This is a genomic window from Sulfitobacter maritimus, from assembly GCF_013346665.1.
Classification (GTDB): domain Bacteria; phylum Pseudomonadota; class Alphaproteobacteria; order Rhodobacterales; family Rhodobacteraceae; genus Sulfitobacter; species Sulfitobacter maritimus.
In genome coordinates, this window is record NZ_JABVBB010000038.1 from 221,463 (window position 1) to 278,239 (window position 56,777).

At 58.6% G+C, this 56,777-nt stretch carries 55 protein-coding genes (2 of these 55 cut by a window edge); 20 read left to right on the plus strand and 35 right to left on the minus strand.

The window, feature by feature from the left end:
- The 5 genes from HTT03_RS15890 to HTT03_RS15910 form a co-directional block, all read left to right on the plus strand.
- Positions 1-2,099 carry the 3' portion of an atrophin-1 family protein gene (locus HTT03_RS15890; protein WP_174860763.1) on the plus strand. It extends 166 nt beyond the left edge of the window, so only the last 2,099 of its 2,265 coding nucleotides appear in the window; its start codon lies beyond the left edge, outside the window; it ends in the stop codon at positions 2,097-2,099.
- A gap of 179 nt (positions 2,100-2,278) precedes the next feature.
- A complete protein-coding gene (flhA, locus tag HTT03_RS15895) occupies positions 2,279-4,363 on the plus strand; it encodes a flagellar biosynthesis protein FlhA (protein ID WP_174860764.1) in 2,085 nt (694 codons plus the stop codon).
- On the plus strand, positions 4,360-5,133 hold the full coding sequence (locus tag HTT03_RS15900) for a flagellar biosynthetic protein FliR (RefSeq protein WP_174860765.1): 774 nt from the start codon (positions 4,360-4,362) through the stop codon (positions 5,131-5,133). Before flhA ends, HTT03_RS15900 begins: the two co-directional genes overlap by 4 nt.
- Positions 5,130-6,215: a flagellar type III secretion system protein FlhB gene (gene flhB / locus HTT03_RS15905; RefSeq protein WP_174860766.1), complete on the plus strand. Its 1,086-nt coding sequence runs from the start codon at positions 5,130-5,132 to the stop codon at positions 6,213-6,215. Before HTT03_RS15900 ends, flhB begins: the two co-directional genes overlap by 4 nt.
- Positions 6,212-6,640, plus strand: coding sequence for a hypothetical protein (locus HTT03_RS15910; RefSeq protein WP_174860767.1), 429 nt, complete (start codon positions 6,212-6,214; stop codon positions 6,638-6,640). Before flhB ends, HTT03_RS15910 begins: the two co-directional genes overlap by 4 nt.
- Here the strand turns inward: HTT03_RS15910 and HTT03_RS15915 are convergent.
- From HTT03_RS15915 to HTT03_RS15955, 9 genes are all read right to left on the minus strand, one after another.
- On the minus strand, positions 6,634-7,128 hold the full coding sequence (locus HTT03_RS15915; protein WP_174860768.1) for a flagellar basal body-associated FliL family protein: 495 nt from the start codon (positions 7,126-7,128) through the stop codon (positions 6,634-6,636). The two genes, HTT03_RS15910 and HTT03_RS15915, sit on opposite strands and share 7 nt — an antisense overlap.
- A gap of 9 nt (positions 7,129-7,137) precedes the next feature.
- Complete coding sequence (flgH, locus tag HTT03_RS15920; protein WP_174860769.1) at positions 7,138-7,866, minus strand: flagellar basal body L-ring protein FlgH; 729 nt, start codon at positions 7,864-7,866, stop codon at positions 7,138-7,140.
- Between the two features lie 9 nt (positions 7,867-7,875).
- The gene (gene flgA / locus HTT03_RS15925; RefSeq protein ID WP_174860770.1) at positions 7,876-8,292 is read right to left on the minus strand and encodes a flagellar basal body P-ring formation chaperone FlgA; all 417 of its coding nucleotides are present in this window, start codon (positions 8,290-8,292) and stop codon (positions 7,876-7,878) included.
- Positions 8,292-9,077, minus strand: coding sequence for a flagellar basal-body rod protein FlgG (gene flgG, locus HTT03_RS15930; RefSeq protein ID WP_174860771.1), 786 nt, complete (start codon positions 9,075-9,077; stop codon positions 8,292-8,294). The genes flgA and flgG overlap by 1 nt, the downstream gene beginning before the upstream one ends.
- A gap of 26 nt (positions 9,078-9,103) precedes the next feature.
- Entirely contained in the window at positions 9,104-9,814 is a 711-nt protein-coding gene (locus HTT03_RS15935; protein ID WP_174860772.1) for a flagellar hook-basal body complex protein, read from the minus strand.
- A 1-nt stretch (position 9,815) separates the two neighbouring features.
- Complete coding sequence (locus HTT03_RS15940) at positions 9,816-10,085, minus strand: flagellar biosynthetic protein FliQ (protein WP_174860773.1); 270 nt, start codon at positions 10,083-10,085, stop codon at positions 9,816-9,818.
- Entirely contained in the window at positions 10,085-10,372 is a 288-nt protein-coding gene (gene fliE / locus HTT03_RS15945) for a flagellar hook-basal body complex protein FliE (RefSeq protein WP_174860774.1), read from the minus strand. The genes HTT03_RS15940 and fliE overlap by 1 nt, the downstream gene beginning before the upstream one ends.
- A gap of 101 nt (positions 10,373-10,473) precedes the next feature.
- A complete protein-coding gene (gene flgC / locus HTT03_RS15950; RefSeq protein WP_174860775.1) occupies positions 10,474-10,866 on the minus strand; it encodes a flagellar basal body rod protein FlgC in 393 nt (130 codons plus the stop codon).
- A gap of 2 nt (positions 10,867-10,868) precedes the next feature.
- A complete protein-coding gene (locus tag HTT03_RS15955; RefSeq protein ID WP_174860776.1) occupies positions 10,869-11,255 on the minus strand; it encodes a FlgB family protein in 387 nt (128 codons plus the stop codon).
- Positions 11,256-11,335: 80 nt separating this feature from the next.
- Between HTT03_RS15955 and HTT03_RS15960 the strand changes: the two genes are divergently transcribed.
- The gene (locus HTT03_RS15960) at positions 11,336-12,700 is read left to right on the plus strand and encodes a FliI/YscN family ATPase (protein WP_174860777.1); all 1,365 of its coding nucleotides are present in this window, start codon (positions 11,336-11,338) and stop codon (positions 12,698-12,700) included.
- 7 nt (positions 12,701-12,707) lie between these two features.
- Here HTT03_RS15960 and HTT03_RS15965 read toward each other — a convergent pair whose 3' ends face one another.
- The 6 genes from HTT03_RS15965 to HTT03_RS15990 all read right to left on the minus strand — a co-directional run bounded on the left by HTT03_RS15965 (position 12,708) and on the right by HTT03_RS15990 (position 16,028).
- Entirely contained in the window at positions 12,708-13,496 is a 789-nt protein-coding gene (locus tag HTT03_RS15965) for a DUF1217 domain-containing protein (RefSeq protein ID WP_174860778.1), read from the minus strand.
- Positions 13,496-13,900: a flagellar biosynthesis repressor FlbT gene (gene flbT, locus HTT03_RS15970; protein ID WP_174860779.1), complete on the minus strand. Its 405-nt coding sequence runs from the start codon at positions 13,898-13,900 to the stop codon at positions 13,496-13,498. The genes HTT03_RS15965 and flbT overlap by 1 nt, the downstream gene beginning before the upstream one ends.
- Positions 13,897-14,268: a flagellar biosynthesis regulator FlaF gene (gene flaF / locus HTT03_RS15975; protein ID WP_174860780.1), complete on the minus strand. Its 372-nt coding sequence runs from the start codon at positions 14,266-14,268 to the stop codon at positions 13,897-13,899. Before flaF ends, flbT begins: the two co-directional genes overlap by 4 nt.
- 82 nt (positions 14,269-14,350) lie before the next feature.
- Positions 14,351-15,193 (minus strand): flagellin N-terminal helical domain-containing protein, encoded by an 843-nt coding sequence (locus HTT03_RS15980; RefSeq protein ID WP_174860781.1) that lies wholly within the window; start codon positions 15,191-15,193, stop codon positions 14,351-14,353.
- Between the two features lie 207 nt (positions 15,194-15,400).
- Positions 15,401-15,760 carry a flagellar biosynthesis protein FlgN gene (locus HTT03_RS15985; protein ID WP_174860782.1) on the minus strand — a complete coding sequence of 120 codons (360 nt, stop codon included), beginning with the start codon at positions 15,758-15,760 and terminating at the stop codon, positions 15,401-15,403.
- Entirely contained in the window at positions 15,750-16,028 is a 279-nt protein-coding gene (locus tag HTT03_RS15990; protein ID WP_174860783.1) for a rod-binding protein, read from the minus strand. Before HTT03_RS15990 ends, HTT03_RS15985 begins: the two co-directional genes overlap by 11 nt.
- A 184-nt stretch (positions 16,029-16,212) precedes the next feature.
- Between HTT03_RS15990 and HTT03_RS15995 the strand changes: the two genes are divergently transcribed.
- Positions 16,213-18,225, plus strand: a complete 2,013-nt coding sequence (locus tag HTT03_RS15995) for a flagellar hook-length control protein FliK (RefSeq protein ID WP_174860784.1) — start codon at positions 16,213-16,215, stop codon at positions 18,223-18,225.
- A 14-nt stretch (positions 18,226-18,239) separates the two neighbouring features.
- On the plus strand, positions 18,240-18,917 hold the full coding sequence (locus tag HTT03_RS16000; protein ID WP_174860785.1) for a flagellar hook capping FlgD N-terminal domain-containing protein: 678 nt from the start codon (positions 18,240-18,242) through the stop codon (positions 18,915-18,917).
- Between the two features lie 9 nt (positions 18,918-18,926).
- On the opposite strand, the gene HTT03_RS16005 is transcribed toward HTT03_RS16000, so the two are convergent.
- From HTT03_RS16005 to HTT03_RS16025, 5 genes are all read right to left on the minus strand, one after another.
- Complete coding sequence (locus HTT03_RS16005) at positions 18,927-20,255, minus strand: NAD(P)/FAD-dependent oxidoreductase (protein WP_174860786.1); 1,329 nt, start codon at positions 20,253-20,255, stop codon at positions 18,927-18,929.
- The gene (locus tag HTT03_RS16010; RefSeq protein WP_174860787.1) at positions 20,252-21,073 is read right to left on the minus strand and encodes an ABC transporter permease; all 822 of its coding nucleotides are present in this window, start codon (positions 21,071-21,073) and stop codon (positions 20,252-20,254) included. The genes HTT03_RS16005 and HTT03_RS16010 overlap by 4 nt, the downstream gene beginning before the upstream one ends.
- Positions 21,070-21,951, minus strand: a complete 882-nt coding sequence (locus HTT03_RS16015) for an ABC transporter permease subunit (protein WP_174860788.1) — start codon at positions 21,949-21,951, stop codon at positions 21,070-21,072. The genes HTT03_RS16010 and HTT03_RS16015 overlap by 4 nt, the downstream gene beginning before the upstream one ends.
- Positions 21,948-23,075: a polyamine ABC transporter ATP-binding protein gene (locus tag HTT03_RS16020; RefSeq protein ID WP_174860789.1), complete on the minus strand. Its 1,128-nt coding sequence runs from the start codon at positions 23,073-23,075 to the stop codon at positions 21,948-21,950. The genes HTT03_RS16015 and HTT03_RS16020 overlap by 4 nt, the downstream gene beginning before the upstream one ends.
- A gap of 74 nt (positions 23,076-23,149) precedes the next feature.
- Entirely contained in the window at positions 23,150-24,235 is a 1,086-nt protein-coding gene (locus tag HTT03_RS16025; protein ID WP_174860790.1) for a polyamine ABC transporter substrate-binding protein, read from the minus strand.
- Between the two features lie 145 nt (positions 24,236-24,380).
- On the opposite strand from HTT03_RS16025, the gene HTT03_RS16030 reads away from it, so the two are divergent.
- Complete coding sequence (locus tag HTT03_RS16030; protein ID WP_174860791.1) at positions 24,381-25,091, plus strand: GntR family transcriptional regulator; 711 nt, start codon at positions 24,381-24,383, stop codon at positions 25,089-25,091.
- A 66-nt stretch (positions 25,092-25,157) separates the two neighbouring features.
- The gene (locus tag HTT03_RS16035; protein WP_174860792.1) at positions 25,158-26,555 is read left to right on the plus strand and encodes an aspartate aminotransferase family protein; all 1,398 of its coding nucleotides are present in this window, start codon (positions 25,158-25,160) and stop codon (positions 26,553-26,555) included.
- 31 nt (positions 26,556-26,586) lie between these two features.
- On the opposite strand, the gene HTT03_RS16040 is transcribed toward HTT03_RS16035, so the two are convergent.
- From HTT03_RS16040 to dapD, 7 genes are all read right to left on the minus strand, one after another.
- Positions 26,587-27,894, minus strand: coding sequence for a lytic murein transglycosylase (locus tag HTT03_RS16040; RefSeq protein ID WP_174860793.1), 1,308 nt, complete (start codon positions 27,892-27,894; stop codon positions 26,587-26,589).
- Between the two features lie 90 nt (positions 27,895-27,984).
- The gene (rnr, locus tag HTT03_RS16045) at positions 27,985-30,249 is read right to left on the minus strand and encodes a ribonuclease R (protein ID WP_174860794.1); all 2,265 of its coding nucleotides are present in this window, start codon (positions 30,247-30,249) and stop codon (positions 27,985-27,987) included.
- 32 nt (positions 30,250-30,281) lie between these two features.
- The gene (locus HTT03_RS16050) at positions 30,282-30,851 is read right to left on the minus strand and encodes a TIGR04282 family arsenosugar biosynthesis glycosyltransferase (protein ID WP_174860795.1); all 570 of its coding nucleotides are present in this window, start codon (positions 30,849-30,851) and stop codon (positions 30,282-30,284) included.
- Entirely contained in the window at positions 30,848-31,993 is a 1,146-nt protein-coding gene (gene dapE / locus HTT03_RS16055; RefSeq protein WP_174860796.1) for a succinyl-diaminopimelate desuccinylase, read from the minus strand. The genes HTT03_RS16050 and dapE overlap by 4 nt, the downstream gene beginning before the upstream one ends.
- A gap of 101 nt (positions 31,994-32,094) precedes the next feature.
- On the minus strand, positions 32,095-32,433 hold the full coding sequence (locus tag HTT03_RS16060) for a hypothetical protein (protein WP_174860797.1): 339 nt from the start codon (positions 32,431-32,433) through the stop codon (positions 32,095-32,097).
- Between the two features lie 89 nt (positions 32,434-32,522).
- Positions 32,523-32,777 (minus strand): GlsB/YeaQ/YmgE family stress response membrane protein, encoded by a 255-nt coding sequence (locus HTT03_RS16065; protein ID WP_174860798.1) that lies wholly within the window; start codon positions 32,775-32,777, stop codon positions 32,523-32,525.
- 57 nt (positions 32,778-32,834) lie between these two features.
- The gene (dapD, locus tag HTT03_RS16070) at positions 32,835-33,662 is read right to left on the minus strand and encodes a 2,3,4,5-tetrahydropyridine-2,6-dicarboxylate N-succinyltransferase (RefSeq protein ID WP_174860799.1); all 828 of its coding nucleotides are present in this window, start codon (positions 33,660-33,662) and stop codon (positions 32,835-32,837) included.
- A 171-nt stretch (positions 33,663-33,833) separates the two neighbouring features.
- Here dapD and HTT03_RS16075 point away from each other — a divergent pair, with 171 nt between their 5' ends.
- Positions 33,834-34,691 (plus strand): LOG family protein, encoded by an 858-nt coding sequence (locus HTT03_RS16075; RefSeq protein WP_174860800.1) that lies wholly within the window; start codon positions 33,834-33,836, stop codon positions 34,689-34,691.
- Between the two features lies 1 nt (position 34,692).
- Here the strand turns inward: HTT03_RS16075 and HTT03_RS16080 are convergent, their stop codons facing one another.
- The 3 genes from HTT03_RS16080 to HTT03_RS16090 all read right to left on the minus strand — a co-directional run bounded on the left by HTT03_RS16080 (position 34,693) and on the right by HTT03_RS16090 (position 40,372).
- Positions 34,693-37,710, minus strand: a complete 3,018-nt coding sequence (locus tag HTT03_RS16080) for an aminotransferase class III-fold pyridoxal phosphate-dependent enzyme (RefSeq protein WP_174860801.1) — start codon at positions 37,708-37,710, stop codon at positions 34,693-34,695.
- A 78-nt stretch (positions 37,711-37,788) separates the two neighbouring features.
- Positions 37,789-38,754, minus strand: coding sequence for an NAD(P)H-dependent flavin oxidoreductase (locus HTT03_RS16085; RefSeq protein ID WP_174860802.1), 966 nt, complete (start codon positions 38,752-38,754; stop codon positions 37,789-37,791).
- Positions 38,755-38,758: 4 nt separating this feature from the next.
- Entirely contained in the window at positions 38,759-40,372 is a 1,614-nt protein-coding gene (locus HTT03_RS16090) for a GMC family oxidoreductase (RefSeq protein WP_174860803.1), read from the minus strand.
- 251 nt (positions 40,373-40,623) lie between these two features.
- Here HTT03_RS16090 and HTT03_RS16095 point away from each other — a divergent pair, with 251 nt between their 5' ends.
- The 3 genes from HTT03_RS16095 to HTT03_RS16105 all read left to right on the plus strand — a co-directional run bounded on the left by HTT03_RS16095 (position 40,624) and on the right by HTT03_RS16105 (position 46,026).
- Positions 40,624-43,848 carry a CHASE domain-containing protein gene (locus HTT03_RS16095; protein ID WP_343035867.1) on the plus strand — a complete coding sequence of 1,075 codons (3,225 nt, stop codon included), beginning with the start codon at positions 40,624-40,626 and terminating at the stop codon, positions 43,846-43,848.
- 264 nt (positions 43,849-44,112) lie between these two features.
- Entirely contained in the window at positions 44,113-45,642 is a 1,530-nt protein-coding gene (locus HTT03_RS16100) for a PAS domain-containing sensor histidine kinase (protein ID WP_343035868.1), read from the plus strand.
- A gap of 12 nt (positions 45,643-45,654) precedes the next feature.
- A complete protein-coding gene (locus tag HTT03_RS16105) occupies positions 45,655-46,026 on the plus strand; it encodes a response regulator (RefSeq protein WP_174861245.1) in 372 nt (123 codons plus the stop codon).
- 70 nt (positions 46,027-46,096) lie between these two features.
- Here the strand turns inward: HTT03_RS16105 and HTT03_RS16110 are convergent, their stop codons facing one another.
- From HTT03_RS16110 to HTT03_RS16130, 5 genes are all read right to left on the minus strand, one after another.
- Positions 46,097-46,444, minus strand: coding sequence for an Hpt domain-containing protein (locus HTT03_RS16110; protein ID WP_246253575.1), 348 nt, complete (start codon positions 46,442-46,444; stop codon positions 46,097-46,099).
- An 8-nt stretch (positions 46,445-46,452) separates the two neighbouring features.
- Positions 46,453-47,424, minus strand: coding sequence for a response regulator (locus HTT03_RS16115; RefSeq protein ID WP_174860806.1), 972 nt, complete (start codon positions 47,422-47,424; stop codon positions 46,453-46,455).
- Positions 47,425-47,731: 307 nt separating this feature from the next.
- Positions 47,732-49,102 carry an aspartate aminotransferase family protein gene (locus tag HTT03_RS16120; protein WP_174860807.1) on the minus strand — a complete coding sequence of 457 codons (1,371 nt, stop codon included), beginning with the start codon at positions 49,100-49,102 and terminating at the stop codon, positions 47,732-47,734.
- A gap of 48 nt (positions 49,103-49,150) precedes the next feature.
- Complete coding sequence (locus HTT03_RS16125; RefSeq protein ID WP_174861246.1) at positions 49,151-50,626, minus strand: NAD-dependent succinate-semialdehyde dehydrogenase; 1,476 nt, start codon at positions 50,624-50,626, stop codon at positions 49,151-49,153.
- A gap of 138 nt (positions 50,627-50,764) precedes the next feature.
- A complete protein-coding gene (locus HTT03_RS16130; protein ID WP_174860808.1) occupies positions 50,765-51,256 on the minus strand; it encodes an Lrp/AsnC family transcriptional regulator in 492 nt (163 codons plus the stop codon).
- A 64-nt stretch (positions 51,257-51,320) separates the two neighbouring features.
- Between HTT03_RS16130 and ehuR the strand changes: the two genes are divergently transcribed.
- The 6 genes from ehuR to HTT03_RS16160 all read left to right on the plus strand — a co-directional run.
- Positions 51,321-52,694, plus strand: coding sequence for a MocR-like ectoine utilization transcription factor EhuR (gene ehuR / locus HTT03_RS16135; RefSeq protein WP_246253577.1), 1,374 nt, complete (start codon positions 51,321-51,323; stop codon positions 52,692-52,694).
- 138 nt (positions 52,695-52,832) lie between these two features.
- Complete coding sequence (locus HTT03_RS16140) at positions 52,833-53,843, plus strand: TRAP transporter substrate-binding protein (RefSeq protein ID WP_174860809.1); 1,011 nt, start codon at positions 52,833-52,835, stop codon at positions 53,841-53,843.
- A 72-nt stretch (positions 53,844-53,915) separates the two neighbouring features.
- On the plus strand, positions 53,916-54,554 hold the full coding sequence (locus HTT03_RS16145; RefSeq protein WP_174860810.1) for a TRAP transporter small permease: 639 nt from the start codon (positions 53,916-53,918) through the stop codon (positions 54,552-54,554).
- Positions 54,555-54,557: 3 nt separating this feature from the next.
- A complete protein-coding gene (locus tag HTT03_RS16150; RefSeq protein ID WP_174860811.1) occupies positions 54,558-55,844 on the plus strand; it encodes a TRAP transporter large permease in 1,287 nt (428 codons plus the stop codon).
- Between the two features lie 12 nt (positions 55,845-55,856).
- The gene (locus HTT03_RS16155; protein WP_174860812.1) at positions 55,857-56,297 is read left to right on the plus strand and encodes a universal stress protein; all 441 of its coding nucleotides are present in this window, start codon (positions 55,857-55,859) and stop codon (positions 56,295-56,297) included.
- Between the two features lie 17 nt (positions 56,298-56,314).
- Positions 56,315-56,777, plus strand: partial view of an aspartate racemase/maleate isomerase family protein gene (locus tag HTT03_RS16160; RefSeq protein WP_174860813.1) — the 5' portion only. 329 nt of this gene lie beyond the right edge of the window; only the first 463 of its 792 coding nucleotides appear in the window; it begins with the start codon at positions 56,315-56,317; the stop codon falls past the right edge of the window.

Here is a 56,777-nt window from a genome sequence, read left to right on the forward strand (position 1 = left end):
CCATTAAAGGGCATCAGGATGGGTTCGACACGAGCACAGTCTTTCAGCGCATCGCGCGCGACCGGATCGCCGCGATTGAGAGCCGAGCAGCGTCCTTAATTTTAACGCTAGAATGTGACTGCCGGGTCTCGGCCTTTCCATCCGGTAGTGATTACGCGGTCATTGATGTGGCCTCCCCCGGCGTGGCACTGCCCACCCCACTGATCGCGCTAGAGAATCCACGTTCATCTGAGACGCAAGATCAGGATGCGACAACCGAAGACAGTCAGGCAAAATTAACCCCTGTGCCACCTATTCTCCCGCTTATCGTGAAGGCGCCGAAGCCCCAAAAACCGCCACAACTGGATTTGGACCGCACTCCTCTGACGGAAGCCCAGCAATCTGCTTTGAACGAGCTTCAAAGCCAGTTGGCACAAGAGCTAGGCGCGGCGAGCACGCGCGGCTTGTTGACCCCGACCGCGCGCGCGCCGTCAGCACGGCCAAGGTCGGTCGAAGCATCCGAGCCGAGCGATCCGCCGACCACGCCCCCCGAACCTGTGGACGTGGCGCAAGATCCACTGCAAAATATGCGGATCTCAAGCAGTATGGATGCGCCAATGCGCAAGAAGGCGCACCCCACAACGCGCAAAGGTCAGTCTTGCCCCGATGACGCTAGCATTGCGATTGAAACATGGGGGTCGGCAGAGGCGTTTGATAAGCAAATCAGCGCGGGCCGGGCAGCGCTTTTCGGCGAATTTGATCGGATTGCCCCCCAAGCAGCGTTAAGCCTCGCTCAGACTTATCTTTACTTCGGTTTTGGGGCAGAAGCGCAGCAGGTTCTCGCGCTCGCGCCGGAGGTCGCCCGCGACAATCCGCTATTATTTGATCTGGCGGACATTATGGATCATGGCGAGCCGCGCCGAGCTGATCCGCTACAGTCTTTTGCTGAATGTGAGTCTGATATTGCTCTTTGGGCGGTCTTTGCTTTAGAAAGCGGCGCCACCAGCGCCACACTGCCAGTCAGCTCCGCTCTGCGAACGATCAACAAACTGCCGGCCCATCTGCGCCGATTGCTTGCGCCGCAATTAAGCCGACGGCTGCTGTCCCACGGCTATGACGATGCTGCTGCCGCTGTTCTGCGCAGCCTTGAACGCCTACCTGATGATCTGCCAGTAGAGGCCACGTTAGCGCAAGCGCATGTGGCACTTAAGGAAGGTGAGATCGAGGATGGCACCGCGAAGCTTGAGACTGTGGCTGCCCAAAACACCCCGCATACCCCCGAAGCGCTCATCGCTCTGATAGAAGCGCGGATCGATCCTGATGAACCAATTAGCGCTGAGACTGCTGCACTCGTCGATACCTATGCACAAGAGCATCGCGATACAACGCTCGGCGCCAAGTTGGAGTATGCACATGCTTTGGCTCTGATTAAATCAGGTCAGTTTGATCGGGCGGCGAGGGCAATCAAAAAGCGCAATGAGTCTGACAACGCGACGGAGAAAATAGCGCTTAATTTAAACTTCTTAAAGGAGTTGACCGGGCAAGGCGATGACATTGTCTTTCTTGACCATATTTTAGACTTTTCAGAAGAAGACATTGCTCAACTGCCTAAACCCGATATATACGATCTGGTGACCCGGCTCTTGTCGCTAGGCTTCGCAGCCGAAGCGCAGCGCATTCTTGCAACGGAGTCAGAGACAGATCGCCCGCTGAGACGGCAGCTTCTCGCAGCGAGAACGGCGCTTGCATTACAACAGCCGTTTCAGGCGCAGGCCGCCTTGCTGGGCATTGATGCGCCCGAAGCCTCCCCCTTGCGCGCGCAGGCCAAAGCAATGGCGGGGGAATTTGGCGAAGCGCATGATCTTTATCAGCAATCCAACCTCGCGTCATCGGCACAGGATACTGCTTGGTTGGCGAATGATTGGCGAGACCGGACACCGAAAGACTCTCCTATCTATGGCGCAACAGCCCGTTTGGTAGAAAGCCGACCTGCACTTTCGGATGATCCGAACGGCATGCTCGCGCGCACGAAGGCTGCCCTGAGCGAAAGCGCAGCGGCTAGGGGAACGCTGGATAAACTGCTTTCAGCCACCGCCTTAACCCAAGATGCAACTGAATGAACGGCACTCTCAATTAATCGAGCTAAATATAGTTACGAAAAATAAACATCCTCAATCTAACGTCCGAAAGGTCACAGAAAGTGAATCTTCGGAGATTTAGAATGCCCGCAAAGCCTTCAGATTTGACTCAAGCCATCATGCCTTTCACCTTCCGACAATTACGGATCGTCGGTTAGACTATGGGAAATCTTTTGTCCAAGGCTCTCTTTAACCCAACTATTCTGCTGGCGGTAGCCTTGATGGGGGTCATTGTCATGATGATTCTCCCGATGCCCTCTTGGGTATTGGACACGGGGCTTGCGGCTTCTTTCGCACTCGCCATTCTCATTTTTACAGTCACCCTTTTCATTGAACGCCCGCTGGACTTTTCAGCCTTCCCGACAATCCTTCTTGCATCGTTAATGTTGAGATTGTCACTAAATGTGTCGTCGACAAAACTGATCATCGGCGAAGGCCATACCGGCACTAATGCCGCCGGGGACGTTATCGAAAGTTTCGCGCAATTCGTAATGGGCGGCTCGGTTTTTCTGGGCTTGGTGGTCTTTTGTGTCCTGTTGATCGTAAATTTCATGGTCATCAACAAGGGCGCAACCCGCATGGCCGAGGTGGGCGCACGTTTTGCTTTGGACGGTATGCCCGGCAAGCAAATGGCAATTGACAGCGACATGTCCGCCGGAGCCATCACCCATGATGAGGCCCGCGAACGGCGCGAACGCGAGCAACAGGAAACCACCTTTTTCGGTTCTCTCGACGGGGCATCAAAATTCGTCAAAGGCGATGCCATTGCAGGGCTATTGATTACCCTGTTGAACCTTGTCGCAGGGCTGGTGATGGGGGTGGTTGTGCATGGCATGCCCATGGGGGCGGCGTTTGAGACTTACGCAATTCTCACGGTCGGTGACGGCTTGGTTTCGCAGATCCCGGCCGTTGTAATCTCGATCGCCTCGGCTTTGTTACTGGCTCGCGGCGGCGCCCAGGGGGCCACGGACCTTGCCGTTTTCAGCCAATTGGGCAAACACCCGGCGGCATTGGCCACCGTTGCGGTACTGATGGTGATGTTCGCGCTGTTTCCGGGGCTGCCGTTCCTGCCTTTCGTATTGGGCGGGGCCGGGTTGGGAACAGCAGCATTCATGATGTATCGCGCAGAAAAACGCAAAGCTGCGCTTCCAGATCTTGCGCAGACTGAAGATATTATTCCGCGTGAGAAACCCTTGGGCGACGTGCTGGAACTGGATGATATCCACGTCGAATTCTCCCCCGATCTGGTGAATATGGTGCTCGATCCGGGGACGGGGATGGATGCACGCATCGCCAATATGCGCACCCATGTGGCCTCGGTCTTTGGAGTTATCTTACCTGAAATCCGGTTAACCGATCATCCTGGTCTACCAATTGGCACCTATGTGTTGCGTATTCAGGGGGTTGAGCAGGCCCGCGCACAGCTAAATCCTGATCAAATTCTCGCGCTGATCCCAGAAGACGGTAGCGCCCTGCCCTCTGGTGTCGAAACGACCGAGCCGGTCTATGGTGCGCCGGCGCGCTGGATCAACAGTCGTGATCAAGAAGACGCGGCGCTCGCTGGTGTGACCCTTGTCACCCCGACGGAGATCCTTGCCACCCATTTGCTCGAAGTCGTCAAACGCAACTTTAGCCGTTTGCTCACATTGAAGTCCCTCCGACGGCTCCTGTCTGAGATGGTTAATATATCCGATCCGGGCCGGGCCGAGGCGAACCGCAAATTGTTAGACGAGCTCATTCCCGACAAGGTGCCAATCGACGTGCTCCATGCTGTTTTGCGCCTTTTGCTTGATGAACAGGTGTCGATCCGCAATCTGCCGCTGATCCTTGAAGCCACTGCCGAAGCCCGCGGCCAAAATGCCCAGCCGGAGGCGATTTGCGAACACGTTCGCCAACGCTTGGGCTTTCAACTCGTGGCCGAGATGCGTCGCGCCGATGGAACGCTTCCTTTGGTCCAACTGGCGCCTGAATGGGAAGAGACATTCGCAACTTATCAAGTCGATGGCCAGCGTGGGCTGGATATTGCGCTGCCCCCGGACCTATTCAATCAATTGGCGGAGAAAGCCTCGGAGAAGTTGAACGATGCGAGTCAAAACGGCATCTATGCCGCGCTTGTCACCAATACGCGCCGACGACGTTTCCTGCGCACCGTCATGCGCGCCAAGGGCATTAGCAATCCAGTGTTATCGTTCGAAGAAATCGGTTTGGACGCGCGGCCCGCACTGGTTGGCGTCGTTGCGGCATGACCTATGCCAGCGCCGATCTGCTGGCTTTTGCTGAGGCGACCCTGTGGCATGGCTTTGCTGTATTCCTGCGAGTCGGCGCTATGGTGGCCCTTATGCCGGCCTTCGGAGAGGCCTCCGTTCCCAGGCGGGTCAAACTTGTCGCAATTTTAGCCTTTACCTTTATCACAACCCCCGCCATCTCCGCTCCTGACTTCCCGTTTTCCCCGGGAAATCTTTTCTGGCTTGTACTCTCCGAGACATTGGCCGGGCTGCTTTTGGGGCTCGGGCTACGCATGTTTGTTCTCTCACTGCAAACTGCCGGTGCCATCGCCGCGCAATCGACCTCGTTGTCTCAAATCTTAGGGGCCGCTGCGGCGGAGCCGATGCCCGCGATCGGCTATGTACTGGTGATCGGCGGCTTAGCCCTCGCGGTAATGACGGGGCTGCATGTGAAGGCCGCTGAAATGGTGATCTTCTCCTACGAGCTCTTGCCCATGGGCCGTTTTCCCGACGGTGACACATTGTCGGGCTGGGGGCTTGGACAAATCAGACGGGCTTTTTCCCTAGCCTTTACCCTCGCGGCCCCATTCGTCATCCTGTCTTTGCTGTACAACTTGGCACTTGGCGCGATTAATAAAGCGATGCCGCAGTTGATGGTGGCATTTGTCGGCGCACCGGTCATCACCGCAGGCGGGATGTTTCTGCTTTTCCTCGCTGCACCGATCATCCTGCGAGTTTGGGTCGCCGCGCTTGATACATTCATCGCAAATCCATTCGCGGTGCCCCCATGAGCGGGCAGGACGACGACAGCGACAAATCATTTGAGGCGACTCCGCAAAAACTATTGGAGGCACGCAAAAAGGGTGAGATTGCGAAATCAACCGATCTCATGACCGCCGCTGCCTATGCCGGGTTGCTCGCCGCATTTTTGTTGACTGGCCATAGCGCGATGCAGCGTATTGCCACCGCCCTGATGGTAATGATCGATCAATCAGCGCAACTGGCACCGGCATTTTTTGACGGCAGCCCGACCGCTGCCATCGCGGGGCCATTGCGCGAAATTGTCTTTGGTGCACTGCCGCTTTTTGTCTTTCCGGCGGTTGCGGTTGTTCTGGCAATTGTCGCCCAGCGGGCCTTGATTTTTGCACCTAGCAAAATCAGCCCGAAAATGTCTCGCATTTCCATCCTATCGAATGCCAAGAACAAATTTGGCCGCTCTGGAATGTTTGAGTTTGCCAAAAGCTTTACCAAGCTTTGTATGTATTCCGTCTGCGTCGCGTTCTTTATCCGCGCCCGTTTGGGCGAGATGATTGGAACCCTCCGCAGTTCACCTGAAATGGCGTTGAGCTTTATGGTTGAACTATGTTTGGCTTTTCTTTTTGTGGTGACCGTTGTTTCAGGAGGGATCGGTGCAATCGATGCGCTTTGGCAGCATTTCGAACATCTCCGAAAAAACCGGATGTCGCGTAAAGAAATTACCGATGAGACCAAGAATGCCGAAGGCGACCCCCATCAAAAGCAAGAACGCCGGGCGCGGGCCATGGCGGTCTCGCAAAATCAGATGATGGCCGATGTGCCAAAATCAGATGTGGTAATTGTGAACCCGACCCATTTCGCTGTCGCCTTAACTTGGAGCCGCGAACCGGGCTCTGCACCCGTTTGTGTGGCGAAAGGCGTGGATGCCATTGCGCTCAAAATCCGGGAACTTGCTATGGAATCCGGCGTACCGATCCACAGCGATCCGCCCACGGCGCGGGCATTGCATGCCACTACTGACATCGGTGACCAGATCCCACATGAACAATATCACGCTGTGGCCGCGGCGATCCGCTTTGCCGAAGCAATGCGACGCAGGGCGAGGGGCTGGACATGAGCGAACTCGCCGAACTTCGACAGTTGGAAGCCATTAGCCAAGCCAAATACGATCAGCAACGTCAATCGTTTCAGCGAATTCAGGCCGAAGAATCCCGCCTACGTGCGGAACTAGCACGGCTCGACCACATGGCGCGACAGGCGAACAGCGCCAGCACCCAGATTGGCGAGATGCGGGCGATCGGCGCAGATATCATGTGGCAAGCTTGGGTCGGTCGGAGCAAGAATGAGCTGAACCTCAAGCTCGCGCAGGTTTTGGCGATAAAGGAACAGCAGTTGTCGCAAGTTCGACAGGCATTCGGAAAATTACAGGTTTCACAGCAGTTGATCGCAGACCTCCAAAAGCGCCAGCGCAAAAATAAGGGTCAGTCCCAAATGGAACTCGCCATCGATATTTCGTTGCTGCGTCCAGGATCAGATCAATAGTCTTGCCTGGCAATTTCCAAGATCAATACGTCATTGACCACATCTTTTCCCATATCCTTTTGTGCAACTTCGCGCAGGGCATTGCGCAAAACTGCAATGTTATTTGCTTCGGTGAATGCCCCTTCAAAGCCGCCCATATTGGCGTGATCGAATAGCACGCTTAAAAAAGAATCTCTCAATTTAGGTTCTCGTTGAAATACCGATTCCTTGTTGCCTTCTGTCACTTCTATGTTCAGCGAGAGTACGACCAAGGCCGCGACTTCGCGTTCTTTGATAATGGGAACAACAAACTGATTGCTCAGTTTCGCATACTCCATCATCGGTGCCGGGTTGTCGGGACCGTAAGGCTCCGGCTGCTCCACTTCTTCGAGCACTTCGGTCTGTTTTGCCGTCGCAGGCTCCGGAGTCGGGCGCAAGGCCATCCCCGCCCCGACCCCCGCGCCTGTGCCAATCAACAACAACACGATTGGCAGTATCTTCTTAAGCATGGCCCCCTCCTAGAATGGCAACACAACGTCCAGCACCTGCTGTCCGTATCGTGGTTGCTGCATGTCAGTGATTTGGCCACGACCGCCATAGGACACCCGCGCGGAGGCGATCTTGTCATAGGTAATTTCATTCTGCCGTGAGATATCAGCTGGTCGGACATATCCGGTCACAAGCAATTCGCGGAGTTCAAAGTTAACGCGCAGTTCCTGGGAGCCAGAGATCGACAGCACGCCGTTGGGCAATACATCAATTACAGTGGCGGCCACCCGCAAAGTTAGCTTTTCCTTCCGTTTGACTGATCCGTCCCCCGAAGAGTTGCTGTTTGAATTGATCCCGACCAATTCGGCCGAGGTAGCTCCTTCGGACAGAATGCCGTCCAACCGTTGCGGAATGCCAAATAACCCCGGCATCCCCATAGCTTCGCTGCCTGAACGGGAACGATCCGTAGCGTTTGAAATCTCTGCCTTTTCATCGATTTCGATCACAACCGTTAGGATATCCCCGCGCTGTATAGCCCGGCGATCCCCAAGCAAGGATTGCCTTGTGCCTGACCAAAGCGAAGCCCGATCGACCTCTTGCTCTTCGATAATACGGATGGGCAGCGCTGAGGTAACCATTGCAGCATGTTCACGAGATTCGAGTGGCGGTGAAAACCCGGGCGGCTTGTTCAGATGGTCTGTCCGGCCACAAGCGGCGCTGAACGCAAACAGTAGCGCGATAGAAATATGACGTTTCATTGAGTTATCCTATTGCCGGACCAAAATCGTGCCGTCCTTTTGCACTTGGCCAAAAAGAGTTGCGCGAGAAGACAGGTTCATAATGCGCAGCAGATCGCCAATCGCGCCGCGCTCCAGCGCCCGTCCTTCGGTGACGATTTCCAGACCGTTGCCACGAAAATGTACCTGCACGATCTGATTGCGCGTGATGAGCGCGGGCGGGCCAATGTCATCCAGCAAAACCGGGCGGCCGGGATAAAGCACTACGCGTGCCTCCTGCCCTACCACGTCGGCGAGGCGCTGGTAGCCGTTTGGTACCGCTACAGCGCTTAATACGACATCTGTGTCGGTGATGATCGCATTTGCGCGAATGGTGCGTGTGGCAGTCACGGTCTCGGCTTGGGCCGGTACAGCGATGAGCAGCATTAGAAAAAGGCGTAACAACATCAGCGGACCTGCGTCGTCGCGCCCATCATCTGGTCTGCTGCCGAGATGACCTTGGCGTTCATTTCATACCCCCGCTGGGCCGCGATCAATTCTGTGATTTCACGCACCGCGTCGACGGAACTGTCTTCCAAATATCCCTGACGGAGCGTGCCCAAACCATCGACGCCCGGTGTCGCGATCAGCGCCGGGCCCGAAGCTTCGGTTTCGGCAAACAGATTCCCGCCCAAAGCCTCTAACCCTTTGACGTTAGAGAATCCGGTCAGATTGAACTGGCCCAATTGCTGGCCCTCAGTGGCGTCGTCGAAATAAGCGTAGACTTCACCTTCGGCATTGATCGAAATGCTGCGCGCATCGGCGGGGATGACGATTTCAGGCGCTACGAGAAAGCCATCAGACGTTACGATTAGCCCTTCGCCCGTCCGCTTTAACCCCCCGTCGCGCGTATAGGCCGCCTGCCCCGAAGGCAGCGTGACTTCTAAAAATCCCTGGCCTTCAATGGCCACATCCAGATCCCCACCGGTGGCGGCGAGCGAACCCTGTGCCACCTGCATGGACACCGCAGCAGGCCGGACTCCGAGCCCAAGTTGCACGCCGGTCGGCAACACTGTGCCGTCGGAGGCGTTGATCGCGCCAGCGCGCGCCATCTGTTGGTAATGCAGATCAGCGAACTCAGCCCGGCGGGCGTTATAGCCCGTAGTGCTCATATTCGCGAGGTTGTTCGAGATCGTTTCCACCCGCATTTGCTGGGCGGACATGCCGGTTGCGGCAATCTGTAGGGCGCGCATTCTGGCACCTCCTTCTATTGATATCGTCAGCCCATCAGGGCTTTTAGAGCACCGCGTACCCGTTCATCTTCGCTTGTCAGAAAGCTTTGCCCCAGTTCGTAAGCGCGCTGCACTTCAACCATGCGGGACAGTTGATTGATCGCGTTTACGTTGGAATTTTCAACAAAACCTTGCATCAGCCGCGCCCTATCGCTCGGCTCATGTCCGGCATCTGCGCGGAACATCACCCCATCTTCGCGAACCATGTTCAAAGGCTCTAACGGGCGGACGATCCCAATTTGCCCCAGTGGCGCACCGTCCGCGCTGACTGTACCATCGGCACCCACGGTAATAGCTGCGCCCGGTGGGACAAAAACCGGCGCACCACCTGTGTCGAGGACACGAAACCCGTCATATGTCACCAAATCACCCTCGGCACTGGGCGAAAATGCCCCCGACCGCGTCAGCCTTTCGCCGGCTGGTGTTTCGACAAGAAAGTAACCGTCGCCCTCTATCGCAAAGTCGAAAGTGCCGCCCGTTTGGGTCAACGCCCCCTGATCGAAAGAGGTACTGCGCAGGTTCCCCTGCCCCATCGAAAGCGATGCGCCCCCATCCACTGGTTTTACATATTCCGAGAAAATCAGCTCCTCGGCTCGGTAGCCCGTCGTCGCCGCATTTGCGATATTATTTGCAACGATCTGCATTTCCCGAGCCAACCCCGATTGCCGGGTAAGTGTGGTATATCCTGCGTTATCCATGTCAGCCTCCGATGATCAGCGGAATGATGCGGTCATGGAAGAAGGCCACCAAAGTCTGCGTCATGAAGCTCATGGAAAGCCAGAACACCGCGCCAATTGCCGCGAGTTTGGGTACAAAGGTCAGGGTCATTTCCTGTATCGAGGTCAACGCTTGCACCAAACCGATCGAGACGCCCGCCAATAGCGCGACTGTCAGGATAGGAATGGAAATCACCACCGCGACCCAAAGCCCCTGACGCATCGTGTCAAAAAAGATCACTTCGCTTTGCATCAGACCGGCATCCTCAGGATTTCCTGATAGGCTTCGACCACCTTGTTACGTACGGTCACGGCGGTTTCCACCACCAGTTCGGTCTGAGCTAGCGCGGTGACCAGCGCATGAGGATCGGCATCGCCGACCATCGCGTCTGTGGCAAGTTGCTCACCCTTGGCCAGCGTGTTTGCGAAGTCAGAAAACGCCGCTTTGACGCCGTTCATATCACCTGATGCAGCGCCCGGTTCAGTTGCGGGTTTGGACGCTGCGTATTTCTGGATCGCTGAAAGCGCTTTAATATCCATTCTGGATCTCCTTTTAGTGTATTTCTCGCGACGTTGCGCCGCGGCCATTCCGTCGAAGCCCCTTGCTGCGTGTTTGGTCGCAGATACCTGTTCGGAGGCGCTTACCGCCGCAGCAGGTCCAGCAAGCCCGTCGACATTTTCCGCGTTTGCTCGAATATTTTTAGATTCGCCTCATAGCTGCGCTGCGCTTCGCGCGCGTCGGCGAGTTCGATCAGAAGATCGACATTTGACCCTTCGAAATAACCACTTTCATCCGCAAGGGGGTGGGAGGGATCATAGACCTGCTCCAACTCGCTGCGATCCAGATTGACGGCTCCGGTGCGGACTGATGACACACCGTCACGCGGCCCGAAGGCCGTCTCAAACGTGATCGTTTTTCTGCGGTAACCGGGCGTGTCGGCGTTGGAAATATTCTCAGACAAGTGCCGCAGCCGGGTGGCTTGCGCTCGCAGGCCGCTAGACGAGACGGAAAGAGATTTGGAAAACTCACTCATGCTTAGCCCCTGATCGTACTGCGCAGAATGTTCAGCCCGGACTTATAGATCGCCAATGCCCGGTCGTGCTGGCGCTTTGCATCCACGGATTTCAACATCTCAGTTTCAAGCGAAACACTATTGCCGTTGGGGGACGCCTCCTCTCGCGTGGTGAAAGACGCGGCGGTTGCCACACCGCTGCGGCTGCCATGCAGATGGCCGGACCGCGTGGCGCGCGGCAAACCAGCAGCATCAGCCGGGCGGAAAACGCTTTTGAAATCAGGAAGATCGCGCGCCTGATAACCGGGCGTATCGGCATTGGCGACGTTCTGCGCCACAATCGCTTGGCGCTGTCCGGCATGGGTCGCCATGGCTGTCGCCGTTCTGAAGAGTTCCAGCTTTTCAAACATCGGGGCTTCTCCCTCGTGCAATTTCAATCAAGGCTTAACCCTGATTCCTTTAGAAAGCGTTTGCAGCCGAAAGGAATGACATGACCTTTGAAACAAATTTGGATGGTCTGTTGGCCCAGATCGATAGCCTTGCCTTGGTGCGGTCTGTCGGTCGCGTGACACGGGTTGAGGCGGGGGTGATCCATATCTCGGGCCTGGCGGAGTCGGCTCGAATTGGAGACGCGGTCACTGTTTTCAGGCAGGATGCGACAGCGCTCAGCGGCGAGGTGGTGCAACTGCGCGACGATATCCTCGTCGCACTACCGGACGCGGCCCCGGATGGTGTGTCGTTGAACAGCCGTGCAACGCTTTCGCCGCCGTTCACGATTGCGCCAAGTGAGGATTGGATTGGCCGGGTCGTTGATCCAACTGGCCTGCCGTTAGATGGCCGCCCCCTGCTCCGCGGCCCTGTTGCACGCCCTTTGCAAGCCGCCCCGCCCCCCGCCGCGACACGCCGCGCCTTAGGCGCGCGCCTAGATACCGGCATGGCGGTAATGAACACGATGCTGCCAGTGGTGAAAGGTCAACGTGTCGGTTTGTTCGCCGGTTCTGGTGTCGGCAAAAGCAGCCTTATGGGACATTTGGCACAGCATATGCAGGCCGATGTCGTTGTCATTGCCCTCATTGGGGAGCGTGGGCGTGAGCTGCGGCATTTTATGGAAGATGTGCTTGGCCCTGAAGGGCTCGCCCGCAGCGTATTGGTCACGGCGACGTCGGACCAATCGCCGCTGCAACGCCGCCGCTGCGCTTGGACAGGCATGGCCATCGCTGAGCATTTTCGCACTGAGGGGAAATCCGTCCTTTTCATGGCCGATTCAATCACTCGCTTTGCAGAGGCCCACCGCGAGGTCGCCGTCGCGGCAGGCGAAGCGCCAGTCCTCCGTGGCTATCCTCCATCGACCGCGCATCTGATTATGTCCCTTTGTGAACGCGCGGGACCGGGGGCCGAGAACGAAGGCGACATCACAGGCATCTTCAGCGTATTGGTGGCAGGCTCTGACATGGACGAGCCAATCGCGGATATCCTGCGCGGCGTGTTAGACGGCCATATCGTATTGGACCGTAACATCGCAGAACGCGGGCGCTATCCAGCGATTGATGTGCTGCGGTCGGTGTCGCGGTCACTTCCCGCCGCCGCAACGGAAGCGGAAAATGATATGCTTAAACGTGCCCGGCGCCTGATGGGCGTTTATGACCGCAATGCTATGATGATCCGCGCCGGCCTCTATGCACAGGGCAGCGATCCTGAGGTTGATCAGGCGATAGCGATTTGGGATGAGTTGGACATGTTTCTGGCACGCGTCGAACGACAGGGGATAGATCAGAGCTTCAAACAGCTCGACCTACTGCTACGCCGCGCCAAACAGTCCCAGCCGGCACGCGGCCGTGGCCACGCAACTGGCTGAACGGGGGTTAACTCTGAAGCAGAGTTAATGCGATGGATTGCCCCGACATACCCGAAGCAAAGGCGGAAATCTGATTGCGTACCACATATTTGGTAATCAGGTCTTCCACCAAGTTTGGGTCAGAAAAGTCGGCTATCTGATCTGTTCCGAACACCGACTGCGCGCGCTCCTGAAAAACGCCCAACTGCTGATCTACATCGATTTGGCCAATAGACGACGGTAGATTGAGCGCCTTTTCGAACAATGCGCGCATTGGCGGATCACCCATCAGGGTGAACCACTTGGCATCATTGGACATATCCGCACTAGCGAGTTCAGAAACTTCGCGCTGCGCATATAGAGCAATGCGCATGGAGTCATCCTGCTCTCCAGCGGCCACTTCGAAGCTGTTTGCTTCAAACCGCGCGACGATTGCATCGACAAAACCGGCTTCGCCAATCTTTAAAAACTCGCCGGGACCGAAACCAAAAGCTTCGGACATTTCTTTGTACCGCGGATCGGTAAAGCGATTGGCAAGCGCATCATCGCTGGTTGTCCCCTCCTCAAGCATCTTGCGGATGAAAAAACGATTGTCGATATCGTCTTGCAGACCGAAAGCGCCGAGAGTGACCGCCATCAGCCGTCGGTCCGAGACCAGGTCTTCCGCCGTTGAGATCGACCCGATGTTCTCGCGGAAATAGTCAGTATCCCGTTTGAGTTCGGTCGATTTATTGAATGTCTCGAACTGCGTGTCATAGGTCCGCTGAAGAAACCTCCAGCCAGCCAGTCCGCTCATGGGGATGACGGGCTGGTACATCAGTTTGCCCGCAACGCCAGCAGCCGATCTTCGCGCGGCAGCAGGCTGCGCAATGCTTTAAGACTGTGGTAATGCTGCGCCTCAATCACGCCTCGGCTGGCTTCGGCCAACGCATTGCGGCTGTCGTTGTCGGTAAACACTTGGCTCAATTCTTCGATCTGTCGCAGCAAACCGTGATGTGCACTGGCCGCATCTTTATCGCCCGAAAGGACCAGCTGCACTGCAAAGAGCACGCGCCGCACCGGGGTTTTGGCATCTTCTGGATGGATCGCGTCACGCAGGCGCAAAATATTTGCATCCGGTGACATAATCGCCAATCGGCTACGTCGATCGCCATTTTCGATCACGGCGCCGTTGACCAACACCCGTTCTTTTGGGCTCAGTTTGAGAACCAATCCGCTCATGACAACGCCCTTTCCTGCTTTAGGCCGCGCAGAATGGCGGTATTCACCTCTAACAGAGGGACAGCGGAAACCTTTTTCCGAATTACTTCTCCCGTATGATGGCTGGTGAATTCAGCGAGGTAAAAAATGCGCGCACGTAGATCGTCGGGCAGCAGGTTCTCATCATCCGCCACGTCGATTGCCAGCGTTCGCCAGAGTTTGCGGTTCTCGTGCAATGCTTCAAGCAGCGGTGGCAACCTGCCCTGTTCGATTGCGGCCTTCAGCCGATAGGTGATGCGCGCGATGACATCATATTCGATACTGCGGGCCGATCGCGTCGGCGCGGCAGTGGGCGCATAGGCGCGCTGAGCCAGAGTGGTTGCGTTCACGGGGATACCTTGCCTGTTGTTGTCATTCGATGCGTGCCGTTTCGTTCAAGGGGCGCGCCAAAACGCGCCCCCGAAGGTTGGCTTAGCGGAACAGAGACAAGATGGTCTGCGGCGCCTGGTTGGCGATGGAAAGTGCCTGCACACCCAACTGCTGCTGGGTCTGAAGCGCTTGAAGCTTGGCCGATGCTGCTTCCATATCTGCATCGACGAGCGAACCGATCCCGGATTTAACAGCATCGCTCAATTTGCTGACAAATTCGCCCTGGTCAGAGATGCGCTGCGCCGAAGCACCCAGTTCAGCCGCACCGTCAATCGCGACGGTCATAAAGGCTTCGATCTCACCAAATGCGGTCGCCGCGGTGGTGGCGTCCGTGATCGCGGTGATCGTCGTGGCATCAAGATTGGCTTCGAAATCAACAGTGGCCACGTCAATCGTGCTTACGGTTGGCGAAGCGGCACCAATACGGTCAAGCGAGGACACGACTGTCAAAGAAGTGCCGCCATTGCCGTCCGCATCCGTTGCCAGCAGGTTCACCCCGTTGAACTGCGAACCACCTGTGATCGCAGTGATCTGAGCGACTTTTTCATCCATATCCGCTTGGATTTTCGTGAAATCCGCTGTCTCACTCTGCCCAGAGATCGCGAGCTGCTTCATCTCCTTCAAAGTTTCAACAATCTCTTCAGCACCGGCTGAGGCCACTGCGACCGTAGATTCCCCCAGCGACAGGGAGTCGGACACCGCTTCGTAACCTGCGACGTCAGATTCCATGACCTTGGAAATCGCCCAGATCGCGGAGTTGTCTTTGGCCGAGGAAATATCTTTGCCTGTTGCGATGGCGTTCTGGGTCTGACCAAGATCGGAGTTGATCGACTTCAGCGTTTGCAGGGCAACCATGGCAGAGTTGTTGGTGTTGATGCTCGACATAAGCATGTTCCTTTAGTCTTTTTGACGCTTTGCGCCCGTTGCTGTCTCACCCCCCTGGGGCGGACTGGAAAGTCTTTCTGACCTATGCAACGCTCCTGAACCGAGCGATGCGCCACCCGACCTCGGATGCATCGCCACCATGACCCTTTGCAGCTTAACACTGTCCTAAACGCGAAGCGGCCATTGCATGGCTTTTTATTCAAACGCTTAGGCGCGTTTTTCAACAGCACGGGCCGCGTCCATCTCCACATTGCGTTTTTTACCAGTGGAATCATACGTCTCTAAAGATCCCTTGATGCGGCGCAGGGCCGCCATACGGCGCGCAACGCTGCGTATGCCTTCTAGAGCCCCATCGAGAAGAAGCTGATTGCGTTTCACCTTTGCATCAAGCCGCTGCAACGCTTCCAGATCTCGGTGCTCGGCGCTGTTGAGCGTCAAGATAAGGTTCTCTTTATCTTCCAGCATGCTGGCGAGTTTTTCGAGTTCGCCGTTCAGCAGGGCCGTGCGCTCTGCATCAAGCAGACTATCGAGCGCGGCTAATTTCTGTGTGGTCTCCTCAGAATTCATCCTGCCGCTCCTTCAACGCTTCATAGAGCGATTCGCTCAGGCCAATGCCGCCCGCTTTCACCATCGCCATGGCCTGCTCTTGGACGAGAAACGAACTAAACTGGTCCTCCCCGGCGCCGCCGCCGAATTCCGCGCTGGTGGCGCCAAGTCCTGCTGATTTCAGCATTTCCGCAAGAAAGCTCGCCTCTAATTTCTGCGCCGCAACCATGAGCGCCTTGTTATCGTCCTTCAGCGACGGTGCTGGATGGACCGAAGAAATTAGCATCATCCTGTCTCCTTAAATTGCGTTCTATTTTTCTGATCTTGCCTCGGTTTCGGTAAACAACCGGTAAGGAAGTTCGCTCATGGTGACGAAATTAGAGAAGAACTCTCGGAGTAATCACGTGCATTCACCGCCCCCGCTTTCTAACGCAACAGCATCTATGCGCCCCGGCAATGACCCCTTTCAGGCCATGACCGATATGTCTTCGGAGGAAGACAAGCCGCGACAGAAATTTGCAGATATTTTTGACGAGGCGCGCGGTCAGAAGGGCAAGAATTTGACGGCATCAGAGGGCGCGGTGACAGACGCTGAGGCTGCTTCTCAAACGTCTGAAGCAAAAGAGGTCGTGGTTGATAATGATGCTTCGGCTCGGTCCACTGATGCCGCTCACGGTCCTGCATCGCAGCCTTCGGCAAGGTCATCAGAACATGAGGCGCACGCGGCTGTTCAAAGCGATCAGGCTACAGCGCTTGGTCCGGAGAAATTCGGACAGATTTCGGCGAATCATTTAGCTGACCGGATAAAGGGGCAGCCGCGCCTGATCCCTTCGATCTACGTTGCGGCAAACACCTCTGAGGGGGATACGTCAAATGCAACAGGTAGGCATATGAGTGACAGCTTTCAGGCTGATCACCTGCTAAAGACTGAGTTGGGTTTCGCAGCTCCTCTATCGATTCAGACTGTGGCGGAGAGTGGTGCGTCAGGGGCAAGCCCTACGGCGGTCCCCGCGATGAAGGCACAGCAAAAACCTGTCGATTTACAAAGCTCTCCAGCGCAACCCGCTCTAGGAGTGCTTCAAACCGAACTACAGACGGCTAAGATAGTCCCCCAGGCTATAGGTCAGACCACGGACGCAGCCAGTTCGCCAAGCACAACGAGCCTGCCTATTCCTGGCGACAAATCTGTTGCCGACCAGAAACACAACAGTGCGCAAGCTGTCTTAGCTCTGCAGGCCAGTTCGCCCCGCGAGCCATTAGCAACGGAGGTGACTGACGCTTCGCAGCCCGAAGCAGCAAAGCTCGACACAAGGAATGGGTCTGCACAAAATAACCATTCGTACACTTTAGCTCCACACCACGCCTCTGTCCGGAACCACCATATAAACGCAACGCTCCCTTCGCCGGGTGCCATGCCCCCAGATCCCACGTTTCCTGTCGTTAACCCGCGGCCCTCTCTACATCAGGATGTAGCGGCATTTGCACAAGTTCCGACACGGTCGGATAGTCCAGCGCAGGATACAGCGCCCGCCATTTCGATGGAAAACGGGAAGGGCGCGCGCGCGACTGCCTTGGCCCCACTCCAGCACATTCTCCAGCAGGGCATGACCCCGCCGGGGGGCCAACCTGCGGATAGCTCGCCCTCTTCACTTAATTTACCGTTCCCGCAAAGTTCTACGGCGGCAAATAGCCTATCTTTCATAACAGGTGCGCGAGCAGCGACGCCGCAGGCCTCACCGACCGCATTCTCGCAGGTACCATCAGAGCCTAGGCAGCATGTCACATTAGCCCAAACAGTCCTCTCTCCTGTGGCCGACGGAAAGGATTACCGCCTCCGGCTTGTAGCGATTGGTGATGTCTATGGGCAACCGCAGCCATCGCAAAACAATGCTCCAACAGTGCAAATTTTCGTGCCCGCAGCGCCACCGGGACCGACCGTTCCGGCGTCACTCGGTCAAACGCGGGATACCGTTGAAAGCGCTTCTGAGTTGCGGCTTTATCCCTCAGATCCTGTGTTGGCCCAAACTTGGGACACAAATACTTCGCAGTCGCAGCAATCTGCAACCGTCACACGAGCGGCCCTGCCCCCACAGGTCGCGGCTCAATTGGCCGAAGTGGTCCGTCAAATGCCTAACCGGCCCGTTGATATCGCGCTCAGCCCCGAAGAGCTCGGGCAGGTCAGGTTGTCCGTCACAACGAATGACGCAGGTGTCCAAATCAACGTGCTGGCCGAACGACCAGAAACCCTTGACCTGCTGCGCCGACATATTGACCAATTAGGTCAAGATTTCCGCGATCTGGGCTTTGCGGATATCACGTTTTCTTTCGCCGCTGGCGAACAGACAGCAGGCGGATCTGACCAAGGTGATCCGCCATCAGGGCAACATCAAAGTCCTGATCCGCTTACAATGACCGGGTCGGACAGTGACGCCGCCCTAGCCTCCCTCGCCGCCGGCAGTTTGACCGGTCTCGACCTGCGCCTGTGACAGAAGGTTTTTTCATGAATATCTCGCCAACCACATCGTCGACGCCCGCAACAAATACCCCGGCTCCTGCGCCGGCGGAGGCGCCTTCAAACTCTGTCCTGTCATCCGATTTTGAAACCTTTTTACAAATGCTCACCGCCCAAGCCCGTTATCAAGATCCGCTGGAACCTATCGATTCCTCCGAATATGCCGCACAGTTAGCGCAGTTTTCGATGGTCGAGCAGCAAGTCATGTCAAATGACCTTTTGACTGCTCTGATGACACAGCTCGGCGCCAGCAACATGGGGCAAATGGCTGGTGTGATCGGCATGGAAGCACGCACAACCGCACCAGTACAATTCGATGGTACGTCGATTACGGTGGCCCCAAACCCTGCGGCCGTCGCAGACCAGGTGTTTCTCGTGGCCTATGATGGCAATGGCGAGGAGGTGCAGCGCCGATCGATTCCCGTTTCCGCAGACCCGATTGAATGGGAAGGGCTGGACGCGAATGGCCAGCCGCTCCCTGCAAGCACTTACAGTTTTAGCGTGGAGAGTTACGCGGATGGCGAATTGCTCATGATCGAACCTGCCGAAGCCTATGGCCGCGTGACGGAAGCCCGGACGCAAGATGGGCAATCGATCATGATGCTTGAAGGGGGATCGATGGTGCTAACAAGCGACGTGAACGGCCTGCGCGAACCGCGCAGTTAGGTTGAACGGTCAGCGGTCTGACAAGGCAAAACCAGCATAGGCAAAAGGCATCACAGCGCGACGAAAACGCCCCAGTTCAAACCGAGCAAGCGGCGCGCTCATGGGACGCGGATAGGGCCGCGATGGGGCTTTCTCCTGCACCAGTTCCGCGAGCAGCGCACCGGAATAGCTGCCCATCGCCACACCATTGCCATGGTAGCACAGCCCCGCAAACATGCCCTTCTGCTCCGGCACCTCGCCCACAAAGGGCATGCGGTTTCGTGCGATGCAGACCATGCCAGACCAACTGTACGGTGTTTCTACATGCCGCCATGCGGGGAACATACGCTCAAAATCAGCCCGCGCACGGCGCAGCGCCCGCGCTTCGGAGCTCGGCGTTGACAGCAGTCCGCCGCGCACTCCGAAAAGCATGCGGTTGTCAGGCATAAGCCGGAAATAATGCAACAGGCGGCGGCTGTCGTAGCAGGCTTGGCGACTGGTCCAACCCTGTGCCGTTAGTTCGGCTTCGCTTAACGGCCGCGTCACGATCACGCTTGATTGGGTCGGCATGTAGCGCGCGGCAAGCCAAGATGGCAGGTCTTCGGAGGAATAGCCGTTGGTGGCAATAATGACCTTTTCCGCACGCATACGGCCTGTGGGAGTGGTGATTTCGAACGCACCGCCGGTCCGCGCCACTGACGTTGCCGGGCTGCGGTGGTAGATGGTCGCACCCGCCTTCTCGGCCGCCTCTGCCAAAGCGGTCACATATTTCCGAGGGTTCAACCCAAAGCCAAGCGGCACGTTAAGCGCGCCCTCAAACCCCGCATTTAGCCCTTCCGTACCGAGGTCAGCCTTCTCGATCAAACGTGGCGTAACACCGTAGTTTTCGGCGTAATACTCCAATTGCCCGTGCATTTCTTCAAAATCGCGCGGGCGGTGAGCGAGTTGGGTTTCGCCCTTTGAATGGCGGTCCACGTCAATGCCACGGCTGGCGATAAACCCCTCCACATGCTGGATCGCGGCCATCTCTGCCTGCCGCCATGCAAGACGGGCATCGCGCCCAAACTTCTGGTCGAGCGCAGCGTCCTCCAGCATCCCGCCGCCGAGACAACAAAATCCGCCATTGCGCCCGGATGCGCCAAACCCCACGCGCTCGGCCTCCAACACAGTTGCCTGCACTCCCGCCTCTGCCAGGTGTAGCGCTGCGTTCAGGCCGGTGAAACCACCGCCGATGATCACCACATCGGACCGCTCGTCGTCTTGCTGCGTCGCGCGGTCCGGTGCCGAGCACGTCTCATCCCACCAGCACCCCGCTCGCGGCGCTTCGGAATAGGCGTAGTCCGGGTAGATGCGCCTCATGTAGCGGGCCGTTCCGCCGCGCGGGCATCCTCCTGCGCGCGGAGGCTTGAGTGTTTGCTGACCAGCGACGCGGTGATGACACCGACGGTAACAATCGCGATCATGATGGTCGACAGCGCGTTAATCTCAGGCGAAACCCCCAAGCGCACGGCGCTGAAGATCTTGATCGGTAGCGTGGTCGCCGAAGGCCCTGCGGTAAAGGATGCAATTACCAGATCGTCGAGGCTGAGCGTAAAGGCCAAGAGCCAGCCCGAGATCACCGCAGGCGCAATGATCGGCAGGGTGACAAGCCGGAACGCTTCCCAGGGAGAGGAGCCAAGATCAAGCGCGGCCTCCTCCAGCGAGCGGTCAAAAGACACCAGCCGCGAGGACACGACGACCGAGACATAACACATTGAAAAGGTCGTATGTGCCAACACGATGGTCAGAACGCCGCGGTCGAGCCCGATGCCGATGAAAAGCAAGAGCAGCGACAGACCGGTGATCACTTCGGGCATCACCAGCGGCGCGTAGATCATGCCGGAAAACAGCGTCCGCCCCATGAAGCGCCCGCCGCGCACCAGTACATAGGCAGCCATCGTGCCTAGCACCGTGGCGATAGAAGACGAGATCACAGCGACCTTGATCGTGACCCAAGCGGCATTCAGGAAAGCTTCGTTTTGCAGCAACTCGCCATACCAGCGTGTTGAGAATCCTGCCCAAACCGTCACCAACTTCGAGGCGTTGAAGCTATAGATCACCAGAATGATCATTGGCAGGTAGAGGAATGCAAACCCCAGCGTGAGCGAGGTCACATTGAACCATGTCATGCGCTTCATTGTTCGGCCTCCGCCTGCTTTTGCTGATTGCGCTGAAACAGGATGATCGGAATGATCAAGATCAGCAGAAGGATCACCGCTACGGCGCTGGCCACGGGCCAATCGCGGTTGTTAAAGAATTCTTCCCACAGCACTTTGCCGATCATCAGCGTGCCCGAACCGCCCAGGAGCGAGGGGATCACGAATTCGCCCAAGGCCGGGATGAAGACGAGAAAACTACCCGCAACAATGCCATTGCGCGACAGCGGGATCGTGACGAGCCAAAAGGCCTGCATCCGCGAACAGCCTAAATCTTCCGCCGCTTCATTCAACGATTCATCCAACCGATCGAGCGCCGCATAGATGGGCAGGATCATAAAGGGCAGATAGGTGTAAACGATACCGATATAGACTGCCGTGTTAGTATTAAGGATCTGTAAAGGTTCGGAGGTTAAACCCATCCCCATCAGCAATTGGTTCAGCAGCCCTTCGTTGCTTAGAATGCCCATCCACGCGTAAACGCGGATCAGAAAGGATGTCCAGAATGGCAAGATTACAAGCATCATCAACGTGGCGCGCCACTCTTCGGGCGCGCGGGCCATGCCGTAAGCGATGGGGTAACCGACCAGCAGCGTTAAGATCGTTGAGACCAGCGCGATACGCAACGAACTCAAGTATGCCTTCCAATAAAGATCATCAGAGGCAAGAAAGGTAAAATTTTCAAAATCTAATTGAGAGATCAGCGCCGCAAAGCCGTCCTTCAGGGTTGGCGTATAAGGCGGGATCGACAGAGCCGTGTCCGACAGTGAAATTTTGAAAACGATAATAAAGGGGATCAGAAACAGCGCCAAAAGCCATATATAGGGCACTGCAATCAGGGCAAAGCGACGTAGGTTCATTGCGCTAACAAGACGCCCGCGGTGGCGCTCCATGAAATCCAAACCGGGTCTTCCCAAGTAATGTCCCGCCGGGCGATACGCCGGGTGTTGGCCGTTTGCGCTTTGATGACCTGTCCACCGGGAAGCTCAACATGATAGGTGCTGAGATTGCCCAAATAAGCGATGTCGAGCACTTTGCCCTGCAGCGCATTGGGGGCATCTTCGGGCCGCTCGGTGGTGATTCTAATCTTCTCGGGCCGGATGGCGAGGTGCGCCTGCTGCCCTTCGCTGAACGGGAGGGCCGAAGTTGCTGTCAGAGGCGCCTGACCGTCTGCCCAGTCCAGATGGTACTGTTCCGCCCCCACCGCTTTCGTCCGTGCCTCGATGATATTCACGTCACCGATGAAATCGGCCACATAAACCGAATTGGGCGCTTCATAGATCTCTGCGGGGGTCGCCACTTGAATAATCCGGCCTTCGTCCATCACCGCCACGCGGGAGGCAACAGTCATCGCTTCTTCCTGATCGTGGGTCACGATGACGAAAGTGGTGCCGGTGGATTCTTGAATATCCATTAATTCAAACTGGGTATCCTGACGCAGCTTCTTGTCAAGCGCACCTAGTGGCTCATCCAGCAAAAGCAGTTTAGGCGCTTTGGCCAAAGAGCGGGCCAACGCCACACGCTGTCTCTGACCGCCAGAAATCTGATGCGGCTTGCGCCGGGCGAATTTCTCCAGACGCGTGAGCTTCAGCATCTCTGCCACTCGCGCTTCAATCGCATCTTTGGGCATCTTGTCCCGGCGCAGACCGAAGGCGATGTTGTCCCAAATACTCAGATGCGGGAACAGCGCATAGGACTGGAACATCATGTTCACCGCGCGCTTGTTAGGCGGCACCTGTGCGATATCCTGCCCAGCCAATTCAATCCGTCCGGTGGTCGGCGTCTCAAACCCAGCGAGCATGCGCATCATCGTGGTCTTGCCGCAGCCTGACGGACCGAGCAGCGCAAAAAATTCTTGGGCGTAGATATCTAGCGAGAGGTCGTCGATGGCGACAAACTCACCAAACTTCTTCGTCACATTTTCGAAACGGATGAGGGGTTTTTCCTCTGGATTATTCCAGGGGGCGAAAACGGTTGGGCTCACGATTGAGGCATCCTTTGATCAGGGCGCAGGTAAGAAAAAGGGCGCAACCGACTGGCCGCGCCCTCTTGTGCAGATCAGGTACCGGACTTGATCTTGGTCCACATACGGGTCACGACCCGCTGCACCTTGGGCGCGTAGGGGCTTGTGGTATAGAGATTTTCCAAGGTTTTCTCAGTCGGGTAGATCGCTGGATCACCGATCACGTCTTCCTCAAGGAACTCCTGGCTCGCCTTGTTGCCATTCGCATAATAAACGTAGTTCGATGCGGCGGCTGCGTTTTCGGCCTCAAGAATGAAGTTCAAAAACTTATGCGCCCCATCCGGGTTGGGCGCGTCTACAGGGATCGCCATATTGTCGAACCACATCAACGCCCCCTCTGTTGGCGCGTTATATGCCAATTCGACCCCATTACCGGCCTCCGCTGCGCGGTCGCGGGCTTGGAGAACGTCACCGGACCAGCCGAAAGCGACGCAGATGTCACCATTTGCCAGTGCGTTAATATACTCGGAGCTGTGGAATTTCTGGACGTAAGGCGCAACGGCGCTCAACACCGGCTCGGCTTTCTTAAGCGTCTCTGGGTCTTGGGCGTCAGGATCTTCGCCAATATAGGCCAGTGCAGCCGGGATCATTTCTACCGGCGCATCAAGGAAATGCACCCCACAATCCTGAAGCTTTTTCATGTTTTCGGGCTCAAAGATAAGCGCGAGCGAGTCTAACGGCGCATCTTCACCAAGGGCTTCCTTCACCTTGTCGACGTTCACGCCGATGCCAGTGGTGCCCCACATATAGTTAATCGCGTATTCATTGCCGGGATCATATTTCGAGACCCGCTCAGCGATCACATCCCAAACATTATCAATGTTGGTCAGCTTCGATTTGTCCAGTTTCTGGAAAGCCCCCGCGCTGATCTGGCGCTGCAAGAACGTCCCCGAAGGTACAACCACGTCATAGCCTGACCCACCGGCCAGCATCTTGGTTTCCAGCACTTCGTTGCTGTCGAACACGTCGTAAACCAGTTCGATCCCGGTTTCTTTTTCAAATTTTTCGAGAAGGGATTCATCGATATAGTCGGACCAATTATAGACCCGAACGGTTTCGGCAGAAGCGGCGGCTGCCATCACTGTGGCCAGAGCAACGCTGCTCAAGATCGCATGTTTCATTCTATACTCCCGTTAGACAGGTCGGGTTGATCCCCACCTTTCGTCAATTTGATCAAGTTTTGCGTCTTCGGGCAAGATGGTTTATGGTTTTATGCAGAAGAAAATGCCGCAAGCTACGGTACATCAACAACGAAAGATTGCTTTCATGGGCTCAGAATCCCCCGCTCCCGCGCCGCCTGCCGCGTCTTCGGCAGAACCTAAAAGACCCATTCACCAGCATGTTTACGAACGCCTGCGGAATATGATTCTCTTTGGCGATCTCGCCCCGGGCCAAGGGGTAACGATCCAAGGGCTGACCACTGCGCTTGATGCCGGCATGACCCCGGTGCGCGAAGCTTTGCGGCGGCTGATTTCCGAGGGTGCGTTGACGCATTTGGGCAACCGCCGCGTGACCGTGCCAGAGCTTACCTATGCCGGGCTGGAAGAGCTTAAATTCATGCGTGAAACGTTGGAGCCCGAGCTAACCCGCCGCGCGGCAGAACGCATGACAGAGGCCCATCTCGCGGAGCTAAACGCCTGCGATAACGTGCTAAACTTGGCGATAGACCGTGGCGACGTGGGGGGGTATTTGATGCACAACTACCGTTTTCACGCCATGACCTACGCACTTGCCGATGCGTCCATTATGGCCGCGACGGTCGATCAATTGTGGCTGCGTTTCGGGCCGTCTTTGCGGGTCGTCTGTGGCCGCTATGGCACCAGCAACCTACCGGATAAGCATGTCGAAATCCTTGCTGCTTTCGAAGCAGGAGACGCCGAATTAGCGGGCCGGGTTATGGCAGAGGACGTCGCCCAAGGCATGACTCAAATCCGCGCCGCGCTTGATGGCCAGCCTGTGGGTCGGCGATTCGATTGACACGGCTGAATTTGATCATATTCTCGGCGTGAAGCTCATCACAGTTGCAGAATAAGGTGTCATCTCATGTCGTCGATTACAAACCATCTCCCCACCGCGGAATTGCAGGCGCTTGATTCGGCGCATCACATGCACCCCTTTACCACCAACGATGAGCTCTCCGGCAAAGGGGCGCGCGTCATCACACGAGCCAAGGGCATTTATTTGACCGACAGCGACGGGAACGAGATCCTTGATGCTATGGCGGGGCTTTGGTGTGTGAACCTGGGCTATGGGCGCGAAGAGATGGGCCAAGTGGCCGCGCGGCAAATGAACGAACTGCCTTATTACAACACCTTCTTTCAAACGACCCATGTGCCCGCCATCGCACTGGCCAAAGAATTGGCCGAACTTGCCCCCGGCGACCTGAATCACGTCTTCTTTGCCGGGTCCGGGTCCGAGGCGAACGACACCAATCTGCGCATGGTTCGCACCTATTGGGCGCAAAAGGGCAAGCCGGAAAAGAGCCATGTGATCAGCCGGAAGAACGCCTATCATGGCTCGTCGGTCGGCTCTGCGAGCCTTGGTGGTATGACTCCGATGCACGAACAGGGTGGCCTGCCGATCCCCGGTATTCATCACATCGGCCAGCCAGATTGGTGGGCCGAAGGAGGAGATCAGTCCCCCGAGGACTTCGGTCTCGCGCGTGCGCGGGAGTTGGAAGATAAAATTCTCGAACTGGGCGCCGAAAAGGTTGCTGCCTTCATCGGTGAGCCGGTGCAGGGCGCGGGCGGGGTGGTGATTCCGCCCAGCACCTACTGGCCAGAAATCCAGCGCATCTGTGATAAATACGATGTTTTGCTGATCGCGGATGAAGTCATCTGTGGCTTTGGTCGCACCGGCAACTGGTTCGGCTCGCAGACCATGGGCATCAAGCCGCACATCATGACCATCGCCAAAGGGCTGAGCTCTGGCTACGCGCCGATTGGCGGCTCCATTGTTTGTGACGAGGTGGCCGAGGTTATCAACGCTTGCGAGTTTAATCACGGCTACACCTACTCGGGCCACCCGGTATGTGCTGCTGTGGCGCTGGAAAACCTGCGCATCATGCAAGAAGAGAACATCATCGACCATGTTCAAAACGTCGCCGCCCCGGCTTTGAAAGAAGCGCTCCACAAGCTGGCGGAACATCCTTTGGTAGGTGGGGTGAATGTCTCTGGCCTCATGGCCTCCCTGCCCTTGACGCCGCATAAGGAAAGCCGCGCAAAGTTCGCACAAGAGGCCGGGACAGCAGGCTATCTTTGCCGCGAGCATTGCTTTGCCAACAATCTGGTGATGCGCCATGTCGGGGACCGGATGATCATCTCTCCGCCGCTGATCATCACGCCAGAGGAAATCGACATCTTCGCCGCACGCGCCACCAAAGCGCTGGATGCGACCCATTCCGAGTTAAAGGAAAAAGACCTGCTGAAAGCCGCAGCCTAAGCACAAGGGGCGCCCTCAACGGGGCGCCCGATCACTCGTTGCGCAGCCGTTCCAACAGGCGCGGCGGCGCATAGCCATCGGGGACCAGCCCCCGGTCCTGCTGATAGCGCCGAACAGCATTGACCGTTAACGGACCAATCTTGGCGTCAATCTTTTCAGTGTCGAACCCGGCCTCGGTCAGCAGGGTCTGCAATTCGATCCGCTCGTCATAACTCAAGGCCCGATCATCGCGCGGCCAAGATTGGCGGATCGGTCCGGCCCCGCCAATCCGGTCTGACAAATGCCCCACGCCGATGACATAAGCGTCGGCCGTGTTGTAGGTCTCGATGACCGCAAAATTATCATAAATCAGAAACGCCGCGCCTTCCGCGCCAGCGGGCAGCAGAACAGCGGCCGGACCATGCGCATCCAAGGCTGTGCCGTCCAGCTTGGTCAGCCCCAAGGCCGTCCATTCTTCTGCACTCTTGGTAATTGAACGGTCCGCGAGCAGATAGTCGAACTCTTCGGGCAAGGCGACTTCGATGCCCCAGGGTTGCCCTTCGGTCCATCCGAAATGTTTTAGATAGGCTGCCGTCGATGCCAATGCATCCGATGGATCATCCCCCCAAATGTCGCGCCGCCCGTCGCCGTTCCAATCAACGGCATGAGCCAGAAACGAGGATGGCATGAATTGGGTATGCCCCATCGCACCAGCCCAACTGCCGCGCATTTCTTCTGCCGCAACATCTCCGGCCTGCAAGATACGCAATGCGCTGATCAGCTCTCCTTCGAAAAATTCTCTCCGCCGCGCGTCATAGGCCAATGTCGCGAGGGAGTTGATGACGTTGTCACTCCCTCGAAAACTGCCATAGGCGCTCTCCAGCCCCCAGATCGCGGTGACGACTTCTTTCTCAACGCCATATTTGGCTTCGATATCCTCCAAGGTGCGTTGCCACTGCGCCAAAGCCTTCCCACCGTTTTGCACCCGCAGGTCCGAGGTGGCGGTGCCCAGATAGTCCCAAACCGTCTTGGTAAATTCTGATTGATTGCGGTCGCGGCGGATGACTGCGTCGTCATAGCGTACGCCGTCCAGCGCCCGATCAAAAACCTCCGCTTCAATCCCCGCCTCCAGCGCCCGCGGGCGAAAGGCCAGAACCCAAGCCCGCAGCCCGGCGTCATCGCCTGCAATTTCAGGCGCTTCGGTATCGGCGCTTTTGGCGACTGCGGCCACAAGGGTCGGCGTGCTGCGCGGCGTGGGCCGTGCAGATTGACCGGGGCCGGCGGCGAGCAACGGGGCGGCTGTGCTCAATCCTGCCAGAAGTGTCAGAACGCCCGTAAGGATTGCGTAGTGCCGATTCATCTTTGCCTCGCCTAAACTGTCGCCACGAAGCCTAAGCCCAGTGCGCTATTTGCGAAAGGGGCGGCTGCGAGATGTGCGAAGCTTCGCCGGTCAGCGGCGTGTGCGGGTCACCTTGCGTTTGATCTTGTCCTTCTTGCGCTTGGCTTTCACCGCCTTGCCACGTGGATTACGCCCTGCAGGGCTGCGCCGCGCGCCGCCGCTTTGCTTAACCTTCTGGTCCTCAATCTCCAACATTTCCAAGGCAATACCGCCGGTCACCGGCACGGCCTCTGCCAATCGCACGGTAACCCGTTGGCCGATGCCGATCACCATGCCGCTGTCCGAGCCCATTAGCGTCTGCGCCTCGGCATCGTGGTGGAAATACTCGCGTCCCAGCGAGCGCATCGGCACCAGACCGTCCGCGCCAGTCTCGTCCAACTTCACAAAGGCACCAAAACGCGCGATGCCGCTGATCCGTCCGGTGAACTCATTGCCTACCCGCTCCGACAAGAATGCGGCGAGGTAGCGGTCGGTCGTGTCACGCTCGGCCACCATCGAGCGGCGCTCGGTGTCGGAGATATGCGCGCCGGTCTGCTCCAGCCCCTCGATCTCTTCGGGCGTCAGCCCATCCTTGCCCCAGCCATGCGCCGTGATCAGCGCGCGGTGCACGATGAGGTCAGCATAGCGGCGGATGGGTGAGGTGAAATGCGCGTAGGAGCGCAGGGCAAGGCCGAAGTGCCCGATATGCGCCGGGCCATAATAGGCCTGCGTCATCGAGCGTAGGGTGCTCAGGTTGATCAACTCCGCATCATTGGTCCCCGCTGCCTGATCCAGCAGGCGGTTGAGGTGCGCGGTCTGCAGCACCTGCCCCTTGGCCAGCGTAAAGCCCGCCGCCTGCGCCGTTTCGCGCAAAGACTCAAGCTTCTCTGGCGAGGGTTCCTCATGGATGCGGAACAGCAGCGGGGTTTTCTTTTTGATCAGCGTCTCGGCGGCGGCGACATTGGCCAAGACCATGAACTCTTCGATCAGCCGATGCGCGTCGAGCCGCTCGCGGAAGTTCACCGACTTCACCTTGCCATCCTCGCCCAATTCGATGCGGCGTTCGGGCAGGTCCAACTCCAGCGGCTGCCGCTCCGCGCGGGCAGTCTTCAGCGCGTCATAGGCGGCGTAAAGCGGCTTCAACACCGGCTCCAACAGCGGGCCGGTGCGGTCGTTCGGATTGCCGTCGATGGCGTCCTGCACTTCTTCATAATGCAATGACGCGGGCGAGCGCATCAGGCCGCGGTGGAACGTATGGCCGATCTTGTTGCCCTTAGCGTCCAGCACCATGCGCACGGCGATACAGGCGCGGGGGACGCCTTCGTGCAGCGAACACAGATCGCCCGACAGCCGGTCCGGCAGCATCGGCACCACGCGGTCGGGGAAATAGGTGGAGTTGCCGCGTTTGCGCGCCTCGATGTCCAGCGCCGAGCCAGGCGTCACATAGGCCGCGACATCCGCGATGGCGACCCAGACCACATGGCCGCCCTCGTTCTTGGGGTCGTCATCCGCATGAGCATAGCAGGCGTCATCGTGGTCCCGCGCGTCTGACGGGTCGATGGTGACCAGCGGCAAGTCACGTAGGTCTTCGCGGCCCTTGAGCCCCTGTGGCTTGGCGGCATCGGCTTCGGCGATCACCTCGTCGGGGAATTCATCCGGAATGCCATGCTGGTGGATCGCAATGAGCGAGACCGCGCGGGGGGCCGACGGGTCGCCCAGTCGCTCCACGATCCGCGCGCGCGGCGACCCCATACGGCCCTTCGGCCCGGCCTGTTCGGCCTCGACCAACTCGCCGTCTTTGGCGCCATGGGTGTGGTCCGCCCCCACCCGCCATTCGCGGTCCGCACCCTTGTCAATCGGCACGATATGCCCGCCCTCGGCAGCCTTGCGGAAGATGCCCAGCACCTTTTTCGGATTGCTGCCAATGCGCCGGATCAGCCGCGCCTCATAGTGGTGATCTTCGCCCTTCACCAGCGTCAGCCGCGCCAGAATCCGGTCGCCTTCGCCAAGCGCCGGGTCACTTTCGCGCGGGATCAGCAGAACGATAGGCTCAGCGCCCTCGCCATGCCACTCCATCGGTTTGGCAAACAGATCGCCATCGCTGTCCGGCCCCGTGACCAACAGCACCGAGACAGGCGGCAGGCGATCCGGGTCCTGATAGCTGCGCTTGCGCTTTTCCAAATGGCCTTCAGCCTCCAGCTCTTTCAGCACGCGCTTCAGGTCGATCCGCGCCGCACCCTTGATGCCAAAGGCTTTGGCGATGTCGCGTTTCGCGGTCAGCGTGGGGTTCTGTTCGATCCAATCGAGGATCTCGGATTTGCTGGGTATCTTGCTCATAGTTCAGCAGGTAGCACGCAGCCCCCCTGTCGTCATGGCAAATCGTGAATTTCATCCACGTCGCGCAGGGTGGAGACTTCGGCGATGCGGTAGCGCGGCAGGCTCGCACGGCTGTCCGCCAGCGCATGCGGGCCGGACCAGCGCACCCCGTCAAAGAGCGTGGGTGGCGCACGGCGCGGGTGTTTCAGGCCAACCAGCCAGTAGCCGCCATCCGGCGCGGGCCCAAAGACCGCGTCATGGTTGCCGAGGACGGCAAAGGCCCGCGCCAGTTCCTTGCGGTTAATGCCCGGAATATCCGCCCCAATCACACAAGCCGGCCCCGGTGCGCTCCGCAACATCCGCGCCATACGGTCCCCCAGATTGCCCCTGCCCTGCGGCCAGCGCGGCAGATGCGCGGGCCAGACACGGCTTTTCAGCCCTTCAGCATCCGGCGCCACCGCCAGCACGACCTGCCAACGCGGGTCTTCGATCCGGCGCAGCAGCGCCCGCGTTTGATGCCTGAACCACCAAGCCGCGCCCACCATGCCAAGGTCGCGGCCCAGCCGTGTTTTCACCCGACCGGGGCGCGGTTCTTTGACCATGACGATGAGCGTTGGTTTCACGTGAAATAATCGCGCAGCACACGAGCGTAGATGGATTTGAGCTGCTGGATATGTTCAACCCTCGCATGCTCATCGACTTGATGCATGGACTGTCCCACCAGACCGAACTCCACCACCGGGCAATGCGCTTTGACGAAACGCGCGTCCGACGTGCCACCGGTGGTGGACAGCTCCGGCTTCACGCCCGTTTCCGCCTCAACCGCGCCTGAGACCAGATCCGACAGCGCGCCGGGCGGGGTGATGAAACTTTCGCCGGAGATGGTGATTTCCACATCCACCTGCACGCTGAATTCGGCAGCGATCTTATCCGCCTCCCCGCGCAGCCAGTCGCTGAGGCTCGCGCCCGAATGATGATCGTTGAACCGAATGTTCACCGCGCCACGACATTGCGCCGGGATCACATTGGTCGCCTTATTGCCGGTATCAACGGTTACTACAGCCAGTGTCGAAGGGTCGAAATGATCGCTGCCCTGATCCAACTCATGGCTGGCCAAACGGTCCATCAACCGCATCATCGCAGGCAGCGGGTTATTGGCCCGGTGCGGATAGGCCGCGTGGCCCTGCTTGCCCGTCACCTTAAAATGGGCGTTCATCGAGCCGCGCCGGCCGATCTTGATCATGTCGCCCATGCGTTCGGGGCAGGTCGGCTCGCCGACAAGGCAGACATCCATGCGCTCGCCGTTCTCGGCCATGTAGTCTAACAGCGCGGTGGTCCCGTCGAGGGCATCGCCCTCCTCGTCCCCAGTGATCGCCAGTACGATGGAGCCGTCAGGGGGCGTGTCCTTCACAAAATCAACCGCCGCTGCGGCGAATGCCGCCACGCCTGACTTCATATCCGTGGTGCCGCGGCCATACATGATGCCGTCCTTGATCTCGGCCCCGAAAGGGGGCATCGACCAGTCGGCCTCATCCCCGATGGGCACAACGTCAGTATGACCGTTAAAGCCAAAGGACTTCCCGTTGCCCTTGCTGCCCCAGCGGGCGAAAAGGTTGCAGATACCGCCCCGGTCCACGCGGGTGCAGTCAAACCCCGCCGCGCCCAGCACCTCCTCCAGCACTTCCAGCGCACCGTCGTTCGCAGGCGTGACAGAGGCGCAGCGCACCAGTTTTGCGGTAAGATCAACAGGGTCGAGACCGGACATATCGGCTCCTTTTCAGGGGTTTTCGCTTGTCCGGTAACTTGTGTGGGCAAATCGCGCCAATGCCAAGAGGGGGCGGCGCAAATCACGGCCGCGCGGGCGGCTTAGTCGTAAAACGGGGTCATTTGTGCGACGATCACCGAGTTCTCTTCCAAGGCACGCTGCATCAACTCACGCTCTTCAGCGTCGATCTCTTGCCCCTCGGCCTCGCGCTCTGCCAGCGTGCCATAGCCGGTTACATCAAGCGGGTTCGTGTCAGCCTGCTTGAGGATCGCCACAGTCTCGCGCACGGCCTCAGCCTCATCAATGCCAGAGGCGAAACACATCAGCGCAGCCCCAGTCGCCTTTTCAGGCAGGCCATCGCCCTCCTTGCGGCCAATCTGGACTAGCAGGGTAAAGACCTGTTGGCGCGAGGGTTTCTTGGTTTTCTTGGGTTCAGACATAAAAAAGGCCGCCGATTGCTTTCGGCAGCCCTACCCGTTTCACCGGGGCTTGAAAAGAGGCAGCGAGATCGCCCGCTGCCTCATTCCATTCAGGTCTTGCGACGCACCAGCCGTGTGACCCAGATCAGCAAGCAGGCACCGATGACGCCCACCACCAACTGGCCGAACCAGCCGCCCAGCGTGCTGCCCACGATCAACATCAGCAGCCAGTTGGCAACCAAAGCGCCCAGAATACCGATGATGATATTCATGATCAGACCCATGTCCGATTTCATGATCTTCTCGGCAATCCAGCCTGCCAAAGCACCTACGATGATCGCTGCAAACCAACCAATACCCGTCATGTCGTTAATCTCCTTTGAATTCAGGGTATAACGTCATAACGGGCCGTTTGGTTCCGATCAGTCGCGCAGCAACTCGTTGATCGAGGTTTTAGAGCGGGTCTTGGCGTCCACGCGCTTGACGATCACGGCGCAGTAAAGATTGACGTTGTTTTTGCTCGGCATGGTGCCGGCGACGACAACTGAACCTGCCGGCACTTCGCCATACATGATTTCGCCGGTCTCCCGGTCCACGATCTTGGTCGACTGGCCAATGAACACGCCCATGCCCAGCACGGACCCTTCGCGCACGATACAGCCTTCGACGACTTCGGAACGCGCGCCGATAAAGCAGTTGTCCTCGATAATGGTCGGACCGGCCTGCATCGGCTCCAACACGCCGCCAATGCCCACGCCGCCTGACAAGTGTACGTTCTTGCCGATCTGTGCGCAGGAGCCGACAGTGGCCCATGTATCAACCATGGTGCCGCTGTCGACATAGGCGCCGATGTTGACGAAAGACGGCATCAGCACCACGCCCGGCGCGACATAGGCCGAGCGGCGCACGACGCAGTTCGGCACAGCGCGAAAGCCCGCCTCTTTCCACTCCGCGTCGCCCCAACCTTTGAACTTGCTGTCAACCTTGTCCCACCAGCCAGCGCCCTGCGGGCCGCCTTCTTGATGTTCCATGTCCTTGATGCGGAAACCCAGCAGTACGGCTTTCTTGGCCCACTGATTGACGTGCCACTGACCGTCGTCCTGCTTTTCCGCCACGCGCAGTTTGCCGCTGTCGAGCGCGTTCAGCGTGTCTTCGATCGCCTCACGGGTCTCGCCCGTGGTGGCCGACGTGATCTGGTCGCGTGCGTCCCAGGCGGATTCGATGGCGGTTTCAAGTTGGGCGTTGGACATGGGGCAAGTCTCCGAATGATGAATAGGCCGTTGCATCGGCTATAGCCCTGCACCGCCAAGGGTGCAATTGCCCGGCAGAGAAGGCGTGGTCAAACGGCGCAGGACCGTGCATGTTGACCTAAAGGACAAATGCGCCACTTGAGCCAAGCCACAGCAAAGAAAGACATGAGGATGACCGAGCACCACCGCCACCCCCTGCGCCGCGCCACTGTGGACCGCGCCAAGGCTGAAGAAGCACCTGACACGCCACAAACCCGCGCGCCCGCCTACCGTCTGGCCTTTACCGACGAAGACTTCATGTGCCGCGAAGAACTGCGCCCGGTGCGGCTGCAGTTGGAATTGCTTAAACCCGAGATGCTGCTTGATGCCCACGGCATCCAGTCGACCATCGTTCTGTTCGGCGGTGCGCGGATCCCCGAGCCTGCGTTAAAACACACGGCCCGGACCAAGACGCTGGCCGATCTGTCGCGCTTTTATGATGAGACCCGCGAATTCTCGCGCCTGATGACGCAAAAATCGATGGAAGGCGGCGGCGTAGAGAACGTCATCGTCACCGGCGGCGGGCCGGGGGTGATGGAGGCCGGCAACCGCGGCGCGCTCGACGCGGGCGGCCATTCCATCGGGCTCAATATTGTGCTGCCCTTTGAGCAGGCGCCGAACGAATATGTCACCCCGGAGCTGTGCTTCAACTTCCACTATTTCGCGATCCGCAAAATGCACTTCCTGATGCGCGCCCGCGCGATCTGCGTCTTCCCCGGCGGCTTTGGCACGATGGACGAGCTGTTCGAGGCGCTGACGTTGATCCAGACCGGACGCATGAACCGTGTGCCCTTCTTGTTGTTCGGGCGGGAGTTCTGGGAAAAGATCATCAACTGGGAGGCGCTCGCCGATGCGGGCACAATTTCAGCCGAAGACCTCGACCTCTTCCGTTTTGTCGAAAGCGCGGCTGAGGCGATGGAGGTGATTGAGAACTGGGAAACCGCCCCCGCCCGCGAACATGTGCCGGGGCGGGAGGAATTGGAAAGCTAGGTCAGCCGTCGGGCTGGCTGCCGCTCTCCGACAAGATCGCGCCAAGCTGATGGATTAACCGGTCGATGCCCTCGGCGTCGACCGTCAGCGGGGGGCGGACCTTGAGGATATTGTTATCCGGCCCTTCGCAGCCAATCAGAATACGCGCGGCCCGCATTCGGTTGAGGATATAAGCCGTCTGCCGCGTCGCGGGATCGCGGCGCGTGCGGTCGTTGACCATCTCAACCCCGACAAACAGCCCCATGCCGCGCACATCACCGATCAGCGGGTGTTTCTCGGCCAAGCCTTGCAGTCCAGACATCAACCGCGCGCCCATCACGGCGGCGTTTTCCGCCAGCCCCTCGTCATCGACGATATCAAGTACGGTTTTGCCCACGCGGCAGGACAGGGTCGAACCGCCGAAGGTGGAAAAGAACTCTGGCCCCTTGGCGAAAGCCTTTGCCACTTCGGGCGTCGTGATCACCACGCCGAGCGGATGGCCGTTGCCGATGGGTTTGCCGAGCACGACGATATCCGGCAGCACGCCCTGCGCCTCAAAGGCAAAGTAGTGCTCCCCCAGGCGTCCCAGCCCGGTTTGCACTTCATCCGCAATACAGATGCCCCCCGCCGCGCGGATGCGCTCGTACACGCCTTTAAGGTAGCCGTCTGGCGGCAAGATCTGCCCCCCGACCGAGGGGAAGGTCTCGGCGATGAAGCCCGCCAACTTATGCCCCTTGCCCGCCATGCGCGACAGCGCGTCATCGACTTGTGCGGCATAGGCTTCGCCGGGGTTCTCTGACCCGCGTCGAAAGGCGCCCCGGTAATCGTCGGGGATATCCACCAGTTCCACCCAATCGGGTTGGCCCGCGCCGCCCTTGGCGTTGAACTTATAAGCCGAGAGGTCCATCGCCCCGGTGGTATTGCCATGATAGCCATGATCCGGCGTCACCATCCCGCGCCCACCACTGGCCGCCCGCGCGAGGCGCAGCGCCAGTTCATTCGCCTCGCTGCCCGAATTGACGAACCAGCAGACCGACAACTCAGGTGGCAGTTTCGACAGCAGCTTCTCTGCAAACGCCGCCTGCGCCGGATGCAGATAACGCGTGTTGGAGTTCATCCGCGTTAACTGATCCGCCACCACCGCCTGAATGCGCGGATGCGCGTGGCCGACGTGTGGCACGTTGTTATAGGCATCGAGATAGGGCCGCCCCCATTCGTCGAACATATGGTGCCGCCAGCCACGCAGCAGCATCACCGGATCGTCATAGGTGAGCTTGAGATTGCCGCCGAAATGGTCCCGCCGCATCTGCGCGACTGCGTTTTTATCCGTCGGCTCCCATGCCACATGGGCGTCGGGCAGGTTCAGCAGCGCTGCCGGATTGGGGCAGATCGCCTCCCAAAGATAAAGCTCATCTGGGTCGGCCACGCCGGGCCAATCGCTGCCCATGCCCGAAAGCGTATAGGCCAGCTGGAAGTGCAAATGCGGCGCCCAGCCGCCGTTGCAATCGACCGCGCCGAACTGCGCAAAGACCGCCCCCGCCGCGATTTCCTGCCCTTCGGCCAGCCCGGCAATGCTGTCCGGGTCAAGATGCCCATAAAGCGTGTGGAACACATCCCCCGTTGGTGTTTCATGGGCCAAGATCACCATACCGCCATAGTCGAGCGATCCCGTCCGGTTCTCGGTAAAGGTCACGCGACCGGCCAAGGGTGCGCTGACGGGCGTGCCGGCAGGGGCGAAGACATCCACCCCCATATGCACGGTGCGCCGGTTCGAGGATTTCCACGGCCCTTTGCGAAACGCCGGCGCGGTGTAGACCAGACGCGGCTCGCGGTAGTAGCCCAGCCATATGTCATCCGGCCCGAACCGGTCCGAACCGAGGGCGGCCGCTTCGGCAGCGGTCATGTCGAACGGGTTGCGCGGTGTCGCCACAGCCTCGACCGACAGCGCCCCCATAGGGGCGGCATCCAGTGGCACGCCGATCACTGGCGCGAAACTGCCGCGCGCACTGTCGATCCATGCGGCAACCCGGGCGGTGGCGTCATCCAGCGGCAAGCCGCAAGCAGCCCGCAACCGGCAGCGCAGCAGTTCAGCATCAAGCGTGACCCCTTCTAGGAAACGCCACGCCGGAGCCTGCGAGATCGTTACATAGGGGTCGTCCGGATTGTCCTGCGCCATCAGCGTGGAGTTCACGACGCTCATTGCCAGCCGCATCCGCAGCAGCGGATAGAGCGCGTCAACCTCGGCTCCGCTGAGCGGATTGACACTGTGATAGCCCGCTACCAAAGCCGCCAGCGCGGCCTCGGGCTCTGCATGGTCCAGCACAACATAGGCGGCACAGATCGCCAGATCGCAAATGCGCGGCGCAGCGCACATGTCGCCCAGATCAATCAGCCCGGTGACCGCACCCGCCCCGCCATTGCCAGAGATCAGCACGTTGTAGTCGTTCAGGTCGTTGTGCAGCGCTTGGTGCGATAAGGCGCTAACCGCATCACGCGCGTGGGTGAACTCTGAACAAATCTGCGCCAGCAGCGCATGACGTTGCGGGTCTGTGATTACATCCAGCTTGGGGGCGATCCAATCGGCCTGCATCAGATCCCATTTGAAATCACGCGCCAGCCCCGGATGCTCAAAAGCCGCCAGCGCCGCCGCCAAACCGCCCGCAGCCCGGCCCAGCTCATTGATCAAGGCAGGCGTATGGGGGCTGAACTTCGCATAGCAGACACCGGGCAACGCCTCTTGCAGCCAGACCAACCGCGTCTCGCCCGCGTCATCAGCAGCCTCAACCACCTGATCGCCGCTCCGCGACAGGATCACACGCGGCATCGGCAGATCAGGCGCAGCCTCGGCCACATGGGCCAGCGCGGCGGTCTGCATATCAATCAGACCCGCGTCACAGCCTGCACGCATCACCTTGAGCACATAGCCCGCCCCATCGCGGCCCGTGGCGCGGAAATTGAGATCATACTCCCCGTCGAGCCTGTGAAGATCGGCCTCGATCCCCCAATGCTCGGCCAGTACTTTTGACCAATGTTGCAGCATGTCCCGTCCCCCCGTATTTAACGCTGCCATAGATCGCGAAGCGGGGTGAAATGACAAGCCTTTTCCTTGGCTTGCCGCCTATCTGGTGAAGCTTTTTGCCAAGGCCTGTTCTGCCCCTTTAACAATGTCGTGCAAAATCTCTGCGGCAGGACGGATGTCATGGATTAACCCTGTGACTTCACCGACAAAAGCATTTGCCACACGGGCATCGCCTTCTGCCACAGCTGCCTGCCAGCGCGGGCGTTCCTCGGCCAAAACCGCACGCAGCCCTTCGGGGTCGTGATGCCAACGGTCTGTAAAGTCATTGCGCAACACGCGCCCGGTGTAGCGCTTGGGCCAATCAAAGCCGCGCATAATATCCGTAACCGTGCTGCGCAGCGTGTCGTCGCCGCTGGCCTTGATCGCCGCTTGCAGCATCGCCGGATGCACCAGCGCCTCATCCGAGGCCCAAAAGCGCGAGCCGATAACCACCCCATCGGCCCCCAGCATCAGCGCTGCGGCCAAACCCCGCCCGTCGCCCACGCCGCCTGCTGCGCAGAGCAGCGTGTCCGGCGCATGGCGGGCAATGTGATCGGCAATTTCAGGTACAAGGGTAAAGGTCGCGCGGCGCTCGCCATGGCCCCCGGCCTCGGCCCCTTGGGCAACGATGACCTCCGCCCCCAAATCAATCGCATGAGCCGCATCGCGCAGGGTTTGCACTTGACAGATCAATGGCACCTTGGCGGCTTGAATGGCAGGCACGAAGTCTGCCGGGTCTCCGAAAGACAGGAAAACCGCCGCCGGGCCGCGGGCAAGCACTTCCTCTAACGCCTGCGGATGCGCCCGCAGCGCCCAAGTGATAAAACCGCAACCGACCGATTGATTACCCGCCAAATCCTGCTGTTCCGCGATCCATTCACCTGCGTCATAGGCACCGCCAATCATCCCCAAGCCTCCGCCGCTTGAGACCGCTGCGGCCAGCCGCCCGCCTGCGGCAAAAGCCATCGGCGCTTGAATGATAGGGTGCTTGATCCCCAGCCGTTCGGTGAGCCGCGTGGTCAACATGCTGTCACCGCGCCGCCAGAATGGCGTCTGCCGCCTTTTCCGCGATCATCACGGTGGGCGAGGCTGTGTTGCCCGAAACAATTTTGGGCATGATCGACGCATCAACCACCCGCAGCCCGGTCAAACCATGAACCCGCAACTCGGTATCCACCACCGCCATTGGGTCACTGCCCATTTTGCAGGTGCCGACAGGGTGAAAGATCGTCGTGGCGATGTCGCGCGCCTTTTCCAGCAGGTCTTCGTCGCTTTGCACCACTGGGCCGGGCAGGATTTCTTCGGGCATATAGGGATGCAGCGCCTTGGCGGTCATAATATGGCGTGCCTGTTTCATCGCCGTGACCGCCACGCGTTTGTCGCTCTCGGCGGAAAGATAGTTCAGACGGATATCAGGCTGCACGTCACTGTCGCGGCTGGTCAGATGACAACTGCCGATACTGTCGGGCCGCAGATTGCAGACGGAGACGGTGATCGCGGGGAACCTGTGCAGCGGATCGCCCAGCTTGTCTGTCGACAAGGGTTGGACGTGATACTCCAAGTCCGGCGTTGCCAGCGCGGGGGCAGATTTGGTGAACATACCGAATTGGCTCGGCGCCATCGCCAGCGGGCCGCTGCGCCGCATGAGGTACTCCAACCCCATACGCCCCTTGCCCCACAGCGAATGGGTCATGGTGTTCAAGGTCTTGGTGTTCTGCACCTTATAGACGGTCCGGATTTGCAGATGGTCTTGCAGGTTCTCCCCCACGCCGGGCAGATCATGCAACGTGGCAATTCCCATACCGCTGAGCAGATCACCCTGCCCGATGCCCGACAACTCAAGGATCTTGGGCGAATTAATCGCCCCCGCAGACAGTAACACTTCGCCCGCCGCCTCTGCCCGCAGCGCACGTCCTTGATGGGTAAAGCGCACGCCGGTTACACGCTTGCCGTCAAGGATCAGCCCATCTGTATGGGCATGGGTCAGCACCCGTAGGTTGGGCCGCTTCAACGCCGGACGCAGAAAGCCGCGCGCCGTGTTCCACCGCACACCGCCCTTTTGGTTGACCTCGAAAAAGCCGGAGCCTTCGTTGTCGCCGTCATTAAAATCGGCACGCGGTTCGATCCCGAATTCCCGCGCACCTTCCTGCACCGCCTCCAGAATATCCCACCGTAGGCGTTGTTTGCTGACCTTCCACTCGCCGCCTGTGCTGTGGTTGGCCGTGGCCCCCGCGTGATGGTCTTCGGACTTCAAGAAATAGGGCAGCACGTCCTCCCAGCTCCAGCCAGTATTGCCCAGTTGGCGCCAATGGTCGTAATCTGCCGCCTGCCCGCGCATGTAGATCATACCGTTTACCGAAGAGCAGCCACCCAACACTTTGCCGCGCGGATAGACCAAGGAACGCCCATTCAACCCCGGCTCAGGCGCGGTTTTCATCATCCAGTCGGTGCGCGGGTTGCCGATGCAGTAGAGATAGCCAACCGGCACCTTGACCCAATGGTAATTGTCGTCCCCGCCCGCCTCTAACAGCAAAACCCGGTTCTTAGGATCAGCGCTCAGACGGTTGGCCAACACGCAACCTGCGGTCCCGGCCCCGACGATGATATAGTCGTAGGCACCCTCAAGCTGCGTTTCCTTGTCCATTACCCCACCCCTTTTATAAGTCCAGCCGGTTGCCCGTCTGCAAACTTGGTAAAGAGCGCGGAGAGAAGCGGCAATCCCTGCAAGGCGTCTATGCGCGAAAGCAACATACCCTTAGGCTTTCGACCACAACCTGTCGCGCTTGTTGATTTTTTACCCATCTTCGAGATTATGAGCAGATTGGACACGCGACCCTGTGGTGCATTCTTTCCCCTATTAGGGAAGACCCATTTGCCCCTTGGTTGGATATAAAGGTGAGTTTGTTGCGGCGACCCGAGATCATATTAGTGCTGGGATGTCTTGCTGTCACCGTTGGGCTGTTTCTCTTGAGCAGCCGCAGCAATGACGCTGCCGCCGAGCGCCGATTTGAGCAGATCGTCGAAGAGAGCCTCCAAAACCTCGACGCGCGGATGCATAGCTATATGCAAAGTCTGAATGGTGTCGCAGCCTTTATGAACGCCTCCGACGAGGTCACGGCACGTGATTTCTCCGACTACGTGAATACGCTAGAGCTTGATAGCTTCCTGCCCGGCATCAGCGGCATCGGTTTTATCGCGCCGGTGGCAGCAGGGACCGAAGAGGCCTTTCTTGCGCAGGTCGCAGCGCTCGGGATCGAAGATTTCCAAATCCATCCAAAGACAGGCAATGCGGACCGGATGGTGGTGCAATATATCCATCCCCCCGCCCCCAACACCGAAGCCTTGGGACTGGACCTGAGCTTTGACGAAGACCGCCGCCGGGCCGCGCTACAGGCGCTGCGCATGGGCAAGCCGCAGCTGACCCCCCTGATCAATCTGGTTCAGGACGAAAGCAAGAGCCCTGGATTCTTGCTCTTGCGGCCAGTTTTTGCTGTGGGAGCGGTTGGCGGCTCCGGCACGCGCCCCACCGATGCAGAGGGGTTCATTGGCTGGATTTATGCCCCCTTTGTCGCGGCCAAGCTGTTGACTGATCTGACGCCCGCGCAGGGGCAGGCCTATGAGTTGCAAGTCTTTGACGGTCTAATGGCTGACCCGGACAGACAGCTTTACGACGACCGCGCCACAGATGCGCCAACCGGACGGTATCGCACCGCCCAGACCATTGAGCGTTTTGGGCGGCCTTGGACTTTGCTCCACAGCAGCACGCCGACATTCGACGCGACGAGCCAGAGCAATCTGCCGCTGATCCTGCTGGTGTCGGGCCTATCGCTCTCGGGGCTGCTGGGCGTCGCCTTTCGCAGCCTGCGCCAGCGCAGTGCAGCGCTTGGCGAACTGGCCGCGCTGCGTGAACGACAGATTGACGCCAATGAAGAAGAGAACCGGTCCCTCATTGAAAACGCGGTGACGCCGGTCTTTCTGCTGGATGGGCAAGAATGCGTGCTCTTCGCCAATCAGGCAGCCCTGGTTTGCTTTGGCTATGGTCGCGAGATGTTGCGCGGCATGACGTTTCGCGAATTGATAACCTGCCATTCCGGTGAAACCGAAGATGGGCAGGTCAATGCGACCGGCAAGACCTGCTTCGGCCAAGTGCTGAAACTTAACCTACAACGCAACAGTTGGACGACCCACACCGGGGAGCGTCGGGTCACGGCGATCGTGCGCGATCTGACCTCTGAAATCGCCATTCAAGAAGAGCTGGCGCAGAATAAAGCGCTCTATGATCTGGCGCTTGAGGGCGCTCAGATTGGCGTGTTTGATATTGATCTCGTCACTGGAAAATCGGCGGTTTCTGACACGTGGCGACATATCGTCGGCCTGCCGGAAAACCTTCGCACACCAGACACGCAGGCTGAATTCCTGCAACGGGTCCATCCTGATGATCTGCCAACGCTCACCCAATCCGATCTGGCCTGCATCAAGGGAGAGACCAGCCGGTCCATTACTGAATTCAGGATTAATGTCGGAGATAACAATTGGCGCTGGATGCGGTCAGACGCGCGAGTGACCGAACGTGCGGCGGATGGCACGGCGTTGCGGATGGTCGGGACGCAGATGGATGTGACCGATCTGGTGCATTCCCGAAACGCGCTGGAGACGAGCGAAAGCCGCTTTCGACAAGTCTTGGCCGCCGCGCCAGTGGGCATGGCCATTCTGGGCAAGGGCGGGGCTTTCAAAAGCGTCAACAGCGCCCTCTGCACCCTTTGTGGGTATAGCGAAAAAGAGCTTCTTGCGGGGATCAAACTGGGCGACCTCTTGCCCGAGGACGATTTGCGCAAGCTCTATGGCGATGTGCAGGCATTGGTCGCTGCCAATTCCACCGAAGTCTATCAAGCGCAATGCCGCATCGCCCACAAACGTGGCACCGAACGCTGGGGACTGTTCAACGTCTCTTGGACACTGGACAGGAACACACGTGAACATGTCTATATCGTCCAGATCAACGACATTACCGATCAGAAAAAACTCGACCAGATCAAAAGCGAGTTTGTCTCTACGGTCAGCCATGAGCTGCGCACCCCCCTGACCTCGATCAAAGGCGCTTTGGGGTTGATCGACACAGGCGAGCAGACAAAGTTGCAGCCCGCACATGTACGGCTCATAGAAATCGCACGCAGCAATGCAGACCGCCTGTCGCATATCGTGAATGATATTCTCGATCTTGAGAAGATCTCCTCCGGCGAGGTTGCTTTTGATTTTCATGACATCGACTTGGGCGAAGTGATCCGCGCTTCGAGCAGCGAGATGTCGCCCTTTGCCAGCACCCACAGCAACCAGTTGGTTGTTCAGGTGCCTGATACGCCGCTGATGGTACGGGCAGATGAAAGCCGCACCCGGCAGGTGCTGGCCAATCTAATATCCAACGCCTGCAAATACTCTGACCCGGATAGCGACGTGCTGATCCGCGCCGAGCAACTGGGCGACAAGGCTATTGTCTTTATTCAAAACAGCGGACCGGGCGTGCCAGAGGCTTTCCGCCCACGCATCTTCCAAGCGTTTTCACAAGCCGACGGCTCAGACACACGGGCCAAAGGTGGCACCGGGTTGGGTCTTAACATCACGCGTCAGATCATCTCTCGCCAAGGCGGCACCATCGGGTTTGAGAGCATTCCCGACGAGATCACAGTATTCTGGTTTACCTGTCCAATCGCCGAGGGCGCGACAGCAGAAACGCCTGAGCCGGCACCAAACCTGATCGAAAACCGCGATGCGACGCTTCAGGTACTGCATATCGAAGATGACCTCGATTTCTCTGAGGTCATCCGTGCGGGGCTGGGCAAGGTCGCGCAGGTGACTAATGTCACCTCACTTGCGCGCGCACATTGGGCGCTTGGCCGGATGAAACCGGACATCATTATCCTTGATTGGGCCTTGCCAGACGGCGACGCCAGAACCTTGCTTGACGATATTGCCCGCCTGCACCCCACCGCTAAGGTCATCAGCCTGTCGGCGGACAGCAACCGCGAACCGGATGATCGGGTCGACGTCCATCTTGTTAAATCCCGCAGCGGCATCCGCAAGGTTGTCGATTCCATCACAGGTACAACGGCGCGGGCATCTTGAACTTGCTATATAAAAATTGCTGACGCTAAAGTGCGACATGCCATATTATTGCCAAACTGGCCTGACAGTTTAATCAAATTACTAGACGAGCGACACGCATTTGGTGGGAGAGCGTATCGTTGAATCGGCGAGGGATTACGAGTGTCGTCACATTTTGCTAACAAGCGCACCGCTGGGAGCTTCTTTTTAAGCTCCGCACTCGCGGCTGGCTGGTACACCGCCTCATCTGCATTACTTTCCGGCCAAGCGGGGGAGACTATCCCCGTGGTCGGCGCCATCGTGTTGGCGGGCCTTGCACCCTTTATCATCCCCATGGCCCGTCCAACCGTGCAAACCGAAGATGCGCAGCTTGGTATGGCCCAACGGCTCAAGGCTTTTGATAGCCATGCCATCGTAAACATCGTCGATACCAAGGGTCTGCTGACAGAGGTGAATGACCGCTTTACCGCGCTTACTGGCTATACACGCGACCAGTTGATCGGCCAGCCTGTCTCAATGCTCTATGACGATGACTTCAAAGAACTGGCCGCCGAGATCCGCGCAGGCCTGAAACGTGGCGATACATGGCAGGGAGAGACTCCGCTACGCTGCGCGGACGGGCGGATGATCTGCACGCAGATCACCGTGATGCCGATGTATGATACCGCCGGGAAATGGACTGGCTCAATCACAGCCCGCACAGATGTGACCCGCGCCCATGAGCTTTTGGCCGAACGCGACACCGCGGAAACCCTGTATGAGCTGCGCGACGATATCTGGATCGTCGATGCCGAGACCAACCGCCTGACCTATATGAACCGCAGCGCCATGCGCCGCACCGGACTGAGCGACAAAGCCTATAGCGCCAAAACGTTGGATGAGCTTGCGCAGGAAGCCGATTGCGCGCCAATTCTCGACGCCTGCAAGACGCTCGCTGAGACCGACAAGGCCATGACGCAGTTTGACGCCGAGATGTTCGGCAAGCATTTTCAGGTTACGATCAAAATGCTTAAAATCGGCCACGCACCGGGCCGCTTTCTGATTATGCTGCATGACATCACAGATATCATCAACGAAGAGCGCACCAAGTCTGAGTTCATCTCTATGGTCAGCCATGAGCTGCGCTCGCCCCTAACGTCGATCAAAGGCTCGATGGGGTTGTTGCTGTCCCGCGCGGCGGGGGATCTGCCCCCCAAAGCCCGCGCCCTGCTCGAAATTTCGCACCGCAACGCAGACCGTTTGGTGCTGATTATCAATGACATCCTCGACCTTGAAAAGATCGCCAATGGGCGGCTCGAGTTTGATATGGAAAAGACCAATATCTCCGAGCTTTTGCACGAAACAGGCAGCGCCAATGCGTCACTGGAACAGCGTTTCGGGGTCCGTATTCAGATTGAAAACGCCGATGCGCCGATCTGGCTCACCACCGACCCGAACCGCATTATTCAAGTTCTGACCAATCTGCTGTCCAATGCCGCCAAATTCTCCAAACCCGGCGACCGTATTGTGCTGCGCGCCGAAGACAGCGCGGACGAACTGCGCGTGTCGGTGACGGACAAAGGCTTGGGCATTCCGGTGAGCGAGCAACACAAGGTGTTCCAACGCTTTGCCGACCTATCAAACTCCAACCGCTCCTCCAAAGGCGGTACCGGTTTGGGGCTGAGCGTCTGCAAAGCGATCGTCGAAAGCCTTGGTGGTAAAATAGGTTTTGACAGTCGTGAAGGATTTGGTACGACATTTTACTTTACCCTGCCGAAGAAAACTTCTCAGATGGGGTCGAAGGAAACGGCTCCGCTCCTGCGCGAAGCCTCCTAAAGTGAGTACATGATGATCAAACTGCTGCACGTCGAAGATGACGCGGATATTCGTGAAATCGCGCTGATGGCGCTTGAACTCAGCGGCGAATTCGACGTCGTTCAATGCGAAACCGGCGAGGCGGCGCTGAATCAGGTGCAGACCTATACGCCTGATGTGATCCTGCTCGACATGATGATGCCCGGCATGACTGGCCGTCAAACACTTGAAAAGATGCGCGAGATGGACAGCCTGCGCGATGTGCCCGCAATCTTTATGACAGCGCGTGCGCAACACAACGAGATTGAAGAGCTGCGTGAGTTGGGCGCTGCCGATGTGATCAGCAAGCCTTTCGATCCCATCTCCCTTGCCGATCAGGTGAAAACCGCAATGCAGGCCGGGTAACCCCGCGACCTGCGGCCCCTTCGGGCTGGCTCAATCCATCTTAAGTCAGGCTATGAGGCGTCGAAAGGCGTCAGCTTAGCGCGTCGGTCTCTTTGCGGCACAGTGCCACAAAGGAATCCAAGGCCGAGATCAACTCGATCGGGCAGATCGCCAAATCGGCGTCCGGTCCGGCAAGATGGTCGACAATCTGAAGCTCACAGTTGCGCGCCGTCTGTCCCAGTTCTTCGAACCCGAGCGACCCGGCGCTGCCGGCGATCTGGTGCAAGATCGCCTGCGCCCCTGCGAGGTTGCTGTTGATCTCTTCGACGGTCTCACCATCCCAGGCCGCAAGGCCGTAGCTGGCGATCTGTGTCTGCCGTTCTGCCAGCATCTCAATAAAACGCGTGCGGATACGCTCGATGCCGGGAAGTTCTGTCATCAATTTTGTCATGCGCGTTGGTCAACCTGCCAAAAGTTGGTCAAGGATTTGGTATGCGCAAGGCTTGCCGCTTCGGCGCTGGAATGCGCATCGGCCAAGGCGTCCATAACCGAGCTACCGTGCTTCCAGATCAGACGCACAGCATTCCCGGCGCTCACACGGGGATGAACCCGCGTACCGTGGTTGTCAAACAGTTCCGTTTGCGACAGTTCAAAGTTCACCGCATCCATCAGCGCCGCCATATCCGGACGCCAGCCGCTCTCCGTGATGCATACAAAGGTGCCGTTGCCCGCATAGGACATCAGGAATTGATGCCCGATCAGCGTGTCAGACAGGACTTCGGCCACGTCGGAAACAAGGCTGTAGAACTCAAAGGCGGAGAGGCTGGCGTGGAATGCGTCGATCTCTCGGATCGTGAATGCAAAGGTTGTGGAGCCGAAAAGCGCACTGCGCGACAGTTGCGCGACGTAGTTTTCCATCGCCGTGTATTCGATGACATTATCGACGTCATAGATCGAAATCGGCTCGAACAATTCAACGTGTTTGGACTGGTCGGCCACCGATTTCGCCGCGAAAATCTTCTTGGTGCGCTGCTGCTTACCTTGGGCGGCATTTTCAACGATTTTGATCCGCGACGTAAGTTCGGCAATCTCAAAAGGCTTGGTAACGTAGTCTGACGCCCCCGCCGCAAAGGCCGCGTCGATATAGCGTTTGTCGGACATCGCCGTGAGCATCAGAATTGGCGTATCGGAATAGCGCGCCGTCTCGCGAATACGTTTGGTCAGATCGATCCCGTCCATTCCGGGCATCTGAATGTCGAACATGAAACAATCGATATGCCCGATATCGGGGTCGGCCAATGCTTCGAGCGCATCCAAGGCCGAGTCAGCCGTCAACAGTTCATGAGTCCCAATAATTTCGACGAACTGCCCAAGCAATTCGAGGATAATCGGATCGTCATCCACCGCTAGGATTCTCATTCACTCTCTCCACACATCGAATACAAGCTACCACGCAACGACAGGTGGTAGCGGCTTGGTACCAATATCCTGAGGAAGTGTGTTCTAATTTGGGCGAAATCGGAGCGAATGGGCGTCAGATCACAGAACTGTTTCTAAATGGTGAATCTTTGCCACAGAAAATGGCTTCCTGTCAGGCCGCAAGCTGTCTTTAGCTACGATAAGCAGGGCTTTAGCTAATGCACTCCCACCCTGATTCCACACAGTCGCGCCGCAAAATGCAACGGCCCGGCAGATGCCGGGCCGTCGGCCTCGTGTAGCGGAGCGGTTAGCCCAGCGACGCTTTGACTGCATCCACGGTGGCCGCGACTACAGTGTCGGCCTCCTCTCGGGTCAGGCAGAAGGGCGGCGCGTAGCCGATGATGTCGCCCTGTGGCATGGCGCGTGCGATCACGCCCGCCTTGGCCATATCACCCACAATGGTCGGCACCACTTTGCGCGTTGGGTCAAAGCCTTCGCGGCTGTCGCGGTCCTGCACGAGTTCCACCGCGCAGAGCATCCCTTCGCCGCGGATTTCGCCTACATGCGCGTGGTCCCCCAGAGCATCTTTCATCTGCGCGTTAAGGTAATTGCCCACTTCAGACGCATTCTCGATCAGGTTCAGGTCGTCGATCAGCTTGAGGTTCGCAATCCCCGCAGCCGCGCCGATGGGGTGGGCCGAATAGGTCCAGCCGTGGCCGATCGGGCCGTTTTCGTCCGTGCCCTGTTCCAGCACCTTCCACATCTTGTCGCCCACAATGGAACCCGACAGCGGCGCATAGGCCGAGGTCAGACCCTTGGCGATGGTGATGAGGTCAGGCTTCATCCCGTAGTGGTCAGAGCCGAACATGCTGCCCAGTCGGCCAAAGCCGGTCACGACCTCATCCGCGACCAACAGAATGTCGTGTTTGTTCAGCACTTCTTGCACGGCGGCCCAATAGCCCTCTGGCGGTGGCACGATGCCCCCGGTGCCCAGAACCGGCTCGCCGATAAAGGCGGCGATGGTATCAGCGCCTTCGCGCTCGATCAGAGCTTCCAACTCGCCAACCAAATGCGCGACATAGTCGGCTTCGCTCATGTTCACGTCAGGGCGGCGGTAGTAGTAAGGCGCCTCAGTGTGGACCACCTGCGCCAGCGGCAGGTCGAACTTCTTGTGGAACAACTCCAATCCGGTGAGCGAGCCCGTGACGAGGCCGGACCCGTGATACCCACGCCAGCGCGAGATGATCTTTTTCTTCTCAGGACGGCCAAGGATGTTGTTGTAGTACCAGATCAGCTTAACGTTGGTCTCATTCGCGTCCGAGCCGCCAAGGCCGAAATAGACCTTGCTCATCCCCTCGGGCGCGCGGTCGAGGATCATTTTGGACAGAGTGATGCTCGCCTCGGTGCCATGGCCGACGTAGGAGTGGTAATAGGCCAGTTCATGCGCCTGTTCGGCAATCGCCTCGGCAATCTCGGTCCGGCCATAGCCCACATTGACACAGTAGAGACCCGCAAAAGCGTCAAGCAACTGGTTGCCGTCTCGGTCGGTGATATGGCTGCCTTTGGCCGTCTTGATCACACGGGTCGGGCTTTCGCCGCGGGCGTGCTGCGCCAGATGGGTGGAGGGGTGAAAGAAGTTCTCACGGTCCCATTGTTCAAGCATATCGTTCTTCAGCATTGGTCTTTCCTTTCTTTCGACGCGCCTTTGCGCCGTATCTTTCAAATCTCAGGCCCAATCACGGCAGACGTATTTGACTTCCGTAAAGGCTTCGAGCCCCAGCCGCGATCCCTCGCGCCCGATGCCCGATTGTTTCGTCCCGCCAAAGGGGATCGGCGCGCCGGTCACCTTGGTGCGGTTCACCGCCACCATGCCGAAACACAGCGCCCGGCTGGCACGGTAGATGCGGCGCGGGTCTTGGCTGTGAACATAGGCCACCAAACCATACTCCGTGTCATTGGCCCGTGTGATCGCTTCATCCTCACTGTCGAAGGCCGCGATGGCGGCCACGGGGCCAAAGGTTTCCTCGCGCATGATCAGCGCGTCCGCAGGCACATCCGCCAGCACAGTCGGCTCAAAGAACAGCGGTCCCATCGCGTGACGCTTGCCACCACAAAGCAGCCGCGCTCCGCGGTCAAGCGCATCTTTGACGTGTTCCTCTTGCTTGGCCACGGCTTTTTCGTTCATCAGCGGGCCAATGTCCGGATCGTCCGAGCCGACGCCCACGGTCAACGCTTCCGTTGCGGCGGCGAAACGGGTGCAGAAGGTGTCGTAGCTGTCGCGGGCGATGAAAAAGCGGTTCGCGCCGAGGCAGTCTTGCCCGGAGGTGGCGAACTTGGCCTTGATCGCCTCTTCGACCGCGCGGTCCATATCGGCATCGTCGAACATGATGAAGGGCGCATGGCCGCCAAGTTCCAGCACCAGACGTTTCACCGTGTCCGATGCCTGACGGTAGAGCAGCTTGCCGATTTCCGTTGAGCCGGTGAAAGAGATCGCCCGCACCCGGGTGTCCTCCATCCACGGCTTCACAACCTCAGGCGCCGCGCCGGTGACGACGTTAAAGACGCCCTTGGGCAGCCCCGCCTGCTCGCCCAACTCCGCCAAGGCGAGCGCGGAGAACGGCGTCTCCGCCGACGGATGCGCTACGACGGTGCAACCCGCCGCCAGCGCCGCGCCCGCCTTACGGGTCAGCATGGCAGAGGGGAAGTTCCACGGTGTGATCAACGCCGCGACGCCCACCGGTTCGCGCCAGATTTCGACCTCAGCATCCGGCAGATGCGAGGTCACGCCTTCGATATTCGGGCGTCGGGCCTCTTCGGAATAGAACTCAAAGAAGGATGCCGCATAGTCGATCTCACCACGCGACTCGGAAATGGGTTTGCCCTGCTCTGCGGTCATGATCCGCGCCAAATCCTCGCGGTTTTCCTGCATCAGATCCCGCCAGCGCCGCAGGATGGCGCCGCGTTCTTGTGGCAACAGGCCCGCCCATTGAGGGAAAGCCGCGTTGGCTGCGTCCACGGCCGCGCGGCTGTCATCACCGTTCAACTTCGCCACCGACCCAAGCACCGCACCGCTGGCCGGGTCGGTAACGTCAAAGGAGTCGCTCTCGGCCCCGGCGACCCATGCGCCGCCGACATAGGCGAAATGGCGGGCCAATGCGCCGTCTTCCAGCGCGGGCAGTCCGTTTGCGGGGGTTGGGGTCATCTTGGTCACGGCGCACCTCCTTTGGGATGAATTGCCCCGAGGGTACGCCGCGAATTGGCGAAGGTTTGACTGACTTTCCAGCCCTTCGCCGGAGGTTTTGCGGCGGGAAGCAGCCTTCGCCGGAAAAACTACGGCAGATCAGTCTTCGTCCTCTGGCAGCAACAGCGACAGCGGCAGCGGCGCGGATTTCACCGATTTGGTCACGATATAGGTAAAGTAACGCGACAGCCCGGCCTGCTGGTCCAGCAGCGCATCCATCAGCCGCTGATAGCTGTCAATGTCGCGGGTCACGACTTGCATCAGATAATCAAACCCGCCGCCCAAGGCCCAGCATTGCACGATCTCATCATGCTGCGCGATTACCGCCTCAAACCGCTGAAACGCCTCGGCTCGGTGGTTGCCCAACTCGGCCTGCACAAAGACCGTCACATGCGGCGCAATCCGGCGCAGGGCGACTTGCGCTTCATAGCCAGTGATAATGCCCGCGGACTCCAGCCGCGCCAGGCGCTCCCCGCAAGCGGTTGGGCTGAGGTGAACTTTCTCCGCCAGCGCAGATTTAGCGATGCGCCCCTCGCGAGAGAGGATCGACAGCACCGCGATATCGCGCTTATCCAGTTTGACAAAGCTCATGCCTGTTTCATGGGAGCGCGGCCTGGGCTTGTCAATTGTCATGATTGTCGTGATCATCGCAATCATGACAAAATGGCGCCCCAACCCAGAGGTTCTCACCCGTCCTGCCTATCGCTCGCTTGTTCAAGCGATAGAGACGGCAATTCAGAACGGCGTCCTCAAACCCGGAGAGCAACTGCCGACGCAGCGCCAAATGGCCTTTGACCTGTCGCTGAGCGTGCAGACCGTCAGCCGCGCCTATGACAAGCTGATCGAGGCGGGCCGCATTGTCGGAGAGGTTGGGCGCGGCACTTTTGTGCGCGCCAGCAGCGATGAAATCTCGATGCCCTTCGTTAGCCGCAAGGCTGCCGGACGTCTGCTGGATATGTCGATCCTGAAACCGGTCATTGACCACGCTCATGAAGAGGCGATGCAAAAGACCCTGCGGGCCTTGGCCCGCTCCCTGCCCGCGTCGGTAATGGACAGTTTTCGAGACATTGGCACCGCGGGCGGCAGCAGTGCAACACGCCGTTGGTTGGCGCTTTGCGGTCTTGATTTAAACGGCATGGCGGTCATTCCAACGAACGGCAGCACCAGCGCCATGACCGTCGCGCTGATGACCGCTGCCCAACCCGGCGATCTGATTGTCAGCGAAGATATCGGGCATCATACCCTGCGGCCTTTGGCGCGTTTTCTTGGCCTGCGGCTTCAGGGCGTGCCGGTGGATACGGGCGGAATTTGCCCCGACGCGCTGGAACAGGTCTGCCGTAAAGAGCCGGTGCGGGCAATTTATCTGATCCCCAATGGGGCTAACCCGCTGGCCTTTACCATGACCGAGAACCGCCGCGCGGCGGTGATCGAAGTGGCGCGGCGGCATGATGTGCTCATCATTGAGAACCAATCTTGGGGGCCGCTGCAAGACGCCCCGCCCCCGCCTCTTGCCATGCTCGCGCCGGAACGGGTGCTATATTTTACCAGCCTCACCAAATGTCTGCTGCCGGGGCTTCGTGTCGGCTATCTGGCGGTGCCGGACCACCTAAGCGCCTCTGCCGCCAACCGCCATATGGTGACGTCCTGGATGGCAACGCAGTTGATGGCGCAAATCGCGGACCGCTGGATCGAAGAAGGCACCGCTGAGATGCTGCTGAACCGCCAGCAACTCGCCCTACGGGATCGGGCAGATTTTGCGGCCAATGTCTTTCGCGGACGTGACATGCGGACGAGCCCCAACGGGCTGCACATTTGGCTGCCCTGCCACGACACACAAGAGGAGATCGCGCAGGCGCAGGCGATCCGACAAGCGGGGGTCGCGGTGGCCAAGGGAGAGAGCTTTGCCATCGGCCCGCCAGATCGGTATCCGGGGCTGCGCATCGCACTTGGGGGGCAATCCTTTCCCGAGTTTGCGCGCGGGATTCGCATGGTTCATGCCGCCCTGTGCAACAAACATAGGCAGAACTAGCGTATAGAGCGGCGCAAATTGTCATGGGTCAATATTCACATTGACATGATTGCGATCGGTTTAAATGATCTAACTGTCAGGATAAAAATCCTGCTGCCGCCAAAGTGCTGCGCAGGTTTAAAAATGAAAGGGAGTTTCATGGCTATTTTCAGAACCGTACTAACCGGGGGTATCCTCGCTGCTGCGACCACTGTCGCCGGCGCGGCCTCTGCCGACACGTGGCGTTATGCGTTCGAGGAAGCACTGGACGAGGTGCAGGGCAAATACGCTCAGAAGTTCAAAGAAGAGATCGAGGCGAACTCCGATCACGAAGTGCAGTTGTTCCCCTACGGCACCTTGGGTGAATCCGTCGACACGATGGAGCAGGCGCAGGCCGGCATCCTTCAGTTCGTCGACCAATCCCCCGGCTTCACCGGCGCGTTGATCCCCGAAGCGCAGGTGTTCTTTGTGCCCTACCTGCTGCCTCAGGATGACGAAGAACTGTTCGAATTCTTCCGCACCTCCAAGGCCATCAACGAGATGTTCCCCGAGCTTTACGCAGAGCAAGGTCTGGAACTGCTCAAGATGTTCCCCGAGGGCGACGTCTGCATGACCACGCAAGAGCCGGTTAAAACGCCCGAAGACCTCAACGAGGTTAAGTTCCGCGTCATGACCAACCCGCTGCTGGTCGAAAGCTACAAAGCCTTTGGCGCGACACCGACACCGCTGCCATGGGGCGAGGTTTACGGCGCAATGCAAACGGGCATCATTCAGGGTCAGGAAAACCCCGGTTTCTACCTCGAATCGACCAAGATGTATGAGGTGACTGAGGTCATCACCTGCATCGGCCACAACAACTTCACCACCGCTGTAATGGCCAACAAGGATTTCTACGACGGCCTGTCCGACGAGGACAAAGAATTGGTGCAAAACGCCTCTGACGCGGCGTTTGAGTATATCCTTGAGTATCAGTCCGGCCTGCAGGAAAAGTCGCTGGAAAACATCGCCAAGGCAAAGCCTGACATGCAGATCAACATCCTGTCCGAAGAAGAGCGCCAGCCGTTCAAGGAAAAGGCTGCATCGGTCGAAGAAGCCTTCATCGAGATGACAGGCGACAGCGGCAAGGAAATCCTTGAGCAGTTCAAGGCCGACCTCGAAGCTGTCAAGTAAGCGTATCCCTTCACCCTCCGGCCATGCCGGGGGGTGACTCTTTTCCGACTATTCATTTGAACCAGTTACGGGATGACGCCGGTGACGGAAGACAACCACAGCTCACAACTGCAATCGCAGACGGACACCACCGGCACCGACGACGCCCCCGTCGGCCCTTATAAATCAACCCTCCCCGGCCCGCTTGGCACGATCGACAATGCAATCAGTTGGCTTGAGTCCGTTATGCTCGCCGCTGGTGTTTTGCTGATGGCTGCAAATACGATCGCCAATGTAGTGGGTCGTTTCGTCTTTCAAAGCTCGATTTTCTTTTCCGAAGAGCTGAACAGCATTCTGATTATTCTCATTACCTTTGCGGGCATCTCCTATGCCGCGCGGCATGGCCGACACATCCGCATGTCAGCGATTTTCGACGCGCTGCCCTCGCGCCCGCGCAAGCTGCTGATGATCTTTATCGCCTTTGTCACCGCCGTCTTTATGTTCGGCCTCGCGTGGTACGCACTGCAATATATCATGACCCAAGCCGGGCGTGGCCGTTTGCTGCCTGCTTTGCAACTGCCGGTCTGGTGGACCCTTGTCTGGGTGCCTTTCGGGTTCTTTATGACCGGGCTGCAATATCTGCTGACCGCGATCAAAAACATTATTGAGCCGGACATTTACCTCTCGACCAGTGTGCTCGAAGGCTATGACGACAACGAGCGGGAGGTCTAAACCATGGCCCTAACCATTTTCTCCATCATGGTCGTCCTGCTGCTTTTGGGCTTTCCCATGATGATCCCGCTGATCGTCGGCGCTTTCGTCGGCTTTTATACGCTGTTCGGCGGCTTCGGCCAGCTAGAGACGATGGTGCAACAGATGATGGCGGGCATCCGGCCAGCCTCGCTGATCGCGGTGCCGATGTTCATCTTTGCCGCCGATATTATGACGCGCGGCCAATCGGCTGGGCGGTTGATTGATATGGTCATGTCGTTCGTTGGCCATATGAAGGGTGGCCTCGCGGTGGCCACCGCAGCGGCTTGCACCATGTTCGGCGCGGTGTCGGGCTCCACGCAGGCCACCGTGGTTGCGGTAGGTTCGCCTTTGCGGCCTCGCATGCTCAAGGCTGGCTACAAAGACAGTTTCGTGCTGGCGCTCATCGTGAACTCATCCGACATCGCCTTCCTGATCCCGCCCTCGATTGGCATGATCATCTACGGCGTCGTCTCCAACACCTCCATCGCCGAGCTTTTCATCGCGGGCATCGGGCCGGGGCTCTTAATCCTCGCGCTTTTCTCGATCTATTCGGTGATCTACGCCTATCGCCATAACGTCCCCACAGAAGAAAAAGCCACTTGGGGCGAACGCGCCCGCGCGGTGCGTCAGGCGCTCTGGCCGCTGGGTTTTCCAGCGATCATCATCGGCGGCATCTACGGCGGCGTCTTTTCTCCGACTGAAGCGGCAGCGGCCTGTGTGCTCTATGCCATCTTCCTTGAGATGATTGTCTTTCGCGAGATCGACTTTGCGGGCATCTATGAAACCGCCAAATCTACCGGGCTGATCACGGCGGTGGTCTTTATCCTCGTCGCCGCCGGGGCTGCCTTTTCTTGGGTGATCTCCTTTGCGCAGATTCCGCAGGCGGTGCTGTCAGGCATCGGCATCGACAGCATGGGGCCGATTGGCGTGCTCTTTGTCATCTCCATCGCCTTTTTCATCGGCTGTATGTTCGTGGACCCGATTGTGGTGATCCTTGTCTTCGTGCCGATCTTTGCGCCGGTGGTGAAATCCGTGGGCCTTGACCCGGTTCTGGTCGGAACGGTGATCACACTGCAAGTCGCCATCGGCTCGGCCACGCCGCCCTTTGGCTGTGATATTTTCACCGCCATTGCCGTGTTCAAACGCCCCTATATGGAAGTGATCCGCGGCACCCCGCCCTTTATCGTGATGCTGCTCAGCGTTTCGGTCGCGCTGATCTTCTTCCCGCAGATCGCCCTCTTCCTGCGCGATCTGGCGTTTGCGAAATAACAGGAGAGCGCAATGTTCAGCCATATCCTTGCCCCCTATGACGGCTCAGTGAACGCCGACCGCGCCCTGATGAAAGCGGCTGAACTGTCCAAGCTGACCGGGGCTAAGGTGACCTTGCTTACCGTCTACCGCCATCATTCGATGCTGGAGGCGTCGCTGTCGATGGTCCGGGTCAACGATCCGGGGAGCATCGACGATGCGATGCAGGCCCATGCGACGGAGATCATCAACCACGGCAAACAACTGCTGAAAGACGCGGGCGTCGAGAACGTGCGCGCCTTTGTCCGCTCGGGGCGGCCCGCGCGGGCGGTGACCGAATTTGCCAAGAAACACGAGGCCGATCTGATCGTCATCGGCTCGCGCGGATTGGGAGCGACAGGCGATAGCTATCTGCTGGGATCGGTGTCACACAAGGTCACAGGACTGGCCAAATGCCCCGTGCTTGTCGTCTAGGTTAAAGGAATATTCAGGTGACACCCCCTGTGCGAAGCGAGAGGCTTGATTGCCGTTTGCGTGAGGATGATCCGGTGCGCCTTGGCGCGATCCTGCTCTCCACCGACATGACGTTTGAGCGTGACGCGGCGCGGCTCATCGACCCCGCGCAGGCCGCTGTTCACGCCGCCCGGATCGCCTTTGAGAACCCCACGACCCCCGAACGTCTCCGCGCCATGACCCCTGATCTGGCCCGCACCGCCGGCCTGTTGGTACCGGGCGTAACGCTTTCCGCCGTGGCCTTTTGCTGCACCTCCGCCTCGGTCGCCATCGGCAATCCGGCGGTGCGTGAGGCGATTGGCGAAGGGCTGCCCGGCGTGCCGGTCATCACCCCCGCCTCTGCCGCCATCGCAGGCTTTGCCGCGCTTGGCGTGAAACGTGTGGCGATGCTGACCCCTTACCTGCCCGAAACCGCCGCGCCGCTGGCCACCTACTTCAACG

What these genes read in the sequence shown, in the direction of transcription:
- flhA (WP_174860764.1), top strand. Translation starts at nt 2,279, where the DNA reads ATGGGAAATCTTTTGTCCAAGGCTCTCTTTAACCCAACTATTCTGCTG.
- HTT03_RS15900 (WP_174860765.1), top strand. Translation starts at nt 4,360, where the DNA reads ATGACCTATGCCAGCGCCGATCTGCTGGCTTTTGCTGAGGCGACCCTG.
- flhB (WP_174860766.1), top strand. Translation starts at nt 5,130, where the DNA reads ATGAGCGGGCAGGACGACGACAGCGACAAATCATTTGAGGCGACTCCG.
- HTT03_RS15910 (WP_174860767.1), top strand. Translation starts at nt 6,212, where the DNA reads ATGAGCGAACTCGCCGAACTTCGACAGTTGGAAGCCATTAGCCAAGCC.
- HTT03_RS15915 (WP_174860768.1), bottom strand. Translation starts at nt 7,128, where the DNA reads ATGCTTAAGAAGATACTGCCAATCGTGTTGTTGTTGATTGGCACAGGC.
- flgH (WP_174860769.1), bottom strand. Translation starts at nt 7,866, where the DNA reads ATGAAACGTCATATTTCTATCGCGCTACTGTTTGCGTTCAGCGCCGCT.
- flgA (WP_174860770.1), bottom strand. Translation starts at nt 8,292, where the DNA reads ATGTTGTTACGCCTTTTTCTAATGCTGCTCATCGCTGTACCGGCCCAA.
- flgG (WP_174860771.1), bottom strand. Translation starts at nt 9,077, where the DNA reads ATGCGCGCCCTACAGATTGCCGCAACCGGCATGTCCGCCCAGCAAATG.
- HTT03_RS15935 (WP_174860772.1), bottom strand. Translation starts at nt 9,814, where the DNA reads ATGGATAACGCAGGATATACCACACTTACCCGGCAATCGGGGTTGGCT.
- HTT03_RS15940 (WP_174860773.1), bottom strand. Translation starts at nt 10,085, where the DNA reads ATGCAAAGCGAAGTGATCTTTTTTGACACGATGCGTCAGGGGCTTTGG.
- fliE (WP_174860774.1), bottom strand. Translation starts at nt 10,372, where the DNA reads ATGGATATTAAAGCGCTTTCAGCGATCCAGAAATACGCAGCGTCCAAA.
- flgC (WP_174860775.1), bottom strand. Translation starts at nt 10,866, where the DNA reads ATGAGTGAGTTTTCCAAATCTCTTTCCGTCTCGTCTAGCGGCCTGCGA.
- HTT03_RS15955 (WP_174860776.1), bottom strand. Translation starts at nt 11,255, where the DNA reads ATGTTTGAAAAGCTGGAACTCTTCAGAACGGCGACAGCCATGGCGACC.
- HTT03_RS15960 (WP_174860777.1), top strand. Translation starts at nt 11,336, where the DNA reads ATGACCTTTGAAACAAATTTGGATGGTCTGTTGGCCCAGATCGATAGC.
- HTT03_RS15965 (WP_174860778.1), bottom strand. Translation starts at nt 13,496, where the DNA reads ATGTACCAGCCCGTCATCCCCATGAGCGGACTGGCTGGCTGGAGGTTT.
- flbT (WP_174860779.1), bottom strand. Translation starts at nt 13,900, where the DNA reads ATGAGCGGATTGGTTCTCAAACTGAGCCCAAAAGAACGGGTGTTGGTC.
- HTT03_RS15980 (WP_174860781.1), bottom strand. Translation starts at nt 15,193, where the DNA reads ATGTCGAGCATCAACACCAACAACTCTGCCATGGTTGCCCTGCAAACG.
- HTT03_RS15985 (WP_174860782.1), bottom strand. Translation starts at nt 15,760, where the DNA reads ATGAATTCTGAGGAGACCACACAGAAATTAGCCGCGCTCGATAGTCTG.
- HTT03_RS15990 (WP_174860783.1), bottom strand. Translation starts at nt 16,028, where the DNA reads ATGATGCTAATTTCTTCGGTCCATCCAGCACCGTCGCTGAAGGACGAT.
- HTT03_RS15995 (WP_174860784.1), top strand. Translation starts at nt 16,213, where the DNA reads ATGACCGATATGTCTTCGGAGGAAGACAAGCCGCGACAGAAATTTGCA.
- HTT03_RS16000 (WP_174860785.1), top strand. Translation starts at nt 18,240, where the DNA reads ATGAATATCTCGCCAACCACATCGTCGACGCCCGCAACAAATACCCCG.
- HTT03_RS16005 (WP_174860786.1), bottom strand. Translation starts at nt 20,255, where the DNA reads ATGAGGCGCATCTACCCGGACTACGCCTATTCCGAAGCGCCGCGAGCG.
- HTT03_RS16010 (WP_174860787.1), bottom strand. Translation starts at nt 21,073, where the DNA reads ATGAAGCGCATGACATGGTTCAATGTGACCTCGCTCACGCTGGGGTTT.
- HTT03_RS16015 (WP_174860788.1), bottom strand. Translation starts at nt 21,951, where the DNA reads ATGAACCTACGTCGCTTTGCCCTGATTGCAGTGCCCTATATATGGCTT.
- HTT03_RS16025 (WP_174860790.1), bottom strand. Translation starts at nt 24,235, where the DNA reads ATGAAACATGCGATCTTGAGCAGCGTTGCTCTGGCCACAGTGATGGCA.
- HTT03_RS16030 (WP_174860791.1), top strand. Translation starts at nt 24,381, where the DNA reads ATGGGCTCAGAATCCCCCGCTCCCGCGCCGCCTGCCGCGTCTTCGGCA.
- HTT03_RS16035 (WP_174860792.1), top strand. Translation starts at nt 25,158, where the DNA reads ATGTCGTCGATTACAAACCATCTCCCCACCGCGGAATTGCAGGCGCTT.
- HTT03_RS16040 (WP_174860793.1), bottom strand. Translation starts at nt 27,894, where the DNA reads ATGAATCGGCACTACGCAATCCTTACGGGCGTTCTGACACTTCTGGCA.
- rnr (WP_174860794.1), bottom strand. Translation starts at nt 30,249, where the DNA reads ATGAGCAAGATACCCAGCAAATCCGAGATCCTCGATTGGATCGAACAG.
- dapE (WP_174860796.1), bottom strand. Translation starts at nt 31,993, where the DNA reads ATGTCCGGTCTCGACCCTGTTGATCTTACCGCAAAACTGGTGCGCTGC.
- HTT03_RS16060 (WP_174860797.1), bottom strand. Translation starts at nt 32,433, where the DNA reads ATGTCTGAACCCAAGAAAACCAAGAAACCCTCGCGCCAACAGGTCTTT.
- HTT03_RS16065 (WP_174860798.1), bottom strand. Translation starts at nt 32,777, where the DNA reads ATGACGGGTATTGGTTGGTTTGCAGCGATCATCGTAGGTGCTTTGGCA.
- dapD (WP_174860799.1), bottom strand. Translation starts at nt 33,662, where the DNA reads ATGTCCAACGCCCAACTTGAAACCGCCATCGAATCCGCCTGGGACGCA.
- HTT03_RS16075 (WP_174860800.1), top strand. Translation starts at nt 33,834, where the DNA reads ATGACCGAGCACCACCGCCACCCCCTGCGCCGCGCCACTGTGGACCGC.
- HTT03_RS16080 (WP_174860801.1), bottom strand. Translation starts at nt 37,710, where the DNA reads ATGCTGCAACATTGGTCAAAAGTACTGGCCGAGCATTGGGGGATCGAG.
- HTT03_RS16085 (WP_174860802.1), bottom strand. Translation starts at nt 38,754, where the DNA reads ATGTTGACCACGCGGCTCACCGAACGGCTGGGGATCAAGCACCCTATC.
- HTT03_RS16090 (WP_174860803.1), bottom strand. Translation starts at nt 40,372, where the DNA reads ATGGACAAGGAAACGCAGCTTGAGGGTGCCTACGACTATATCATCGTC.
- HTT03_RS16105 (WP_174861245.1), top strand. Translation starts at nt 45,655, where the DNA reads ATGATCAAACTGCTGCACGTCGAAGATGACGCGGATATTCGTGAAATC.
- HTT03_RS16110 (WP_246253575.1), bottom strand. Translation starts at nt 46,444, where the DNA reads ATGACAGAACTTCCCGGCATCGAGCGTATCCGCACGCGTTTTATTGAG.
- HTT03_RS16115 (WP_174860806.1), bottom strand. Translation starts at nt 47,424, where the DNA reads ATGAGAATCCTAGCGGTGGATGACGATCCGATTATCCTCGAATTGCTT.
- HTT03_RS16120 (WP_174860807.1), bottom strand. Translation starts at nt 49,102, where the DNA reads ATGCTGAAGAACGATATGCTTGAACAATGGGACCGTGAGAACTTCTTT.
- HTT03_RS16125 (WP_174861246.1), bottom strand. Translation starts at nt 50,626, where the DNA reads ATGACCCCAACCCCCGCAAACGGACTGCCCGCGCTGGAAGACGGCGCA.
- HTT03_RS16130 (WP_174860808.1), bottom strand. Translation starts at nt 51,256, where the DNA reads ATGAGCTTTGTCAAACTGGATAAGCGCGATATCGCGGTGCTGTCGATC.
- ehuR (WP_246253577.1), top strand. Translation starts at nt 51,321, where the DNA reads ATGACAAAATGGCGCCCCAACCCAGAGGTTCTCACCCGTCCTGCCTAT.
- HTT03_RS16140 (WP_174860809.1), top strand. Translation starts at nt 52,833, where the DNA reads ATGGCTATTTTCAGAACCGTACTAACCGGGGGTATCCTCGCTGCTGCG.
- HTT03_RS16145 (WP_174860810.1), top strand. Translation starts at nt 53,916, where the DNA reads ATGACGCCGGTGACGGAAGACAACCACAGCTCACAACTGCAATCGCAG.
- HTT03_RS16150 (WP_174860811.1), top strand. Translation starts at nt 54,558, where the DNA reads ATGGCCCTAACCATTTTCTCCATCATGGTCGTCCTGCTGCTTTTGGGC.
- HTT03_RS16155 (WP_174860812.1), top strand. Translation starts at nt 55,857, where the DNA reads ATGTTCAGCCATATCCTTGCCCCCTATGACGGCTCAGTGAACGCCGAC.